The organism is Vibrio sp. T3Y01, assembly GCF_013114525.1.
Taxonomy (GTDB): Bacteria; Pseudomonadota; Gammaproteobacteria; order Enterobacterales; family Vibrionaceae; genus Vibrio; species Vibrio chagasii_B.
Map to the genome: position 1 here is coordinate 1 of NZ_VTXJ01000009.1, position 57,671 is coordinate 57,671.

The window sequence follows — 57,671 nt, forward strand, 5'->3', positions numbered from 1 at the left end:
GACAATTTGTTGGAGGGATGGCTGAGTGGTCGAAAGCACCGGTCTTGAAAACCGGCAACCGTTAATAGCGGTTCTAGGGTTCAAATCCCTATCCCTCCACCACCATTAGAAAGCCCGCTGAGAAATCAGCGGGCTTTTTTCTTATCTGCGATATACATAAATAAAAGGGAAGGGCACTGACGTGCTCTTCCCTTTTTTGTATTTAAAACAATGACGACTAGTCCGCTAAATATTTTCCTTCTGCAACTTGCCAGAACGCTCGAATTAGAGGGTTATCTAGCTGTGCTCGCTTACAACATACGCCTAACTCAAATGGCTTGATAGGTTCTATCTTTAAGCGGCTTACTTTATCTCTTACAGGGCTGTTGTTTATGACCACATCAGGTGCGATGCCAACTCCACACCCTAGGGCCACCATACTTACAATCGCCTCATGGCCAGAAACTTGCGCGTATATGTTGGGTTTTATCTTCATCTTTTTAAACCATGCATTGGCTCGTTCACGCGCTGTACCCGCTTCAGGGATGATAAAAGGCACTTCATTCCAGTTTGGCTTGTCGGATTGTAGTTGTTGACCAAAACTACTGACGCCAGATGGGATGATGACAGATAGTGGTATATCACTGATGGTTTCGAATTCTAATCTTGAGGGGAGGATGTCTGGTTTCGCTGAAATCGCGATGTCTGCTTCGTCATTTAATATCTTATCGATAGATTGAGCAGGGTCGCCTGTAGAAAGCTTGAACTCGATATATGGATGAATGGCTCTGAACTCGGTAATTAGCTCAGGAAGATGGCTATAGCTTGCAGTCACGGAGCAAAATATCCTGATCTCCCCTTTTAACTCTTGTTCACCGCCTTTTAGGTGAAGGTTATATTGCTGCCACTCTCCAACAATACTCAACGCTACTGGCAATAGGTGTTTTCCCGCCGGAGTGAGATCAACGCTGCGGTTGTCCCTGATAAGCAGTTCCTGTCCTGTTTCTTCTTCAAGCTTTTGTATCTGACGGCTCAGTGCAGAAGGGCTGACATGCATGGCTGCAGCTGTTTTGCTGAAACTCTTGCTATCACATAAATGTATAAATAATTGTAGAGATTTTATGTTCATGTTTTGCGATCGTTTCCATGTTGCATTTATTGCAATAACTAATTGTGAATATATCACTTTCAGCAACGGAATGTCTGTTTTAGTATGAAGTCATTCGATAGAGAGATATCGACCTTACGGACTTATTTTTAAAGGAGTGCCTCAAATGGCTAACTATTTCAATACATTAAACCTTCGTGAACAACTAGACCAACTAGGTCGTTGCCGCTTCATGGATCGTGAAGAATTTGCGACAGAAGCTGAATACCTTGAAGGCAAGAAAATCGTAATTGTTGGTTGTGGTGCTCAAGGCCTTAACCAAGGTCTAAATATGCGTGATTCAGGCCTAAACGTGGCTTACGCTCTACGTCAGGCGGCGATTGACGAGCAACGTCAGTCTTACAAAAACGCAAAAGAGAACGGATTTGAAGTAGATAGCTACGAGAAGCTGATTCCTGAAGCGGATCTAGTAATCAACCTAACTCCAGACAAACAACACACTAACGTAGTTGAAACAGTAATGCCTCTAATGAAAGAAGGCGCTGCACTAGGTTACTCACACGGCTTCAACGTAGTTGAAGAGGGCATGCAAATCCGTAAAGACCTAACCGTTGTAATGGTTGCACCTAAGTGTCCAGGTACTGAAGTACGTGAAGAGTACAAGCGTGGTTTTGGTGTTCCAACACTAATCGCTGTTCACCCAGAGAATGACCCTAAGGGTGAAGGTTGGGATATCGCTAAAGCTTGGGCTGCTGGTACAGGTGGTCACCGCGCAGGTTGTCTAGAGTCTTCTTTCGTTGCTGAAGTTAAATCTGACCTTATGGGTGAGCAAACAATCCTTTGTGGCATGCTACAAGCGGGTTCTATCGTATCTTACGAGAAGATGGTTGCTGACGGTATCGACCCAAGCTACGCAGGTAAGCTTCTACAATACGGTTGGGAAACGATCACTGAAGCGCTTAAGTTTGGTGGCGTAACTCACATGATGGACCGTCTATCTAACCCAGCTAAAATCAAAGCATTTGAGCTTTCTGAAGAGCTAAAAGACCTAATGCGTCCGCTTTACAACAAGCACATGGACGACATCATCCAAGGCGAATTCTCTAGCACTATGATGGCTGACTGGGCGAACGACGATGCGAATCTACTAGGCTGGCGCGAAGAGACAGGCGAAACAGCATTCGAAAACTACCCAGCTTCTGATGTAGAAATCTCTGAGCAAGAGTACTTCGATAACGGCATCCTACTTGTTGCTATGGTTCGTGCGGGTGTTGAGCTAGCGTTCGAAGCAATGACAGCATCTGGCATCATTGATGAGTCTGCATACTACGAGTCTCTGCATGAGCTTCCACTAATCGCGAACACGGTTGCTCGTAAGCGCCTATACGAAATGAACGTTGTAATCTCAGATACTGCTGAATACGGTAACTACCTGTTCGCTAACGTTGCAACACCACTACTACGTGAGAAGTTCATGCCTTCAGTAGCAACAGACGTAATCGGTCGTGGTCTAGGTGAAGTATCTAACCAAGTAGATAACGCTAAACTAATCGAAGTTAACGAAGCTATCCGTAACCACCCAGTTGAGTACATCGGTGAAGAGCTACGTAGCTACATGAGCGACATGAAGCGCATCGCAGTAGGCGGTTAATCTCTTAACTCGATAACATCGAACAAATTTAAAGAGCTCCAAAAACTGGAGTCATAAATAAAAACACAACATCTAATTAAAAGGCTTGGTCGCCGTTGACCAAGCCTTTTTGTTTATTGGGAAAGATGTATCGCGACTCGGAGTGTTGTTTGGAGTCTAGACCGAAAAACTCGAGTGAATAAAAAAGGGCTGACGTTTTCACGTCAGCCCTCTTATCTTTGCTCGCTTGAGTGCTTACTTGTCTGCAAGCTTAGCTTCTAGCTCTGCAAGCTTTTGTTCCATTTCAGTCAGCTTTTGACGAGTGCGCAGTAGTACTTGAGTTTGAACATCAAACTCTTCACGGCTTACAACATCTAGTTTGTTTAGCTGGCCTTGGATAACTTGGCGAACTTTCTGGTCTACGTCTGAACCTAGTTCTTTCACTGGCTGAGGCATAGAGTCGTGGATCTGCTTAGCAATTTGCTCTAGTTTTTTTGGATCAAACATATCGATTAAAACTCCTGACTATTTATCACTATTCTATTTAATCACATCTAAGATGTCGCCTATCGCGTATAAAAAAAGGCCACCGAAGTAGCCTTTTTGATTGTTTTACGACTTAGCGATTACTTGTTGTCTGCTAATTCTCTGTGCGCTGCTTTTGCTTCATCAACGCGAGCTAGTTTTTCTAGATCTTTGTCTTCAACAAATACAGGAAGAGGTTTGTGTTTTTCAGCTAGGTAGCTGTAAATCACTGGCAGCACAAACAGCGTAAAGATAGTACCAATCGCCAGACCTGCAACGATAACAATACCGATACTGAAACGCTGAGCTGCACCCGCACCACTTGCGTACATCAGTGGGATTAGACCCGCGATCATCGCTGCGGTTGTCATCAGGATTGGACGAAGACGAACCTTCGCAGCTTCCATTACCGCTTCAATACGAGTCTTGTGGTGATGCAACTGTTCTTCTTTTGCAACCTCACAGATCAAGATACCGTGCTTGGTAATCAGGCCGACCAGCGTGATTAAACCTACTTGTGAGTAGATGTTCATCGTTGCCGCACCCCAAGCTAGAGCAATTAGGGCACCACAGATCGCCAGTGGTACAGATACCATGATAACCAGTGGATCTTTTAGAGATTCGAACTGAATCGCCAGTACCAAGAAGATGATTGCTAGCGCCAGACCAAAGGTTGCGTAAAGTGCGCTACCTTCTGTTACGTATTGACGAGCTTCACCCATGTAATCGTGGTTGTAGCCACTTGGTAGCTTGTTCGTTGCCGTATCTTCAAACCATGCAATCGCATCACCCATCGCCGCGCCAGGAGCTGGTACTGCACCAATCGTTGCTGAGTTCAATTGGTTGAAGTGAGGAAGAGAGCGAGGCTCTGCCACAACATCAATCGTAATTAAACTGCCCAGTGGCACCGCTTTACCATCCGCAGCACGTACATAGTAGTTATTCATCGATTCAGGGTTCAAACGGAACTTACGTTCTACTTGAGGGATAACCTCATAAGAACGACCGTTTAAGTCGATACGGTTTACGTAGCCATCAGACATCATAGTACCAAGTGTGATACCAATATCTTGCATGGTCACACCGTATGCGCCCGCTTTGTCTTTATCGATGTGCACTTTCATCGTTGCTGAGTCGTAGTTCAGATCAAGATCTGAGTAAACGAACAGCGGGTTCGATGCTACATCCGCTAAAATGTCAGTAGTGATTTGGAATAAGCTCTCAAAACTGTTTGGTGTTGTAATAACAAACTGAATTGGAAGACCTGAACCTGCACCTGGTAGTTCTGGCATTTGGAATGCAGTTACCGCCATTCCCGGAACATCTTTAACTAAACCACCAACGCGGTTTGCTACGTCTGATTGGCTTGCCTCACGCTCACTCCATGGAACCATAGATGCGATACCAAACGCTTGGTTTGCATTAGGTACACCAGTAAACACCTGTGCGTAAGCGACTTCTGGCTGATCAGACAGAATCGCGTTTACGTCGTTCATGGTATTTTGCATGAAGTCTAAGTTCGCATTTGATGGCGCTGTACCCATCAGCATGATTACACCTTTATCTTCAGAAGGTGCTAGCTCACTTGGGATGAACTTAAACAGCATCGGTAAGCTGGCAAATACGATAACCGCAAAGCCAATGAATACTGGGCGATGGTTCATTACCGCACCAAGCATACGCTCGTAACGGTTAGTCATACCATCCAGTACGCTATGTACCTTTTGTTCAAACTTGCTTGGCTCTGCGTGAGCTTTAAGCATTTTTGAACACATCATTGGCGACAGCGTTAATGCCACGATACCGGATACAAATACTGAACCCGCTAGGGTTAGCGCGAACTCTTTAAATAGCGAGCCTGTGATACCACCCATCATCGCGATAGGAGCGTATACTGCGCCTAGCGTTAACGTCATTGCAATAACTGGTACCGCGATTTCACGCGTACCGATGATTGCAGCACGGAAAGGGGACTCCCCGAGCTTGATATGTCGGTCGACGTTCTCAAGTACTACGATTGCATCATCTACCACCAGACCGATGGCGAGTACCATTGCCAGTAGTGTCATCAGGTTCCAAGAGAAGCCCATCGCCTGCATTACCATTGCCACACCAATCAAAGACAGTGGGATAGTAACGATAGGGATAAGAACCGCACGGAACGAACCAAGGAACAAGGTGATTACAACCAGTACGATTAATGCCGCCTCAAGAATAGTCTTGATAACCTCTTGAATCGATTCGTTAATCGCAATCGTCGAGTCATACATTACGTTCATTGAGATGTTACTTGGTAGGTTCTTCTCTAGCTGAGGAAGAAGCTCAAGAACATCGGCTGCAATGTTGATCGGGTTAGCACTTGGTGCCGCGTTAATCGCTGCAACAACCGCTTCCTGACCGTTCGCACTTGCACGGTACACATCGTGGCTTTTCTCTAGAGAAACCTTAGCAATGTCAGATAGACGGATGATTTCGCCTTCACCGCTACGAACTACAAGATTCTCTAACTCTTCAACGTTAGATACCTGGGTATCAGCACTGCCGTTGTAGAGAACGAACTCACCGGTTGCTTGACCCGTTGCCGATTGGTAGTTGTTGGCATTCAGTACCGACATCACATCGCTAGCGGTTAGATTAACTGCAGCCATTTTTGACGGGTCTAGCCATACGCGTAGTGCGTATTTCATACCACCGTATAGGTCAACTTTCGATACACCGTTTACCGTAAATAGCTGCGGGTTGATTACACGCTCTAGATAATCGGTAATTTGGCTCGACACCAACTCATCACTAGTGAAACCAATGTAGAGTACCGCCGTTGTTGAACCGGTCGACATGGTTACGGTTGGATCTTCCGCTTCTTTTGGAAGCTGAGAACGAACCGAGTTTGTCTTGGCCAGTATGTCTGACAGCGCTGCATTCGGGTCGGTGTTCAACTTCATGTTAACGGTAATCGTAGAGCTACCTAGTACAGAAGATGAAGTCATATAATCGATGTTATCCGCTTGTGCCACAGCCTGTTCGAGGGGCTGGGTGATAAAGCCTTGGATAAGATCGGCACTTGCACCGTAGTAACTCGTGGTCACGGTTACTACGGTATTCGTCATTTCAGGGTATTCACGCACCTGCATTTTGAAGATTGCTTGTAAGCCAAGCAGCGCAATCAAAAAGCTGATGGATACCGCTAGAACTGGACGTTTAATAAAAACATCAGTAAAGCGCATTGTGCCTCCGGTTACAGCATAGGTGTTTCAGATGGTGGTGTGATTGCATCACTTTCCACAACCTTAACTTTGGCACCGTTACTTAGACGTACTTGGCCAGAAGTCACAACGGTATCGCCCGCTTTCACACCTTCAAGGATGTGTGCGATATCAGCAGTGCGTTCACCTACTTTTACAACATGTTGAGTAACGCGTTGAACGCCGTCTTCTTCAGTTAGGATGTAAACATTGTCGCCGTATAGAGTGAAAGTAATCGCTGTTTGAGGCAGAGTTACTTGGTTCTCTAATTTAGGCAGAATGATGTTAGCGCGAGCGAACATACCGCTACGAAGCTTGCCATCATTGTTTGGAATGTCTGCTTGAACTTGAATAAGACCACTTTGCACGCTTACTGCAGGTTCAATTGCGCTGATAGAGCCCTCAAATGGGATTTCAGGGTAAGCGTCAACGAAGATATCAACTGCTTGACCCACACTGATGCGAGAGATGTCAGTTTGAGAAACCGTGAAGCGTAGGCGCATAACACTGGTGTCTTCTAGACGAACAATATCAGTACCTGATTGTAGGTATTGGCCTAGGTAAACATTGCGGATACCAACGGTACCATCGAATGGTGCGCGAATTTCGCGACGATCGATAGACGCTTTTAGACTTTCAATATCAGCTGAAAGAGAGAAGTAGTTAGCTTCTGCTTCATCGTAAGCTTCTTTAGAGATAGAGCCTTTCTTGAATAGACCCTGGTAACGCTTGTACTTAGCTTTTGCTGCAGGTAAGCGAGCCTCAGAACTCTTAAGGTTCGCTTTCTCTACGTCTGAATCAAGGCGAACGAGTAGTTGATCGCTCTTAACTTCAGTACCTGACTCAAAAGAAATTTGGTCGATGACACCGCTAGTTTCGTTTGCTAGCGTGACACCTTGGTTTGGTTCAATGAAGCCGATAGCTTCAATCACCGGAACCCAATCGATCGGCTGAACTTCAGTAACCGTTACTGGAAACTCTGGTTCAGGGCGGTTTGCCATGTACTCAGCAATTTTTTGTTGTTTGAACATGTTGAACCCAATAACGCTGCCGAAAAGTAATACAGCGATGAGTAACATGAAGAAAGTCCACTTTTTCATTATGGTCAAAACTCCGATCTAGTGTTTAATTATTGCATCCCAACTGGCTTCTATTGCAGCTTCTAGTGCTGCCTCATCGAGTTGGTAAAATCCTAAAGAATGCTTTCGCGCTAGAGATACACTAGCCGCTAAGCTCAATCCGCTTAATACTTCATTATGCAGCGGTTTAAACAATCCTTGCTCTTTACCCTCATTAAATAGCAGCTCAACTTGGGCAAACATTTTGCGTTCAAGTTCCCTGAAGTTTAGGCTATTTGTGATAGGTAGAGAGTCATACTGAACTCGATTTTTAATCGCAGCTAAGTTGGTTCCCGCTAAGTTCCATATGTTGAGCCACATGGTTCTGTAGCGTTGCTTTATTGGATCCGAATCATTAACTCCGTCTTGTACAGCATCTGCTACTCGTTGTGTTACGAGCACTCGAACGTCTTCGATCAAGTGATCCTTATCATCAAAGTAGCGATAGATAGTGCCTGCAGCCACTCCCGCTTCTTTTGCTAGTTTTTGCATTGAGAGGCCTTGAAAACCGACCTCAGCAATTAGCTTCTCTGCTGCAGAAAGTATTTGTTGGCGTTTATCCTGAGGTGCATGAGTAGTCATATTTACATCACCGATGAATGAACGTTCATTCATTATAGCCTAAGAACCATACACATGTGCAACAAAGTTTTGCATAAATGACGTAAAATTCTTGTAGAAGAGAACGTAGCATTCGTGATGTTGCAGCATTATTATAGGCGCGCAACCAATTCGACCTTGTAAGAACAGATAGAGAATCAAATGAAACTGAACCCAAGACAAGATGAAGCCGTGAAGTATGTTTCAGGTCCCTGCTTAGTATTAGCGGGCGCTGGATCAGGCAAGACACGTGTTATCACCAACAAAATTGCTTATTTGGTTCAGGAGTGTGGCTACAAGGCGCGTAACATCGCGGCAGTAACCTTTACCAATAAAGCTGCGCGTGAGATGAAAGAGCGTGTTGGGCAAACCTTAGGTAAAGGTGAAGCGAAAGGACTTATCGTTTCGACGTTCCACACTATGGGCTTGACCATTATTCGTCGTGAGTACAAAGCGCTGGGCTTAAAAGCAGGCTTCTCTCTGTTTGATGACCAAGACCAGTTAGCCCTGTTAAAAGAGCTAACAGAAAGACAAATCGATGGCGATAAAGATTTATTGCGTGCATTGATGAGTGCGATTTCGAATTGGAAGAATGACATGCTGACGCCAGATCAGGCCAAAGCGCGCGCTCAAGGTGAGCAAGAGCAGCTATTTGCGTTCTGCTTCGAGATGTATCAAAAGCAGATGAAGGCCTACAACGCCCTCGACTTTGATGATTTGATTGCACTGCCGGTATTACTGCTGAAAACCAATCAAGAAGTGCGTGAACGTTGGCAGTCGCGTATTCGCTACCTACTTGTGGACGAATACCAAGATACCAACACCAGCCAGTACGAGTTGGTTCGCCTACTGGTTGGAGAGCGTGGTCGTTTGACGGTAGTAGGTGACGATGACCAATCTATTTACTCATGGCGTGGTGCGAAACCGCAAAACTTAGTGTTGCTGGGTGAGGACTATCCTAACCTTCGCCTGATCAAGCTAGAGCAAAACTACCGCTCAACCAGCCGAATCTTACGTGCAGCGAACATCTTGATCGCCAACAACCCGCACGTATATGAGAAGTCTCTATTCTCTGAGATCCCAGACGGCGAAAAGCTTAAGGTATTGAATGCCAAGAACGAGGAGCATGAGGCCGAGCGTATTACCGGTGAGATCATCGCGCACAAGTTTTTGAATCGTACTGAGTATAAAGATTATGCAGTGCTTTACCGTGGTAACCACCAATCGCGCTTAATTGAAAAAGCGTTGATGCAGAACCGTGTGCCTTACAAGATCTCTGGCGGCACCTCTTTCTTCGCTAGAGCCGAAATTAAAGACATCATGGCTTACCTACGAGTGTTGGTGAACCCTGATGATGATAATGCTTTCCTACGTATTGTAAACACGCCGCGCCGTGAGATCGGCCCGGTGACGCTAGAGAAGTTAGGTAGCTACGCCAATATGCGTGGTAAGAGCTTGTTTGAGGCCAGCTTTGAGATGGGCTTAGAGCAAACCTTAACTGGCCGAGGCTTGGAGAACCTGCGTCGATTCACTGATTGGATTGTTCGCATCTCGGATAACGCAGAGCGTGGCAATACCGTTGATGCAGTCCGTGCTTTGGTTCGTGATATTAACTACGAAGATTGGTTATACGAAACTTCAGCAAGCCCGAAAGCGGCAGAGATGCGTATGAAGAACGTCTCTGATCTCTATAGCTGGATTGTCGCCGATTTAGAAGGTGATAATTACGATAAAGAAGAGAAGTCGCTACGTGAGGTTGTGCAACGCTTAACCCTGCGCGACATGATGGAACGAGGTGAAGATGATGACGATGCTGACCAAGTACAGTTAATGACACTACACGCATCGAAAGGCTTGGAGTTCCCATATGTGTATTTGATGGGAACAGAAGAGGGCATCTTGCCGCACCAAACCAGTGTTGATGAAGGGAATGTGGAGGAAGAGCGTCGCCTGATGTATGTGGGTATCACTCGAGCGCAGAAAGAACTGACTTTTACTAAGTGTCGTGAACGTCGTCAGTTTGGTGAGTTAATTAAACCAACACAAAGTCGTTTTCTGGATGAATTGCCGCATGATGATGTGGAATGGGAAAGCGTGAAGAAGCCACAGTCCGCTGAAGAGCGAATGGAGAAAGGGCAGGCGCACATTGCCAATATTCGAGCGATGTTCAATAAGAAGTAATGTTCTGCTTGATGAGTACTATATAGAAGACAATAAAAAAGGTGACCCGTTGGTCACCTTTTTTGAATTTTGCATTTTTAACTATAGCTCGGCAAATTACAGACCAGCAATCATGTGCTCGATAGCATCTTTGATTTCGTCGTCTGAACAGTCCATACATGAACCTTTCGCTGGCATCGCGTTAAAGCCGTTGATTGCATGGTCAGCTAGGATATCGCGACCTTGAGCAATACGAGGACCCCAGTCACCAGCATCACCTGTTTTAGGTGCGCCGCTTACGCCAGATGCGTGACAAGCGATACAAAAGGTACCATAAACTGTTGCGCCATCACGAGGGCCTGTTGGTTCAGCGGCTACTGGCTCACTGCCGACTAGGTATACTTGACCAACTGGTTTGATGCGCTCAGCAATTGCATCTTGCTCTGCTTCGCTAAGGCCTGAAGCCATTGCACCAGTTGAGAAGGTTAAAACTGCGATGACAACGCTTAAAATTCGACGAGACATATCCATTAAACTCACTTTACATTCCCAAGGTAAGTACATGCTTACCAAATTATAGTGTTGGAGGGGTGTTTTGGCTTTAACCAGTAAAGAGCAACTGTTAAACCAATGTAAATAATGGGTGATTATATCCCGATAAGTTGTTGCAATAAACAACAACTTATAAGCTGTGGCGGGTTGTAGTACTCAAATAAGGGGTTTATCACATATTAACTGTCGAAAAAGAGACCAAACAGAAAAAAAAGTTAAAAAAGTACTAGACGGCATTGGGTGATATACGTATTATTCCACTCCGCCGACAGGGCATGCGCCTGTAGCTCAGCTGGATAGAGCGTTGGCCTCCGGAGCCAAAGGCCGAAGGTTCGAATCCTTTCAGGCGCGCCATCCGGTCACTTACTTCGGTAAGCGAGAAATTGGCAAAAAAGAAATTATGGTGGCTATAGCTCAGTTGGTAGAGCCCTGGATTGTGATTCCGGTGGTCGCGAGTTCGAATCTCGTTAGCCACCCCATTCTTTCTTTACAAATTATCGGTAGCTTCGGCTTCCAGTGTTGATTCACTATCCCAAGAATCGATACAAAACTAGTCGGTGAATAGCGCAGCTTGGTAGCGCATCTGGTTTGGGACCAGAGGGTCGGGGGTTCGAATCCCTCTTCACCGACCACTATTTCAATAATCGCTTGTTAAGCGGTTATACAAAAAAATTAGTGGTGGCTATAGCTCAGTTGGTAGAGCCCTGGATTGTGATTCCGGTGGTCGCGAGTTCGAATCTCGTTAGCCACCCCATTAATTTTGTCGGTGAATAGCGCAGCTTGGTAGCGCATCTGGTTTGGGACCAGAGGGTCGGGGGTTCGAATCCCTCTTCACCGACCACTATAAGAAAGCCTCGTCAGAAATGACGGGGCTTTTTTTCGTCTGGAGCTTAGATTACAAGAAAACTCACCTCTTCGAAGTGTTGCACGCTCAATGTGACCGCTCTTCTCCTCAGCTTTCTCCACACAAAACCATAATTCATTAAGCCGGTCGATCTATATCTAATTTTATATAATTTACTGGCTAATAAATTCGACAGATTGATAGGTTTGGTCTAGAGACTTTTACGAAAAATGAAATCTAACCCCCAAATTGTCGATTAATGGCTGTATTTAGCATTTTTCCTCCTCCCAAATCGCCGAAAATTCCAACTAATTTATCCATCCGCTTGTTTTGTTATCTTATATTTGCCATCTCTATGTTAGTGGTTGTAAATATGGCTTAACCAACGCTATATAGTTGTTTTGTTTGGGATAAATAGATAAATTAGGTTTTGTTTCTATAGTGTTAATTGTTTTTTGGAATAATTATTTGTTTTTAGTGATTGGTAGTGAGATCTGCTCTTAACCATGACTTTAGCTCTACAAGTAAGTTGTGGTAAGGGTTTTGTGAGTATTTATTACCACTAATATAATGCTGTTTTTTCTTACTATATGCTTTTGTAGTGAATAGTTATGTGGTGGTTTTGCTTGTTAAGCGTTTAATGTCGACTTTTTATCCTATTTTTGTTGCTTTTCTGTGAATTATTTGCCAAATTGTCAGCCGTATAAAATATCAGAACAATATTCTGGTAAGAATGGATTCAATTTTGCAGACAGGGCAGAAAGCTGCCAAAGCAGTAGAGGTCTGGTAATGTCACTTTTAGAAGTAAAAAATCTTCGTATCGAATACCCATCTCGTCATGGAGTTCACGCCGCAGTTAAATCGCTTTCGTTCAATATTGAACGTGGTGAGATTGTTGGTGTTGTAGGCGAATCTGGTGCTGGTAAGTCAACGGTAGGTAACGCGGTTATCGATCTGCTGAGCCCTCCTGGTCGCATTGCTAGCGGCGAGGTATTTCTGGATGGCGAAAAAGTCTCTGGCTTATCTCCTGAACAGATGCGTTCTGTTCGCGGCTCAAAGATTGGTTTTATCTTCCAAGATCCAATGACGTCTCTTAACCCTCTATTCACCGTAGAACAGCAGTTAAAAGAAACGATTCACGCCAACATGAAGGTTTCCGATCAAGAAGCCTATGAGCGTTCCCTCGACTTGATGAATCAAGTAGGTATTCCACAGCCGGAAAACCGCTTAAAACAGTATCCTCACCAATTCTCTGGCGGTATGCGTCAGCGTGTGGTTATTGCGATTGCATTGGCAGGTGAGCCTGACCTTATCATCGCAGATGAACCAACCACCGCACTGGATGTATCTATCCAAGACCAAATTTTAGGTTTGATTCGCGATCTATGTATTAAGAAAAACGTAGGTTGTATGTTGGTAACGCACGATATGGGCGTGGTATCTAACGTAACCGATCGCGTAGCCGTAATGTATCGTGGTGACTTGGTTGAGTTTGGCCCTACAGCGAAAGTGCTTGGTACGCCAGAACACCCATATACACACAGCTTGATCTCTGCGGTTCCACGTTCAGACCGCAAACTCGACCGTTTCCCACTTGTGAGCTACATAGAAGAAGCACACGAGATGGAACCACTTGATGTGAAAAATCACTGGTTGGGTCAAAGCCAAGATCACCGTGATTACACAGGTCCATTATTAAATGTTGAAAACGTAAACCTGCGTTTCACCACTAAAGATTCATTCTTTGAGAGCCGTCGTGAGTACGTTCAGGCGTCAAACAATGTGAGCTTTGAAGTACATGAAGGCGAGACGTTTGGTTTGGTGGGTGAATCCGGCTCAGGTAAATCAACGATTGCTCGTGTAATTGCTGGTTTGTACGCACCAAACTCAGGCAAGGTAACGTTTGAAGGCGTTGACCTTACGGGCCTGAAATCTGAAAAAGAGCGTCGCCCTATGCGTCGCCAAATGCAGATGGTTTTCCAAAACCCTTACACATCAATGAACCCTCGAATGAAGATATTCGACATCATTGCTGAACCTATTCGATTCCATAAGCTTACTCGCAACGAAAATGAAACTCGTCAGATCGTTAATGACCTGCTAGAGCACGTTGGTTTAGGCAAAATGGCTGGGGTGAAGTACCCACACGAATTCTCAGGTGGTCAACGTCAGCGTATTTCTATCGCTCGCGCTTTGGCGACTCGCCCACGTCTTTTGATTTGTGATGAACCAACATCGGCACTGGATGTGTCGGTACAGGCTCAGATCCTTAACCTACTAAAAGACTTACAAGACGAGCTAAACCTAACCATGCTGTTCATCAGTCACGATTTACCGGTTATTCGCCAAATGTGTGACCGTGTTGGTGTGATGCAGATGGGGACACTATTGGAAGTTGCGCCTACAGAGCAACTGTTCCAATCACCTCAGCATGAATACAGCAAACAACTGATTTCTTTAATGCCTGAATTTACAGGTTTAAGAGAAGAAAAAGCAGTGGCACAAGCCGCGGTATAAAAATCAGCAGGCTGGAGTTTGGCTTGCTAACAACAATAAACAGACGCAAATACAACAACTAGGGATCTGGATTCCCGCATGAAGGAGTTATGCAATGAAAACCATGAAAAGCAAATTAGCAGTAGCTTTGATGGCAGCTGGCCTAAGCTTTAGTGCAGCAGCAGCAGATATTACCGTTGGCTACGCAGCTGACCCAGTATCACTTGACCCGCACGAGCAGCTGTCTGGTGGCACACTGCAAATGTCTCACATGGTGTTTGACCCTCTAGTACGTTTCACTCAAGAGATGGATTTCGAAGGCCGCCTAGCATCTAGCTGGGAGCGTGTTGATGAAACGACTTTCCGCTTCAACCTACGTAAAGGTGTGAAATTCCACTCTGGTAACGAACTGACTGCTGATGATGTTGTGTGGACTTTTGAACGTCTACAAGCTTCTCCAGACTTTAAGTCAATCTTCACGCCATACGAAAAGATGGTAAAAGTGGATGACTACACAGTTGAGCTAGTATCAAAAGCGGCTTACCCACTAGTACTACAAACAGCAACTTACATCTTCCCAATGGACAGCAAGTTCTACTCTGGTAAGACAGCGGAAGGTAAAGACAAGTCTGAGCTAGTTAAGCACGGTAACTCGTTCGCTTCGACTAACGTTTCAGGTACTGGTCCTTTCATCGTAACGCAGCGTGAGCAAGGCGTTAAAGTAACGTTCGAACGTTTCAACGATTACTGGGACACAGAGTCTGAAGGTAACGTAGACAAGCTAACACTTGTGCCAATCAAAGAAGACGCAACACGTGTTGCTGCACTTCTTTCTGGTGACGTAGATATGATTCACCCAGTAGCACCAAACGATCACAAGCGTGTTAAGAACGCTAAGAACATCGATCTGGTAACGCTACCTGGTACTCGCATCATCACGTTCCAAATGAACCAAAACAGCAACGAAGCTCTTAAAGATGTTCGCGTTCGTCAGGCGATTGTTCACGCAATCAACAACGAAGGTATCGTTAAGAAGATCATGAAAGGCTTTGCAACAGCTGCTGGTCAGCAAAGCCCAACAGGCTACGCGGGTCACAACGAAGAGCTAGTTCCTCGTTACGATCTTAAGAAAGCGAAAGAGCTGATGAAAGAAGCGGGCTACGAAGATGGCTTTACGCTAACTATGATGGCACCAAACAACCGTTACGTGAACGATGCGAAAGTAGCGCAAGCGTCTGCGGCAATGCTATCTAAGATTGGTATCAAAGTTGATCTTAAGACTATGCCTAAAGCACAGTACTGGCCTGAGTTTGACCTATGTTCTGCTGACATGATGATGATCGGCTGGCACTCAGATACTGAAGATTCAGCGAACTTCAACGAGTTCCTAACAATGACTCGTAACGAAGAGACTGGTCGTGGTCAATACAACTGTTCTGGTTACTCAAACCCAGAAATGGATGCGATTGTAGAAGCTTCTAACACTGAAACTGACCCAGTTAAACGTTCTAAGATGCTGAAAGGCGTTGAAGCAACACTATACAACGACGCTGCATTCGTACCGCTACACTGGCAAAGTGAAGCGTGGGGCGCGAAGTCTAACGTAGGTGCTGCAGACATCGTAAACCCAATGGTTATGCCTTACTTCGGCGACCTAGTTGTAAAATAATCTAGCTTGCTAGAATCGAGAGCCTGAGCTTTCAGGCTCTCAAATTATTAAGAAATAGATTTAAGTTTAGGTATTTGGTCTTCCTTCAGTCTGGCTAAATACCTTTTTTAAGACTGAATTTTTGTTATCTAGTCGCGGATTTCGATTAGATAGTCATGGATAGATAAGGGGCAAGGAATGGTTACGTTTCTGGTCAAGCGCCTGTTTCAGGCACTGATAGTGATGTTTGTGATCAGTTTGGTGGCGTTTGCCATTCAGGATAACCTGGGCGACCCGTTGCGTGAGTTAGTCGGTCAATCTGTGTCAGAATCGGAGCGTCAAGCGCTGCGTGATGAACTCGGCTTAAATGATCCCTTCATTACAAAATACACTCGCTTTGTAGGCGCTGCTCTACAGGGTGATCTTGGTACTTCATATTTCTTTAAACGCCCTGCTGTGGACGTAATCTTAGATAAGCTAGTTGCAACGCTTGAACTTGTGTTTGGCGCTTCTCTGATCATCGTTTGTCTGTCGATTCCACTTGGCGTTTATTCTGCAATACACCCAAAAAGCTTCTTCACTAAACTGGTGATGGCGGGCAGTAGTGTCGGCATTTCTGTACCCGTTTTCTTAACCGCAATCATGTTGATGTATGTATTCTCCATTGAATTAGGTTGGCTGCCGTCGTTTGGCCGTGGTGAAACGGCAAATTGGTTTGGTTGGGAGTCTGGTTTCCTAACGCTAGATGGCCTGGCACACTTAGTTCTGCCAAGTATTGCTCTAGCATCTATCATGCTGCCTCTCTTCATTCGTCTAGTTCGCTCTGAAATGCTCGAAGTTCTTAGCTCTGAGTACATTAAGTTTGGTAAAGCGAAAGGCCTAGCGCTGAACAAGATTTACTACCAACACGCTCTGAAAAACACAATGCTGCCAGTACTAACGGTAGGTGGTGTTCAGATTGGTACTATGGTGGCTTACACCATTCTTACTGAAACCGTATTCCAGTGGCCGGGCACCGGCTTCCTATTCCTTGAAGCGATTAACCGAGTGGATACACCACTGATTACCGCATACGTTATCTTCGTTGGCCTTATCTTCGTAGTAACGAACACCATTGTTGACCTGCTATACGGCATCATTAACCCAACAGTGAACATCACAGGGAAAGGAGCATAATCATGGAACAAACTACAACAGCTCCATCTCGTTGGGAGCGATTTAAGCAGTCAGACATTCTGTACTACTTCTTACGTGACAAAGTGGCAATGTTCAGCTTTGCTGTATTCACTGCTTTCTTGGTGATGGCATTGGCGGCACCTATTCTAGCGCCAACAGACCCGTATGACGTGACGTCTATCGACATCATGGACTCTGAGCTACCACCGTCTTGGATGGAAGATGGCGAAGAGCGTTTCCTACTGGGTACCGATGAGCAGGGTCGTGACATTCTATCGACCATGCTTTACGGCTCTCGCTTATCACTGACGATTGGTTTCCTAGCCGTTGGTCTACAACTGACTCTAGGTATCATTATTGGTCTGTCTGCGGGTTACTTCGGTGGTCGTATCGATAGCTTCTTGATGCGTTTTGCTGATGTTCAGCTTTCGTTCTCAACCATGATGGTTGCGATCATTGTCTCGGCTATCTTTAAGGCGAGTTTCGGCAGTGACTTCTACGCGCAATATGCGGTAGTGATGCTGGTGGTGATTATCGGTATTGCCGAATGGCCACAATATGCTCGTACGATTCGTGCATCAGTATTGGCTGAGAAGAAGAAAGAGTATGTAGAAGCAGCACGCGTGATGGGCTTCAGAGCACCACGCATTATGTTCCGTCATATTCTACCGAACTGTTTATCGCCAATTTTGGTTATCTCTACGGTACAGGTGGCAAATGCCATCATGTCAGAAGCGGCACTTTCTTTCCTAGGTTTGGGCCTACCGGTAGACCAACCGTCACTGGGCGCACTAATCAGTACTGGTTTTAACTACATTTTCTCTGGTGCGTGGTGGATTACAGCCTTCCCTGGTGTCGTATTGGTGACGCTAGTACTGGTGATCAACCTGCTGGGTGACTGGTTACGTGACGTGTTTAACCCTAAAATTTATAAAGGGTGATAGCTTGGTTTGATTTTTAGTAAAAAAAATCACTAAACTAAGAGCCGTAAGCAATTACGGCTCTTTTTTTGCTTAATGGATCTTGAACTAAGTATCATTGATAGTGTCAATAGTACTTAAAATGGAATTCATGTTTTATCGACATTAATTCGGTAACAATTAACCCGTAAGGGTTTAAGTGGTGGTTATGAAATTGACAATGAATGATGTATGTCGCGCTGTGATTAGAAATTATCGTATGGGGCTTGTTGCTGCATCCCTCTTGGTATCGAGCCAAGTTAATGCAGAATCGGTTTTATGTGATGCTACTCAGGCAAGTACCAATCAATTACCACAGTTAGAGCAATCATGTCCGATCGGTAAGGGTGTTTGGGGTAATAAAGCGCCTAAACGTCATTCAGATAACGAGCTGTTTTGGGTTCAATGTGGCTTGCTGAACAAGCCTTTGTCACTGAGCCAAGCAAAACCTCTTTACGGCAAAATTTCGACCAACGTATGGATGAAACCTGAGGGTGGTGATTATCGTTGTTTGATTGGTCCTTACTCTACATTTTCAGATGCAAGAAAAGATCTAGCTCAGGTTCGTAAGGTGCCAGGTTATGGCGAAGCCTTTATTCGTATGGTTGATAAGTCGCAGACCTCATCACAACCTATCGTGGCAAAAGCGGCCAAGCCTAAAGCAGCAAAACCGACACCGATTAAGGCTCCTATAAAACCTGCAACTAAGCCTGCGGCGAAACCCGTAGCTGCGAAGTCAGCGGCAGCAGTGACCAGTGCGGCTGCCATTCAGGCATTGCCAAGTGGTGGAAAAAATTCAGATAACGATCTAGATATTGAAGTTCGCGTGACGGCAAATGTTGCTGGTAGCCAATATGCGATCCCTTACCTGCTAGACCATGAGCAGCAGTTCTACATGGAGCAAGGTAAGCCTTGGAGTCGTTTGGATTACGGTAGTGCAGAGCTGGTATGTAATAAGCTCAACATGAAGCTGATGACTGAAAAGCAATGGCAGAGCATCCTAGGCTCAAAAGTGATGGAAAACCAGAACTGGCCAATGCACCTACCTTATTGGGGAGCGGATAAGAAAGGCCTGTTCACTAATGGTAACGTAAACCAACTCAAAGGCTCTTCACTACTTAACGTGATGTGTGTGAAGTAACAAGTCGGATTGAAACCTTACTTAAGCCTCAGCGATTGCTGGGGCTTTGTTGTTTTTAGGTCTCGTAATTCAAAGGCTAGGGGTACTTGGTTAAGCAGTGTATCGATAGCTGATGGCAGACGCCTTCAAATGAATTTGATCAAAAATCACTAAAAATTGCTCAAATAGTGCGGTTGGTGCGTAGAAAACCATAACTCAGCAACAAGGTGATTGAGATTATGAGTTTGAAAAAACGATTAGAAGATGTGGCTCCTAGCTTCGAAGCTGGGGGGAAGTACGAAAAGCTCTACCCAGTGTATGAGGCATTTGCGACCATATTTTACACGCCAGGGAATGTGAACCGAGGTATAACCCATGTCCGGGACAGCATTGACCTAAAACGGATTATGATTCTGGTGTGGCTAGCCACTTTCCCCGCGATGTTTTGGGGTATGTACAACGTAGGTCATCAAGCCGTGATGGGGTTAACCGCTACTTATTCCGGTGCCGAGCTTGCTTCTATCATCGACAGTAGTTGGCGCTTATCGTGGGCGTTTGGTGATGCACCGTCCTTAGTAGCAAGTGGCTGGGGAAGTCAGATGTTCTTGGGGGCGCTCTACTTCTTACCTGTTTATGCCACCGTATTTGTGGTGGGGGGCTTCTGGGAAGTTTTATTTGCCGTTGTGCGAAAACACGAGGTGAATGAAGGCTTTTTTGTAAGCTCGGTACTGTTTGCACTTATTCTTCCGCCAACTATCCCGCTGTGGCAAGCCGCTTTGGGTATCACCTTTGGTATTGTTGTTGCCAAGGAGCTGTTCGGTGGTACAGGGCGAAACTTCCTCAACCCTGCACTGGCGGGGCGAGCGTTTCTTTACTTTGCTTATCCTGCCAATATGTCCGGAGGCTTGGTATGGGTTGCCGCTGACGGCTATTCAGGAGCGACACCGCTCAGCCAATGGTATGAAGGCGGTGGCTCGTCGCTGATCAACAACATGACAGGTGAGGCCATCACTTGGATGGATGCCTTTATCGGTAATATTCCGGGCTCGATGGGTGAAGTGTCTTCACTACTCATTATGTTGACCGGTGTGATTCTTATTGTCATGAAGATTGCGTCTTGGCGCATTGTGGCTGGTGTGATTGTTGGGCTTGTGGCGACCTCGAGCTTACTAAACTTGATTGGTTCAGATACTAACTCAATGTTTTCGATGCCGTTCTACTGGCACTTTGTATTAGGTGGCGTCGCGTTTGGTACCTTCTTCATGGCGACCGATCCGGTATCTGCCGCATTCACTAATAATAGTAAATGGGCTTACGGGATTCTGATAGGTGTGATGACGGTCGGTATTCGAGTACTCAATCCCGCGTATCCAGAAGGCATAATGCTCGCAATCTTGTTTGCGAATCTGTTTGCTCCGTTATTTGATTTCATGGTGAAAGAACAGAATATTAAGCGTAGGCAAAAGCGCATGGTGCGTTAAGCCACTAAAGAAAAAGGCTTGCCGATGTGCAAGCCTTTCTATTGATAAAGAAACATAAAAGCTATTCAACTCCACTTCAAATCAATCTCGAATGGTTGTGTACTACCACAGTGCTCACCGCACATCTCATCGTAAGCGCTGTTATGTATCAGTGTTGCTGACGATACGCCTTGATCGCTAAAGTGGTCACGCGCTTGATTGACACTCAAAAACTTCATCGGATGGTGGTGGTCGTCTTTAATTAACTTCTTTTGCTCGCCAACGACTTGGTAAGCTAAATAAATCCCGCCTTCAAATGATTCAATTAGTAGATTCATCACAAACTCCATTATTGTTCTAGATAGGTCTTTGTTTTGGTATCTACGTTAATAGTTGTTTGAAGGTTCATGTGGTTTAAAAATGAAAAAACCAGAAGCACAGCTTCTGGTTTCTGAAGGTCATCAAACTAACTCAGTGATTAGTTGATTTTCTGCATGATGCTAACACGACCGTTGGTATCACCTTGGTTATCCATCTTACGACGGATAAGTAGGCCTTCATCCCAGTTGCTGCCAGCAGGTTGGTATTCCCATTTAACGAAGTATTCATCATGTGAGTTACAAGACGTGCCTGCAACATAATTGTCTTGGTCGCAGAAACGAACAACTGTGTTCAGTTCCGTTAGTGTCGCTTTAGAAGGTCGGTCTTTTTGACCAAACCACCAGTAATCGATAGCGCCTAACTCCGCGTAGGTTGCATCAAACTGCCCCATATCTTCTGGCGAAGATTGACCACCGTTTTCGCTGCCACATTCAGAACCTGATGTCGTTACTTTTGTTGCGCCGAACACCATAGTACTCACTGCAACTTCACCATTGTCACAGTACTCTTTAGTTTCCCATGTACCAGTGAAATCTACATAACGTTCAGAGTCTTTTGTCGGGATCTCGTAGTAGTAAGCAACACGCTCGGTTACACGAGATGGGCTATTGCTAGCGTCGCTACCCAGTGTTTCTTTCTTAACGATCTCAGAGTAAATGCCAGTTACAGGATCGAAAGAGCCAGAAGTGGTATCACGAATCCAGTTTGATGTGCTGCTGTCTTCACCTTTGTCATCCCAGACATTGTTTGCGGTGTAGTGATTCAAGTCTGAAGCTTTTTGTACATCAAATGGCTTCCATCCTTCGATGTCTTCGGCTGTGAACTCTTCATCAGCAGTTGCTGATTGTGCCAAGTCTCGAAGTTTGTAGGCAAACGCGTCATTCAATACAAATTTGCTATCAGGTATCACTGAGCCATTTGTTTGGTCTACAGTATCATCCTTGTTTGTATCACAACCTTGTTGTTTCGAGCTGTCTTCATCTATCCATTGATGAGCAGAGTTAGATACACATGTTAGGTATTGCTCAGCAAAGCTTTCTGATAATGAATAGTCGTTAGATCCTGCGAACATAGTGACTGATTCTGCAGAATTCACTTTGAACGTCATCTCGGTCATGCCGCGAGTACGCTCGAACATGTCTTCTTCCATTAGCTTGTCAGAGTGGACGTAAATGAATTCGTTAGAGTTCTGGGTGACATCAATGTAACGAACGAATTTGCCAGCAGTGATAAATGGATTTGCCGAGTCATCACCGCGTTCCATTGATCCAAATGCAGATTGCATGTGTGTTAGAGCGTCGTTTTCTGAAGCGATATTTGCAGCTTCTACACCAACAGCTACTAGGAAGTCCGTTACGCTTGTAGTGTCATCTAGGCTTAGATCTTTCATCTTTGTTAACGTAGCAGCATCAGGTTCTCGCAGCATATCTGGAATTGTCAGAATTTCATCTGAAGTGTTACCAAACTGGTTGTCCAAAGACTGAAGTAAAATTGCTAGGTTAAGTGCACGAGCGTATTTACCCGCCGCTTCAAATGGAGTCAGTACATCACGGTTTGATGCTGCACCTACTTTTAAGCCGTTTTCACCGCCAATGAAGAAGGTAATTGTGTCGCTAGTTTTAGCGGTAAATTCGCCTTCACTAGTTGTAACACCGTTTAAGCCAGAGCTAGTGCTGTAGTAGATACCTTCAACAGCTGCGTCGATAAACTTATTGGTAGTTGATGTTTCAGTTGGTGTTGCGACACTTGAACTGTCGCTACCACAACCTGTTAAAGCCACTGCAATCGCCGCTGCGAGAATACTCACTTTTTTCATTACTCGTACATCCCTTATGTAGTTGAGTTATTTTTGTTGTTATGTGTGTGTTTTTATAGCGCGCGATTGTATTGTGATCTTTATTCCAAGTTAAGTGGGTAAAATACTGTTCGGTTAACAAATATTCGAACCATACGGTAAAAAACAAAAAAAGCCGACAGATGTCGGCTTTTTTGTAATATTTCTTTGACTTACAAAGGGTTAACGCATAGTTACGAACTCTTCGCTGCCCGTTGGGTGAATTGCCACAACAGAGTCGAAGTCTGCTTTGGTTGCGCCCATCTTCATTGCAACGCCGAAGCCTTGAATCATCTCATCAACCGTGAAGCCGATGCCGTGTAGGCCGACTACTGTCTCTTCTTCGCCAGCACATACTAGCTTCATCTTACAAGGTTGACGGTGCTTGGTTACTGCTGTGTACATCGCAGTGAAGCCCGATGTGTAAACCTTGATGTTGTCTTTGCCGTACTTCTCTTCAGCTTCTTGAGTCGTTAGACCAATAGTGCCGATAGGTGGGTGGCTGAATACAACAGTAGGAACTAGGTTGTAGTCCATTTTCGCGTTAGTTTGACCGTTGAATAGGCGCTCAGAAAGCTGACGACCTGCTTTAACCGCTACAGGAGTTAGCTCGATACCGCCTTCCATGATGTCACCAACACAGTAGATGCAAGGAACGTTAGTCGCTTGGAATTCGTCTACCTTGATGTAGCCACGGTCGTTTGTCTCAACGCCAGTTGATGCTAGGTTGATAGCGTCAGTCGCTGGGTGACGGCCGATAGCCCAGATTAGGTGGTCAACGTTTTGAGTGTTGCCATTCTCTAGGTGTAGAGTCAGTGTGCCATCCGCTTCTTTCACAACTTCTTTAGGCACTGAGTGCGTGTGAAGTGTTGGACCTTCTGCTTCCATTACTTCTACTAGCGTTTCGATGATCATTGGATCGAAGCTACGTAGTGGAGATTCTTTACGGCAGAACAGGTGTGTTTCTGTACCAAGTGCGCTTAGTACGCCTGCGATCTCAACCGCGATATAGCCTGCACCGATAACCGCAACGCGTTTTGGTTGCTCCATCAGGTCGAAGAAGCCATTTGAATCGATGCCGTATTCTGCACCTGGGATGTTTGGAATCGTTGGACGACCACCTACCGCGATCAGGATGTGATCAGCTGTGTAGTGTTCACCGTTTACTTCAACCGTCTTTTCGTCAACGAACTTAGCAAAACCTTTGATTACGTTTACTTTGTTGTTACCAAGTACGCGATCGTAAGATTGGTGGATACGACCAATGTACGCTTGGCGGTTCTCAATCAGTTTGCTCCAGTTGAACTTCTTCACTTCAACATCAAAGCCGTAGTCTTCAGAGTATAGGTTGATCGCTTCAGCTACTTGAGCGCCGTGCCACATTACCTTTTTAGGAACACAACCAACGTTTACACAAGTACCACCAAGGTCTTGAGCTTCGATAAGTGCAACTTTTGCACCGTGCATTGCCGCGCGGTTTGCTGATGCGATGCCGCCTGAACCGCCACCGATACAGATGTAATCAAAATGAGTCGCCATTACTTTCTCCATTTATTGAGGGTTGTAGTCACAGTGAGCACACTGGATACCTACGTCCTATAGATTCTAAAATTGTCTGATTATTATATTGAGGGCAGATCGGTTGAACTCAATCTCCCTGCTTGAAATTTATTCGTCCACATCACAGTCTTTTGACTGCTTCTTGAGCTTCGATGTGGCGTCGAGATTACTCAGGTACGATCCACTCTACTTTGTAGTGACCGGTTGCTGGTGCAATTGCTTCCTTCAAGAATGGAAGAATCTCGTTCATTTGGCTTTCTAGCTTCCAAGGTGGGTTGATAACAATCATGCCTGATGCTGTCATGCCACGCTCGTTGGTGTCTGGTGATACGCCAAGTTCGATCTGTAGAATCTTGTTGATGCCCAAGCTTTCTAAGCCTTCGATCATGTCTTCGATGTCACAACGGTTCACTACTGGGTACCAAATGGCGTAGATGCCGGTTGCCCAGCGCTTATGGCTTTGAGCAATGGCTGTCACTACATCACGGTACTCTTTTGCAAGCTCGTACGGTGGATCGATTAGTACTAAGCCGCGGCGCTCTTTAGGTGGAAGGCTTGCTTTTAGACGCTTAAAGCCATCTTCTTTGTAGATCGATACCTGACGATCGCGGTGGAACTCTTGCTCAAGCAGCGGGTGATCAGCTGGGTGAAGCTCGGTCAGTACCATACGGTCCTGGTCACGTAGATGGGCGCGAGCAACACGTGGCGAACCTGGGTAGTAGCGCAGCTTGTCGCCGTTGTTTAGCGTTGAGATAGACTCAAGGTAGCTTTGAATGTCTTCAGGAAGATTTTGCTGTTCCCAGACGCGAGCGATACCTTGTTTGTATTCACCGGTTTTTTCAGACCATTCATGCGTTAAGTCGTAACGACCTACACCAGAGTGAGTGTCATGGTAAACAAAAGGCTTATCCTTCTGTTTCAAAGAATTAAGAATAAGGCTCTGTACGATATGCTTTACTACGTCGGCATGATTGCCTGCGTGGAAGCTGTGGCGATAACTTAACAAATTAAACTCTCGTAACACTCTCGTTTTAGAGTGTGGTTAGTGTAGGTGGGTTAATCTGATTATTATAACCCTCAATGGACCATAAATTCTCGAACAATTCGGGGACAGTCGTCAGCTATCTGCAGTTAGTTATTGGTTCTACTATTGAAATTTGCCTTTATGGGCACTATTTAATAACTATTCGCAGGTGATTTTTTAGGGCGCTGCTTAGCCTGATGACTGTAAGACGACCTCATTACAAAAAAGACGAAAGTCTCTAACGCCAAAGGAATGTTTATATGTCTAATCCGCTATTAACCTTCACGGACTTACCTCCGTTTTCACAAATCAAACCTGAGCATGTTAAGCCAGCGGTTGAGCAAGTGATTGAAGCGTGTCGCAACAAGATAGAACAAGTACTTGAAGGTAATACTTCGCCAAGCTGGGACAACCTAGTTGCTCCAATTGAAGAAGTGGATGATCGTTTAGGCCGTGTTTGGTCACCAGTAAACCACATGAACTCGGTTGTGAATAGTGACGAGCTGCGTGAAGCGTATGAAAGCTGTTTGCCTCTGTTGTCTGAGTACGGCACTTGGGTTGGCCAACACAAAGGTCTGTTTGAAGCGTACAAAGCGATCAAGGCGAGCGAGGCGTTCTCTGGATTAAATCGAGCTCAACAAAAAACCATCACAGATGCACTGCGTGATTTCGAACTGTCAGGCATTGGTTTACCCGCTGACGAGCAGCACCGTTATGGTGAGATCAGCAAGCGTCAGTCTGAGCTGGGTTCTCAATTCTCAAACAACGTACTTGATGCAACTATGGGTTGGAGCAAGCAAGTTACTGATGTCGCTGAATTGGCAGGCATGCCTGAATCAGCATTGGCGGCAGCAAAAGCGGCGGCAGAGGCTAAAGAGCAAGAAGGTTACCTGCTGACTTTAGATATCCCATCGTACCTACCAGTAATGACCTACTGTGATAACCAAGAGCTGCGTAAAGAGCTGTACGAAGCTTACGTTACTCGCGCTTCAGACCGTGGTCCAAACGCAGGCAAGTGGGACAACACTGAGATCATCACCGAGCAGCTTAAATTGCGTCACGAGATCGCACGTATGCTTGGCTTTGGCACTTACAGTGAGAAATCGCTGGCAACAAAAATGGCAGAGACGCCAGATCAGGTTCTAGGCTTCTTAAATGATTTAGCGGTGAAAGCGAAACCTCAAGGTGAGCGTGAAGTGGAAGAGCTGCGCCAGTTCGCTGAAAAAGAGTTTGGTGTGTCTGAGCTAGAGCTTTGGGATATCCCTTACTACAGCGAAAAGCAGAAGCAGCACCTATTCCAAATTTCAGATGAAGAGCTGCGTCCTTACTTCCCTGAATCGAAAGCGGTATCGGGTCTGTTTGAAGTACTGAATCGTGTATTCGGTATGACAGTGAAAGAGCGTGAAGGCGTCGACACATGGCATGAGTCGGTACGCTTCTTTGATATTTTTGATGCGAATGACACATTGCGTGGTAGCTTCTACCTAGATTTGTACGCTCGTGAACACAAGCGTGGTGGTGCATGGATGGATGACTGCCGTGGTCGCCGTATTACCGCTGCTGGTGAACTACAAACGCCAGTCGCTTACTTAACGTGTAACTTCAATAAACCGGTTGGCGACAAGCCAGCATTGTTTACCCACGATGAAGTTGTGACTCTGTTCCACGAGTTTGGCCATGGTATCCACCACATGTTGACTCAAGTAGAAGCTGGCGCGGTTGCCGGTATCAATGGTGTGCCTTGGGATGCAGTTGAGTTGCCAAGTCAGTTCCTAGAAAACTGGTGTTGGGAAGAAGAGGCATTGGCGTTCATCTCTGGTCACTTCGAAACCGGTGAAGCGCTACCAAAAGAGATGTTAGAGAAGATGCTAGCGGCGAAGAACTTCCAATCAGCGATGTTTATTTTGCGTCAGCTAGAATTCGGTCTGTTCGACTTTACGCTACACACTACTTACGACCCAGAAGTGGGCGGAAGAGTACTTGAAACACTGGCTGACGTGAAGTCTAAAGTGGCGGTACTACCAAGCCTTGATTGGAACCGTTTCTCGCACAGCTTCAGCCATATCTTCGCTGGTGGTTACAGCGCGGGTTACTACAGCTACCTATGGGCTGAAGTGCTATCGGCAGATGCGTTCTCAGCATTTGAAGAAGAGGGTATCTTCAATACTGAAACGGGTAATCGCTTCCTGAATAACATCCTAGAAATGGGTGGCAGTGAAGAGCCAATGGAGCTGTTCAAACGCTTCCGTGGTCGTGAGCCTCAAATTGATGCGATGCTGCGCCATGCAGGTATTAGCGCGTAATATTGTGCTGTTCAGAATATAAAAAGAGCCTCCTTGTGAGGCTCTTTTTGTATCTACTTATCGATCGACTATGGGTTCACATTGCGATTGATTGGGTTTTGCAGTGAGATTAATGTCTCGGTTGATTGTACTTCATCAATTGCCTGCAACTTATCGATCAGTACGAACTGCAGCTCTTCAATCGATTTACACATCAATTTAACGAAAATATTGTAGGCACCAGTGGTGTAGTAGGCTTCAACCACCTCATCTAGGGCATTCAGCTTAGCGATTGCCGAGTGGTAATCTTTGGCTGCATTAAGGTTGATGCCGATAAAGCAACATACGTCGTAACCTAGCTTTTTCGTGTTTACCACCACCTCGGTGCGCTCAATAATGTCGGCCGATCTCATTTTCTCGATGCGGACGTGAATAGTCGCGGGGCTTACGTCAAACTGCTTGGCCATCTCGGCGTAAGGCGTACGAGCATCTTCCATTAAGGTTTTCAGAATGGCACGGTCTAGGTCATCGAGACGAGCGGTAGTTGTGGACATGCTTAACCCTTAGATTTAATGAAAATATATTGGCTAGAGTACATATCATAGCCAAGGGTGATAATATTAGCAGCAACAATGATGTTAGGGTGAATTCAGTGCGATTTTGGGTGTTATTTATTGCGATGTGTTGGAGCGTATTCGCTTCGGCGCAGACAAAAGATGTATTGGTTATCCACTCCTACCATCAAGGCTTCTTCTGGACGGATGATTTCCATAAAGGCTTGTCCGAAGAACTCGATCGCGACGGGTTGTCTTACCGCGTCGTTTATCTCGACAGCAAACGCTCTCAAAACCTTGAATACCTCGAGCGCGTTTACCAGCTTTATCACACCAAATTAATGCACGAAGAGTTTGCAGCGGTTGTGGTGAGTGATAACAACGCTCTTAATCTGATGAAGCGCCTAGCGTCGGATCTCGATGGAACCCCGGTTATCTTTGGTGGCATCAACAACTTCTCTCCTAAAATGATCGAAGGTTTGAACGCAACCGGTATCACTGAAGACATCGATCTGGTTGGTAACATCGAACTGATCAAGCGCCTCCAGACGACCGTGAAAAAAGTCTACATGGTGACCGATCATTCGGTGACTGGTGAGGCCATTCGTGCGCAAATCGATCTGTTTATTGAAACTAACCCTCAATTTGCAGATTTGATTGAACATTATGTTCCAGACTCATACCAAGAATTGACGACTTTCTCGCAGCGTGCAGACCTAGGGAAAAGCTTGCTGTTTTGGGCGTATTACCGAGATGCGAAAGGTGAAGTGAGCAGTGATGAAGATTGGCGACAACTGAACATTAAAACGCAAATGCCGCTGTATATGGTGCACGACTTAGGCCTAGGTTTTGGGGCCATTGGCGGGGTGATTCAAAGCGGTGAAACTCAAGGGCGTAACACTGGGCGCGTTTTGTTGCAGGTGTTGGCGAATCCTAATGATCCGTTACCTCCTGTAGTTGCTGGTGCACCGGAGATTAAGCTCGACTATCAACAAATATCGCGTTGGGATCTCGGCGCTGAGAATGAAGCTGCAGTGACATTCCTCAACAAGCCCAAGTCTTTCCTGACGCGCTACCGCGATGAAATTCGCACCATAGGTTTAATGTTCCTTGGTATGTCATGCGTGATCGCCACCTTGGTGTATTACCTCAATCGTCTCAAGAAGAGCGAACGTGCCAGCCGCCAAAGCCAACGACTGTTGGAGTCGATATTCGACCAGAGCCTTCAGTTTATGGGCATTATCGACAAAGACGGTGTATTGCTGTCGAGTAACAGCAAGCTGCATGAACTGCTCTACAATCAGGGTTACAAGTTAGGAACACCTTTGCAAGAACATCAGCACTGGGAAGATTCTGCCAGTGAGGTGTTGAAAGAGTATTTTGTTGAGCGAGATGATCACCCATCTTTGCGCTTTGAAGCTGAGGTTTGGTGCCGAGATCGCGGTGCCATGGTATTGGATATCTCATTAAAGCCGATGCCGGGTAGTGAAGAAGGTGATATTCAGTTCTTGTTTGAGGCGCGCGATGTGACTTCACGTAAGCTGGCTGAGAATAAACTATTCCAGCGGGAAGCGAACCTAAAGCTCTATTACGACAAGCAACCCGTAATGATGATTACCTTGGATGGTAATAACCGCATCCAACAAGTGAACCAGTTTGCCGAAGAGCTGCTTGGCTACCCACTGGATGAACTGTTAGGTCATCGTCCTAGAGAGTTCTACGTCGATGAGAACGCGATGATTCCACGTCATATCTTGTTGCAGCCACAGCATAAGATTCGTGGCGTCTGGCGTCGTGATATTGAATATCGTCATGCCGATGGCAGCACGATCTGGATTCGAGAAAATATCCGTCCGCTGGTGGAGTCTGATCAATTATTGATTGTGGGTGAGGACATCACCGAGACACATGAGCTTTCTGAAAAATTGGAGTATCAGGCGCGCTATGACTTGCTGACTGATACCTTTAACCGCAACCACTTTGAGCAAGAACTGCAAAAGGCACTCAAAGAAGTTGAGAGCCACATGCGTACCCACGCAATGCTGTTCTTAGACCTAGACCAGCTGAAAGTACTGAACGATACCGCCGGGCATGAAGCGGGCGATGCTGCGATCTTGTTTAGCGCGCAGTTATTGGAAGAGGTACTGCCATACAATGCGGTATTGGCGCGTATGGGGGGGGACGAGTTTGCGGTACTCATCAAAGACTGTACTGAGCGAGATGCGGTGAATGTGTGTCGCAGTATTATCTCGATGATGGGCGACAATCCATTCTTGTGGGATGACATCCGACTTAACTTAACCTGCTCTATCGGTATTCGATTGATCGACCATACTGCCGCAACGCCACAAATGGTGCATGCTCAGGCAGACGCGGCGTGTCATGCGGCTAAAGAGGAAGGGCGTAACCGTTATCACCTCTACCATCAAGATGATGAAGACTTACGTCGACGTCACCTAGAGATGGAATGCGTTAACCTAGTGCATGAAGCCCTGGCCAATGATCGCCTGGAGTTGTTTGCACAGCGTATTCTTGGCTTAGACGAAGACAGCGACAAAATGCACTTCGAGATCTTGGTGCGGATAAAGAATGTGGATGGGGAATACATCTCTCCGGGGATCTTCATGCCTGCTTCTGAGCGCTACAACATTGCGCATTTGATTGACCGCCAAGTGATCGGTCAGACACTCAGTTGGTTAGAGCAACGCCCACATCTGGTTGATGATTTAGGGATGTGTTCTATTAACCTTTCCGGCCACTCGATGGGCAATCGAGAGTTTGTTGAGTTCTTGATTGAAAGCTTGAGTAACTCGTCGATTCCGTGTCATAAAATCTGCTTAGAGATCACCGAAACAGCAGCGATGAGCAACATGAAACAGGCGATCAAGTTCTTCACTCGAATCAAAGACCTTGGTTGTATGATTGCGCTCGATGACTTCGGTTCTGGTTTATCGTCGTTTGGTTACTTGAAGAAGCTGCCAGTCGACATCGTTAAGATCGATGGCCTGTTCGTGCGTGATATTGATGTCAATGAGATGGACCATGTGATGGTTCGCTCTATCAATGATTTAGCCAAGCAGATGGGTAAGCACACAGTGGCTGAGTTCGTTGAAAACACCCAGATCATCGACAAGCTGATTGAGCTTGGTGTGAACTATGCACAGGGCTACATTATTGGCCGACCTAAGCCACTTGCTGAGCTGGTTGATGAACTTCAGCAAGAGCGAGTGCTAGAAAATGCAAACTAACTAGGCCTTGTGTACGGGCCTTGTTTTAATCTCGTTACTTTCGGTGCTAATAGTTTGCACCGCTAATATGTATTGTTGAGGCAATCAGGTAAACTGGTTGCCTCTTTTGTTTTGAATACTACTGTCTGTTGGAGACGACCTTGCAACTACAACTGATTTGCGAAGATGCTACCCAAATCGATCATCTGAATGACTTAGCGACTCGTTGGAATTTATCTCACGATGAAAACAGCGAATTTGCTTTGGTGCTGACTAGCGAGCGACTTGAGCTGCGCAAAGTAGACGAGCCCAAGTTAGGCGCTATCTTCGTTGATTTAGTTGGCGGCGCGGTTGGTCATCGACGTAAGTTTGGTGGTGGCAAAGGTCAAGCTATCGCCAAGGCGGCAGGTTTGAATAAAGGCGCTACGCCAACCATTCTTGATGGTACGGCTGGCCTAGGGCGCGATGCATTTGTACTGGCTTCCCTAGGTTGCAAGGTGCAGATGGTCGAGCGTCATCCTGTTGTTGCAGCGTTGCTTGATGATGGATTACAGCGTGCGCAGCAAGACCCTGATATCGGTGGTTGGGTTAGTGAGCGTATGAAGTTGATTCACGCTTCAAGCCATGATGCGCTGGATAAGCTCAGTGACGACCCTAGCTTTGAGCAACCGGATGTGGTGTATCTAGATCCAATGTACCCACACCCTGAGAACAAAAAGAAATCGGCTCTAGTCAAAAAAGAGATGCGCGTATTCCAATCTTTGGTTGGTGCAGATTTAGATGCTGATGCGCTATTGGCGCCTGCAATGAAGCTCGCATCAAAGCGAGTTGTAGTCAAAAGACCTGATTATGCGGCTTGGTTAGATGAGCAAAAACCGAGTATGGCGATCGAAACCAAAAAGAACCGTTTTGACGTGTATGTGAAAGCATCAATGACTTAGCGATACGCTAAGAAAATTTCCCGTCATAAATACGATAAATTGCTATTTAACACTTGCGATAGTCGCGTTACGGATGTATATCTAACTAAGAATCATTATTATTCTTAGCTGGAGTTGTAGCATGGCTAAACGCTTTTGTAAGTTAAACCGTCGAGACATTACCGAACACCTAGGCGAGATCCACAGCTTGGTTACTGAACCTAAGTTTGTGTGTCGCTCTTGTGCACGTTCATCGGCGGACGAAGCGAACCTATGCAAACCAACAGCAATCCCACCGCTCGGTTGCCAGAATAAGCCCGCTGAAGAGAAGGTGGCTTGTGGTCTGTTAGCCGAAACGCTACCAAAGCCTGAAGTCACCTTGGCTGAGATGCCTGATTCATCTGTACAACTGTTTGACCCAGCCGCTGCTCTTGGAGACGAAGACAAACAAGCGTCACCGAAAAAAGCCAAACTGAAAAAACGCATTGCTAACGCGAGTGGTGATGAGAAATCAGAACTGAAGCGAGCGAAGAAAGCGGCGAAGAAACAAGAGAAATACAACAAGAAGCTGGCGAAGATGATTAAGAAGCAGCAAAAGCTGTTTAAGAAAAGCCAGAAGCTGGAAAGTGAATTGGAACGCATCAACCTACGACTTGATGATGTAGCCTTCACGGAAAACCAGGCTGTGGTTGTGAATCACATTCACTAACACCAGCTGTTAAACATTATTCAACGCGTTAGCCAGATCTAAAAAGAGCGACCTAAGGTCGCTCTTTTGCTTTTTGTTTCCGCAGAGAACTTGGTCGCGCCAGCGCATTTAAATCTGTTGGGCGTTGCTCGCCGATCTCGCGACACGCTTTTTCACCCACGTCTCATTTACGATGAGAGAAAGCAAAATAACCCCGCCGCCAATCGAAAGTCGCACTAAATCAACGTCTCGGTTCCAGATCAGGATGTTCACCACCAAACCAGCAGGCACTAATACGTTGTTCATTACGGCAAGTGCACCTGCGTTTACCATGCATGCGCCTTTGTTCCACATAAAGTAGCCCAATCCAGAAGCGATTAAGCCAAGGTAGATCAGGATTCCCCATTGAAGTGAAGTGGTTGGTAGTTTTTCAGGGTTGCCTAGTAGTAAGAAAGCAACCGAAGCCACACATAGAGCGCCGAGGTAGAAATAGCCAAATACGGTATGTTGAGGAAGTTCTGTCGATTCCTTCTCCATCACGACTTTATAGCCCACCTGACCAATCGCAAAGCATAGGTTCGCGCCCTGTACGACTAGGAAGCCAACTAAAAAGTTGTCGTTGATGCCGGCGAACTTAATGAATACCGCGCCTAATACCGCAATCGCAGCCGTGACTAAGTACCAAGGTGAGAACTGCCCTTTGAGAAAGTCATAAATCAGGGTGACATAAATTGGGGTAAAGACAGTAAATAGCAAAACTTCCGGTACGGATAGTAGCAAGAAAGATTGGTAATAGAAGCAGTACATCAGGCCAAGCTGAATACCACCAATTGCCATCAATTTGCCGATCAATTTCCCAGGGATGCCACGGAATTTCAGGAAAGGAAGAAACACGATACCTGCTAGAGCAACACGCATCAGAACAGAGAACCAAGAATCAACCTGACCAGCAAGGTAGACGCCGATCAGGCTAAAAGAGAAGGCCCATAGGAGGGTAACACCAGCTAAATAGCTCATAGTAAAACTTCGTTAATAAGATATGAGCCGTATGTTACCTAACCTTAAATCATTAGTCTTCTGAATCTCTCAGAGGCACGACCAGCATATCCACCGGAGAGGCGTTGATCAGTTGTCGTGTTGAAGAGAGCAGCTTGCTCCAAAAATCTTGATGGTGCCCACATACCACTAAATCAACGTTGTATTCGGTGATGGTATCGCAAAGTTCATGGCTCAAATCACCGCTACCTACAAGCGTATGAGTGATCGGGTATTGAGCGTGCTCCGCAAAGTTTTGTAGCTGAATGCGAGACGCTTCCATCGCGTTGTGTTGGGTCTCTGCCATATTGATGTCAATCAGTCCGGTATAGAGCTCTGCGTAGTTAATATCGATATGGATAAAAGAGACTTTGGCTTCTAATGGCTTAGCCAATGCTACCGCTTTATCCACAATCAATTTGCTGTCATCTGATAAATCGACCGCGACCAAAATATGTTTGTAACTCATATCGCTACCTCCTTTATTCATTGTCTAATTTAAGATTAGCACTATGCGGTGTCTTTTTTTGCTGAAGTGATCTCATATCCATCGTCTTGCGTAGTGTCGGTTCGAAATATCGGTTAACTAATGGTCAGCGAGATATTAATAAAATAGTGATATAGTAAAGAAAATTGAGGATGTACTTAGGAGTCTTAAATGCTGTCAAAAACTATGGTTGAGCAACTGAACGATCAAATTAATCTAGAATTTTTCTCATCCAATCTATACTTACAAATGAGTGCTTGGTGTGAAGACAAAGGATTTGAAGGTGCAGCAGAGTTTCTGCGTGCTCATGCGGTAGAAGAAATGGAACACATGCAGCGTCTTTTTACTTACGTAAGTGAAACAGGTGCAATGCCAATTCTGGGTGCGATTGAAGCACCAAAACATGAATTTGAAAGCCTTGGCGCAGTATTCCGTGAAACCTACGAACACGAGCAGATGATTACTGAAAAGATCAATAAGCTGGCTCACGTTGCTTTCAGCACACAAGACTACTCAACCTTTAACTTCCTGCAATGGTACGTTGCAGAGCAACACGAAGAAGAGAAGTTGTTTAAAGGTGTATTGGATAAGCTAGAGCTTGTTGGTGAAGACGGTAAAGCACTGTTCTTTATTGATAAAGACTTAGCGCAATTGGCAAAAGATGGTTCATCTTCAATCATGGATGCTCCTGCAGTCTAGGCTGTAAGAAAAAGACTCTGATTATCTTTTTCTTTTGAGTTTTCCTTTGAAGATGTAGGGAGGAAAGGATGATCAGCGGCGACACTATTCTATTTGCACTAATGGTTGTGACTTGTGTGAATTGGGCGCGTTATTTTACTGCGCTAAGAACACTCATCTATATTATGCGAGAAGCACATCCTCTACTTTATCAACAAGTAGACGGAGGTGGGTTCTTCACAACTCATGGCAATATGACCAAACAAGTTCGCTTGTTTAGTTACATCAAAAGCAAAGAGTACCATCATCACCACGACGAAGTGTTCACTTCCAAGTGTGATCGTGTAAGACAGTTGTTCATACTCTCTTCTGCTCTGCTGGGTGTGACGTTATTGTCTGCGTTTATCGTTTAGGTGAGAGATACGTGTGATTAGAGCGTCGGTTGTTCGTTTGGCGAGCTTAGCAATGTTAGACAAGCTTCTCGCGCAATAGCCGCTGTCTGAGATTTGTACGATTGAACACCAATTGCAAAGTTTAAAATTGCCGCTAAAATAGCGAGCAATTAGTAAGGATGTGCTGTTAACGCACATCCTTTTTTATTGATGGCATTTTGAGAACAGGGCGTACTCGGAATGCAAAGTGAAGAAAGCAGAACCACAATGAGTGAAAAATTTGATGTAATCGTGATTGGTGCGGGCGCCGCAGGCTTAATGTGTGCCGCGGAAGCTGGTAAACGCGGCCGACGAGTGCTGGTGGTTGATCATGCGAAAAAGCCAGGCAGAAAAATTTTAATCTCAGGTGGTGGCCGCTGTAACTTCACTAATTACGATGTATCAGCGAACAACTTCCTGTGTAATAACCCTCACTTCGTAAAGTCGGCTTTGTCTCAATACACCAACTGGGATTTCATCTCTATGGTGAGTAAGTACGGCATTGAGTTCGAAGAACGCGATCATGGGCAGCTGTTCTGTGTGAATGACCATACCGCAAAAGACATCGTCAGCATGCTGCTTGAAGAGTGTCAGCAAGCGAAAGTCGAACAGCGCTACCGATGCGATGTTCATTCCATTGAAAAGACCTATTCTGGCTTCAAAATGCACCTCAATACCGACCAAGTTGAGTGTGATTCACTGGTGGTAGCGACCGGTGGTTTGTCGATGCCTAAGCTGGGCGCCACGCCATTTGGCTACAAGATTGCCGAGCAGTTTGGTTTGTCTGTGATGCCAACTACGGCAGGCTTAGTACCGTTCACGCTACATAAAGAAGACAAAGAAGATTTCGCTGAGCTTTCTGGTATCGCGATTCCTGCGGAGATCACGGCGCAAGATGGTACTTTGTTTAAAGAAGCGCTGCTGTTTACGCACCGCGGTCTATCTGGCCCTTCAGTATTGCAAATCTCTTCGTTCTGGAAAGCGGGTCAGTCGGTTTCGATTAATCTAGTACCAGAAGCTGATGTGACTGAGTTGTTGGCGAACTCTCGTGAGAAGCATCCAAATCAGAGCTTAAAGAACACATTGGCAAAAGTATTACCTAAGCGTTTTGTTGAGGTATTGATTGACCGTAAAGAGCTGGAAGACAAACCGCTTAAGCAGTTCAATGAAAAGCAGCTTAATGGCATTGTTGAGCACCTAGAGAACTGGAAAATCGCACCCAATGGTACTGAAGGCTATCGTACTGCGGAAGTTACGCTCGGTGGTGTTGATACCGATCACCTGTCATCCAAAACCATGGAATGTAAGAACATCAAAGGCTTGTTCTTCATTGGCGAAGTGATGGATGTAACTGGCTGGCTTGGTGGTTACAACTTCCAATGGTGTTGGTCGAGCGGCTTTGCGGCGGGCCAGTGGGTATAAGCATTTCGCTTTTCTAAGCTATATAAAGCACATAAAAATGGCGAGTCATACGACTCGCCATTTTTGTATCTAGTTTAGAGTTAAAGGTAACTCAATTGATGGCTTTCGCGACCAATCGAGTATTTTCGCTCTTATTTACGCAGCTTTGTTTTTTGAAAGTTTGATCTGTTGAATCACCAAACCAGCAATAATCAGCACCAGACCAAAAAGGGTTGATGGGTGAATGTCTTCGCCGATAATAGTGGAAAGTAGCATCAAAGAGATAAACGGTGATGCGAAAATTAGATTACTGATACGGGCCGTATTGTTGGTGAGTTTCAGTGCTGATAGCCACAACACAAAGGTAATCCCCATCTCAAACAGACCAACGTAAGTCACCGCCATCCATCCCTTAGCCGTGATTTGGCTAAAGCTCTCGCCTTCATAAAGGGTTAAACCAATCGCGAAGGGCAATGCCACTAAGAAACCAAGCAGTACACCCACCACAGGATCAGCCTTGTTTTTGGTGTTAAGGATCCAGTAGCCCGCCCAAAGCAGGGTTGAAAGCAGTGCCAACGCGACGCCAAGTGGGCTATCGAACTGCATACCTAGTACATCGCCTTTGGTGGCAATCACGACCACACCCGCATAACTGAAGGTACAAGCCACCCAATCTTGCCTACGAATCTTTTGTCCCAGAAAAACCGCTGCCATCAGCGTTAGCGTGATAGCCCAGCTGTAGTTGATGGCTTGAGCTTGAGAAGCTGGCAACAGGTCGTATGCTTTGAAGAGAATCAGGTAGTAGGCCAGCGGGTTAACCAAACCAAGCAGTAGGTAGTACCAAGGGTTTGATAGGAATGTTGTGCTTAGCTGAGAGAGCTTACCTTGGAAGGCGCAGACCGCGATCAGCGCAATCGACGACACAATGCTGGCAATGGTCAGCATTTGGATAGGTGAAAACTCAGCAAGGGTCAGCTTAAAAGCAGTAGCGACCGTTGACCACAGTAGCACTGCGGAAAGGCCAAAGCCCAAGGCACGACGTTCGTTCATGGCAACTCATTCTAATTGGGTGGGACTGAATACGGAGCGCTTAGTCTATCTGTCGAATTTTAATACGGCAAACTGGACATTTATCCAGTATCAAAATACCATTTAATGAGTTATTTCCAATTAGGCTAAATCATTATCATGCAATGGATTATCGAACATCAGGCAACGCTTATTGCTGCAATTTCTGGCGCACTCGTCAGTGGCGGCGTCGTGGGTTGGTGGGTTAAACAGAAACTCTCTTTTCAGCAGCGATTGCTCGAGCAGCAACTTGAGTCTGATCGTTTGTTGCATGAATCACAGCAGTCACAGCTCAAGTCCTCACTTGCAGAGGCGCAACAAGAGCTCGATGAGCTAGATGATGAGCGAGACAAAACCGCATTCGAGCTTAAACAAGCGCACGGCAAGGTGATGGCTGCGATGGAAAAGCTTCGCTATTTCGAAGCGGTCAAACAAGAACGCCAGCAGTACGCTGATGAGATCAATGTGTTGAAAGATCATAAATCTGAGTTGGAGGCTGAACTGCGTGAGCAAGAAGCAAGGCACGATCAAGAAAATCTTGCCAATAGCGAAAAGCTGCAATTGTTAGAGCAGGCTGAATCACGCCTGAAGCAGCAGTTTGAGCATCTTGCCAATCAGCTGTTTGAAACCAAAACCGCTAAGGTCGACCAACAAAACAAGCAGAGCCTAGAGGGGCTACTCTCACCGTTAAGAGAGCAATTAGAAGGCTTTAAGAAGCAGGTTAATGACAGCTTTAGCCAAGAAGCCAAAGAGCGTCACACCTTGGTGCATGAACTGAAGAATCTACAGCGCCTTAATGAAAGTATGACTCGCGAAGCGGTTAACCTGACTCAAGCGCTCAAGGGTGATAACAAGCAACAAGGTAACTGGGGTGAAGTAGTATTGGCTCGTGTGCTTGCTGAGTCTGGCCTGCGAGAAGGGCATGAGTACCAAACGCAAGTGAATCTACAAAACGATGCTGGTAAGCGTTATCAACCGGATGTGATTGTCCACTTGCCGCAAGATAAGCAAGTGGTCGTGGATTCAAAAATGGCGTTGGTTGCGTTTGAACGCTACTTCAATGCCGAAACCGATCAACAGCGTGATGCCGCATTGCGTGATCACTTGGTCTCACTGAGAGCGCACATCAAAGGACTGAGCCAGAAGGATTATCATCAGCTCAAAGGCATCCAAAGCTTAGATTACGTGTTGATGTTTATTCCGGTCGAGCCTGCATTCCAAGTGGCGATTCAGGCTGACCCTAGCTTGGTGAAAGACGCGATGGAGCAAAACATTATTTTGGTTAGCCCAACCACCTTGCTGGTGGCACTGCGTACCATTGATAACTTGTGGCGCAATGAAAGGCAAAACCAGAACGCTCAGGTGATTGCCGAACGCGCAAGCAAGCTTTACGACAAACTGCGCTTGTTTGTCGATGACATGGAAGGTCTTGGTAGCTCGCTAGATAGGGCGAACCAAAGCTACCAAGGCGCGATGAACAAGCTAGTAACAGGCCGAGGCAACGTGATTCGTCAGGCGGAAAGCTTCAAGCAATTAGGCGTTGAGGTGAAGAAACCTATCTCTATTGGCTTGGCAGAAATGGCGCAAAATGAGGCTTTTTCAGAAAATGCCTCCTTAGTAGAAAGACAACCCGCTGAGGATAAAGTAAACTAATCGGCCGCAGCGCCTCTAAACACAGAGTGTGCTGTCGATGAGAACTTACCATGGTAGATAACAGCATTATGGACACAAGCGTGCAGACAAATTCAGCAGTAGAGTCAGAAACCACACACTTTGGTTTCGAAACAGTCGCGAAAGACGAAAAAGTCGCGAAAGTAGCAGAGGTATTTCACTCTGTAGCCGCTAAATACGACATCATGAATGACTTAATGTCGGGTGGTGTTCACCGTTTGTGGAAACGATTCACGATTGATTGCAGTGGCGTTCGCCCTGGTCAACGTATTCTAGACCTTGGTGGTGGTACTGGTGACCTAACGGCGAAATTCTCGCGCATCGTTGGTGAAAAAGGCCACGTAGTTCTTGCTGATATCAACAATTCAATGCTGAATGTTGGCCGCGATAAGCTGCGTGATAGCGGTATTGTCGGCAACGTACATTACGTACAAGCGAATGCTGAAGAGCTGCCTTTCCCAGACAACTACTTCGATTGCATTACTATCAGCTTCTGTCTGCGTAACGTAACCGATAAAGATAAAGCACTTCGCTCTATGTACCGTGTGCTTAAGCCGGGCGGTCGCCTATTGGTTCTAGAGTTTTCTAAGCCAGTACTTGAGCCACTTTCAAAAGTATATGATGCGTACTCATTCCACCTATTGCCAAAAATGGGTGAGCTGATTGCTAATGATGCAGACAGCTACCGTTACCTTGCAGAATCTATTCGCATGCACCCAGACCAAGAAACGCTGGAAGGCATGATGCAAGAAGCTGGTTTTGAGAATACGAAATACTACAACCTAACGGGTGGCATTGTTGCGCTGCACCGAGGTTACAAGTTCTAGTTGAACTTGGTAGCAAGCGCTTTGAGCGTGTTAGATAAAAAATAAGAATAAAGATAGAACGGATAGGTTAAGGCTTATCCGTTTTCAAAGGTAAGGACAGTCATGCCATTTGATCCATTGGTAACCGCGGTTATTGAAACTTCTTTGAATACGCTAGTAAACGATGATCCAGCACTGGTTCGTCGTTTGTCTCGTTTAAAAGGGCAGATCATTCAAGTCAATTTGAAAGAGTTGAATAAAACACTTACGTTCGTTTTCAGCCAACAAATTGATGTGTTGTCAGAGTACGAAGGGCAACCTGATTGCTACTTATCTTTGAACCTATCCGTATTGCCAGAACTGCGTGAGCAATCGAATATCACTAAGCTTATCAAGCAAGATAAGTTGATTTTGGAAGGTGATATTCAGTTGGCACAGAAGTTTTCTCAGCTGATGACAGACTGCAAACCTGACTTGGAAGAGTGGCTGTCTCGCGTGACAGGTGATGTGGTGGCTCATACCGTGGTCCAAGGCGTTAAAAACGTTGGCGGCTTTGTAGCAAAACAGGCGACTAAGCATCAAAACCATGTTGCTCAAGTTCTGACTGAAGAGTGGAAGATCGCTCCAGCGCCATTAGAGGTGGCACATTTTTGCGATCAGGTTGACGACGTGAAAAGCTCAGCTGCACGCCTTGAAGCTAAGTTGAACGCTCTGTTGGAGAAAGCATGACCCCAACAGAACTGAAACGTCTTTATCATATTATCAAGGTACAGTTGGAATATGGCCTTGATGAATTGATGCCAGAGCACCAATTGACCAAAGCACCTCTGTTGGCGAGAAAGTCACTGTTTTGGATTAAGAACAAGCACAAAGATAAAGAGTTAGGGCATCGTCTACGTCTGGCTTTGCAAGAGCTAGGGCCTGTGTGGATCAAGTTTGGACAGATGATGTCGACACGTCGTGATCTGTTCCCCCCTCATATCGCTGACCAGTTGGCATTGCTGCAAGACCAAGTGGCGCCGTTTGATGGTGAACTGGCTAAGCAAGATATGGAGAAGGCACTGGGTGGCAGTTTAGACAACTGGTTTACTGACTTCGATATTACACCGCTTGCTTCAGCGTCTATTGCTCAGGTGCATACTGCGAAGTTAAAAGAGAACGGCCGAGAGGTAGTTCTGAAGGTAATTCGACCAGATATTCGCCCGGTGATTGATGCAGATCTAAAACTGATGCATCGAATGGCGAGTATAGTCGCTAAGTCGCTTCCTGAAGCACGTCGTTTAAGACCGGTTGAGGTGGTTCACGAGTACGAAAAAACCTTACTTGATGAATTGGACCTACGCCGAGAGGCTGCAAATGCCATTCAACTGCGTCGTAATTTTGAAGGCAGCGAAGAGCTATACGTTCCTGAGGTGATTCCTGATTTAAGCAGCGAAACCTTGATGGTATCAGAGCGTATTTACGGTATTCAGGTGTCGGATGTTGAGACCTTAAAAGCCAACGGCACTAACATGAAATTGTTGGCGGAACGTGGTGTGACAGTATTTTTCACCCAAGTGTTTCGAGACAGCTTTTTCCATGCCGACATGCACCCGGGGAACGTCTTCGTTAACCCTGAGAATCCAGACAACCCTCAATGGATTGGTCTCGATTGTGGCATTGTCGGCACACTCAACAGTGAAGATAAGCGTTATTTAGCTGAAAACTTGCTGGCTTTCTTCAACCGAGATTATCGTAAAGTCGCAGAACTGCACGTTGATTCGGGCTGGGTACCGCACGATACCAATGTGAACGATTTCGAGTTCGCGATCCGCATGGTGTGTGAGCCGATCTTTGCTAAGCCACTGGGTGAGATCTCATTTGGCCATGTGTTGCTAAACTTATTTAATACAGCAAGACGTTTCAACATGGAGGTTCAGCCTCAGTTGGTACTTCTGCAAAAGACCTTGTTGTATGTTGAAGGGTTAGGTCGTCAGTTGTATCCACAACTCGACTTGTGGGAAACAGCAAAGCCTTTCCTTGAAACTTGGATGATGAATCAGGTGGGGCCGCAAGCTGTGATTAACGCAGTGAAAGAGCGAGCGCCATTCTGGGCAGAAAAACTGCCAGAGCTGCCAGAGTTACTTTATGACAGCTTGCGCCAAGGTAAAGCGATGAACCACAGAATGGATCAGCTTTACCAAGGTTACCGAGAGAGTAAGCGTCAGCAAGCAACTGGAAAGTTTTTGTTTGGCGTTGGAGCCACTTTAGTCGTATGCTCCGCAATATTAGTTTCAAGCCCTTATGAGCAGCTATCTATGGGCTGTGGCATCGCAGGTGTCACATTTTGGCTGCTTAGTTGGCGAGCTTACCGTCGTTAGACAGTAGACTCTCTTTATATTTTTTTGTGTAGACAGACCCGAGGACAATGACAATGGGTGGTATCAGTATTTGGCAACTTCTAATCATTGCTGTAATTGTAATTTTGCTATTCGGAACGAAGAAACTGCGCGGTATGGGTGGTGACTTAGGTTCAGCGGTTAAAGGCTTCAAGAAAGCAATGAGCGATGATGAAAAGCCTGCAGACAAGAAAGACGCAGACTTCGAACCAAAGAATATTGAACAGCAGAAGACAGAAGCGACTGCTGAAACAAAGAAAGACAAAGAGCAGGCGTAAATCGTGTTTGATATCGGTTTTTGGGAACTGGTATTAATATCTGTCGTTGGGTTAGTGGTTCTAGGGCCTGAGCGTTTGCCTGTAGCAATTCGCAGTGTATCCAAGTTTGTGGGTGCGGCGAAAAGTATGGCAAACAGTGTGAAAGATGAACTTTCTCACGAGCTTAAGGTGCAAGAGCTACAAGAAAATCTACGCAAGGCGGAACAAATGGGTATGGAAGATTTATCTCCAGACCTTAAAGCGTCAGTCGATGAACTAAAGCAGGCCGCTGCTGAAGTTCAACGTCCATACGCTAAGCCTGAGTCTGATAAGCCGAGTGAGACTACACCTAGTGTCACGGAAACTGTGGAATCTGAAACCATTCAGGTTAACAGTGAAGCTTCAGCACCGTCAGATAAAAAAGCCGAATAGTCTCGCAAGGAGGGGTCGCCAGATATACGCGGCTCCTTTTCGATCTTCCTGTTTAAGAGGTTTGAAATGTCTTCGACTGAGCAGACACAGCCTTTAATTAGCCATCTTCTAGAACTCCGTAATCGACTACTACGATCGATTCTTGCCGTTTTAGTGGTGTTTATCGGGCTAATTTATTTTGCTAATGATATTTATGAATTCGTATCAGCACCTTTGGTAGATCGCCTACCTGAAGGGGCGACGATGATCGCAACCGATGTTGCATCGCCATTTTTCACACCTTTAAAACTAACGTTAATTGCTGCTGTGTTTGTTGCGGTGCCGTTTATTTTGTATCAGGTGTGGGCTTTTGTGGCTCCGGGTTTATACAAGCATGAGAAGCGCTTGATCATGCCACTTTTGGCTTCAAGTTCTCTGTTGTTTTACTGTGGTGTGGCGTTTGCTTACTTCGTGGTATTCCCATTGGTATTCAGCTTCTTTACGGCTATCTCGTTAGGGCAGGTAGAGTTTGCGACGGACATATCGAGTTATCTTGATTTTGTACTCGCACTGTTCTTTGCTTTTGGTATTGCCTTTGAAGTACCAGTGGCGATTATCTTGTTGTGTTGGACGGGTGCAACGACACCTAAAGCGCTAGCCGAGAAGCGCCCTTACATTGTCGTGGGTGCTTTTATTATCGGTATGATGCTGACACCACCAGATATGATTTCTCAAACACTGTTGGCGATTCCAATGTGTATCCTGTTTGAGATCGGTCTGTTCTTCGCTCGCTTTTATGTGCGTAAGCCTGATGCTGATGAAGAAGAAGCGGAATCGTAAGTCAGAGCTCTGCAGCAAAAATCAAAGAATAAAAAAAGCGGCCCTAGGCCGCTTTTTTATTCTTCTTCGTTATCGAATTTTCAACTGATAGCCACAGTTCTGACATACATAGAGCTCTTTAATGCCCAAGACTTTATGCCATAGAGTTCGATGCTGACGTTGTAAGTATTGTGAGTGGTCACACATTATTAACTACCTCTATATGCAGGCGGTTGATAATATACATGTCACCCTGTTTTAACAAATGAATTTTATTGAAAACAATAGAAATTGGTTATCTATATTATTTATAAATTAAACAATGATTTAGCGTTGGCTGTTGTGATTTTTTCAACCTCTTCTAGAGTGATGCCTCTTAGCTCTGCAATGCGCTTTGCGACTAACTCTGTGTACGCAGGTTCATTGCGTTTACCACGGTTTGGCGCTGGCGCTAAGTAAGGGCAGTCTGTTTCTAAGATAACGAAGTCCATATCAAGGTGTGGAATCACCTTATCCATACCTGAATTCTTAAAGGTCGACACCCCCCCTAAACCAAGGTGGAAGCCGAGCGCATTGATCGCTTGAGCTTCTTCTAGGCTACTGCCAAAGCAGTGAAATACACCACGTAAGCTGCCGTCTTGTTCTTGTTTTAGCAGAGTCAGGGTCTCTTCTATTGAATCGCGAGTGTGGATCACCACCGGCAGGTCGAGCTCTTTTGCCCACTGCAGTTGGGTAACGAAAGCCATCTCTTGTTCGGCTTTAAAGGTTTTATCCCAGTAGAGGTCGATACCGATTTCACCCACTGCGATAAAGTCGCGTTTATCGAACCAAGCGCGAATGGTCTTTAGCGTTTCTTCAATATTTCCATCCACATAACAAGGGTGTAAGCCCATCATTGAACGACATACTTCCGGAAATTGAGCTTCCGTTGCTAGCATTGGCTCGATAGATTCTAGGTCGATGTTTGGTAGTAGAATCGTATCAATACCTTGAGCCAGTGCGCGCTGCACTACCTGTTCGCGGTCTTCATCGAATTCGCTAGCGTAAATATGAGCATGAGTGTCGATCATTGTTTTGTCCTGAATGCGGTCTTTACTGAGTTGCCATGAGTATACGGCAGTGTGAGGAGAAGGTCATTTTTTGCCATTTCTCCCTGTTTTTGAGTGGGTTTTATATTTTACTGCTAGCGTCCTGAGCCATCAGTGATATGCTTTTGCCTGTATTTAGCACTTTTCATATCTGAGTATTTCGGTACTTAGACTAGGCAAGGAGAATCTAGTGTCTGTTTCAATTCAAGGTCAATTCCCAGGTCGCCGTATGCGCCGTATGCGTAAGCACGACTTTAGCCGTCGCCTAATGGCAGAAAATCAATTGTCTGTGGATGATCTAATCTACCCAATGTTTATCCTAATGGGTAAAGACCGCCGCGAGCCTGTAGAGTCTATGCCGGGTGTTGAACGCCTGTCGATCGACCTTATGCTTGAGGAAGCGGATTACCTTTCTAAATTGGGTGTTCCTGCGATTGCTCTATTCCCAGTCGTGAACCAAGATGCTAAAAGCTTATGCGCGGCTGAAGCCCATAACTCTGAAGGTTTGGTTCAGCGTGCTGTACGTTCACTAAAAGAACATGTGCCGAACATTGGTGTTATCACAGATGTCGCGTTAGACCCGTTCACCACACATGGCCAAGATGGCATCATCGATGAAGATGGCTACGTGATGAATGATGAGACAACAGAAGTGCTGATCAAACAGGCACTTTCTCACGCTGAAGCGGGTGCTGACGTGGTTGCCCCATCGGATATGATGGATGGTCGTATCGGTAAGATTCGTGAAGCGTTAGAAGAAGCGGGTCACATTCACACTCAAATCATGGCGTACTCTGCGAAATACGCGTCGTGCTACTACGGCCCATTCCGTGATGCTGTCGGCAGTGCATCTAACCTGAAAGGTGGTAACAAGAAGAACTACCAGATGGATCCTGCAAACAGTGATGAAGCCATTCACGAAGTTGCTATGGACCTTAACGAAGGTGCGGACATGGTGATGGTTAAACCGGGCATGCCTTACCTAGATATCGTGCGCCGCGTGAAGCATGAGCTGCAAGCTCCGACGTATGCATACCAAGTGTCTGGCGAATACGCGATGCACAAAGCGGCGATTCAAAACGGCTGGCTGAAAGAGCGCGATACAGTAATGGAATCACTACTGTGCTTTAAGCGTGCTGGCGCGGATGGCATCCTAACTTACTTTGCTAAAGATGTCGCTGAGTGGCTAGCTGAAGACAATGCAAAGGCCGCAGAGCACCTAAGAGAAAAGTAACGTCTTTAATTTAAGCTAAAAGATTATTTAAAGGGTTGGCCGTCGTGCCAACCCTTTCGTTTATGAGGGGGGAAAGTATGTCAGTCATCGTACGTGAAGGCTCACTGGAAGAAGTGGTTTCGGTTGTTGAGCAGATTGACGAGTTTGCTCAAAAAGAGAGTGTGGCTTCTCTTTCACAACGCTTATCAGGCAAAAAGAGTTTGATTTTAGTCGCGGAAGAAGCGGGCGTGCTACTGGGTTTTAAGATCGGCTATGAATTGGAACCGAACACTTTTTACAGTTGGTTTGGTGGTGTATCGCCGCTCGCTAGAAACAAAGGAGTCGCACAGGCTCAATTAGATGTGCAAGAACAGTGGGTGAAACAACAAGGCTACCAACAACTCAAAGTGAAATCGCGTAATCAGTTTCCTGCTATGCTGCGCCTATTACTGAGGAATGGTTACCAAATCGAAAAACTGGAAGAAAAAGAGGATATTCGAGAGCATCGTATTCATTTCGTGAAGCAACTATCGGCATAAGTAACGTCTCGAATTCTTGGCATTAATCAGTCAAATGAAATTAAATGAGATTTATTATCATTTAGTGGTTGACTATTAAATGAGAATCATTATTATTAAACCTGTCTTAGGGAATGAGGAAATGTTCACAAGGATGTTAAGTAATCAAGTATCAACTTGGTTACCCAACAGAATTCTCGCGAACTTGTACTAAGTTCTTTTTGACACGACATTGCTCACATTGCTTCCAGTGTAATTTATAGCTTTTAGGTAAAGCTGTGGTATTCAATTTGAATGGCTTTACCGGTTTTTGCTAGGCGACATCTTCGGGTGTCGCTTTTTTTATGCCTACCATTTCAACAGGATGCATATTTAGTAGCACGTATTTTTATGAATAAAACGCCATCAGCATTCTTTTCCACAACGCAAGATCTTAAAAAGATCGTTGATCATCTGTTCGATCTGTAAATTTTTACTTTATTTTCAATGGTTTGGTTATGTTTTTTGCTCTATCTGTCTTAGTTCTCAACAGGGTGGATAAATAATATAAACAGAGTTATCCACAGAACGCCTGTGTCTAAGAACAAAAAATAACAACAAATTGATTATATCGAACACAACCGAGTGAACGGATACGGATCGACAACGTGGAATCCAACCAACAGACGTGGCATTCTTAACAGATAATTTCTGTACTTACTGGATACACAAACATTATGGCTCGTATTCCTGATAATCCATTGATTCTGATCGATGGCTCTTCTTACTTATATCGCGCGTTTCATGCTTACCCTGGCACCATGAGCAATGGTGATATCCCGACTAACGCGGTTTACGGTGTAGTTAACATGCTGCGCAGCATGATGCGTCAATTTGCTTCTGATCGTATTGCGGTTATTTTTGATGCAAAAGGAAAGACGTTCCGTGATGACATGTACCCAGAGTACAAGGCTAATCGTCCACCTATGCCGGATGATCTACGTTGTCAGATCGAACCTTTGCACAACGTGATTCGCGCAATGGGTCTACCACTTATCTCGATCCCAGGCGTTGAAGCGGATGATGTGATTGGTACGCTGGCTTCTCAAGCATCTAAAGCGGGCATGCCGGTTTTGATCAGTACTGGCGATAAAGATATGGCGCAGCTGGTTGATGACAACGTTACTTTGATCAATACCATGACCAACGTGGTGATGGATCGCGAAGGCGTGATAGAGAAGTTTGGCATCCCACCTGAGCTGATTATCGACTACCTTGCACTGATGGGCGATAAAGTGGATAACATTCCTGGCGTTCCAGGTGTTGGTGACAAAACAGCAACTGCTCTACTACAAGGCATTGGTAGCATCGAGAAGTTGTACCAGAACCTAGATGATATTGCAGCGCTTGGTTTCCGTGGTTCTAAGACGATGGCTAAGAAGCTTATCGACAATAAAGACAACGCTGAAATGTCTTACCAACTGGCGACGATTAAACTGGATGTTGAACTTGAAGAGACACCAGAGTCACTCGTAAAAACCCAACCAAACACCGATGAGCTAATTAAGCTATATGGTCAACTGGTCTTCAAATCTTGGCTGAATGAGCTTCTTGAGGGCGGTACTGGCGTAGTTGAAGCCGATGAGAAATCGGGCGCTGTACGCAGCAGTGGTGCATCGGCAACCTCAACCGTTGAAATGAACACTTCAGCAGTGACGATTGATCGTAGCAAGTACGAGACCATTCTTGATGAAGAGAGTTTCAACGCTTGGCTAGAGAAGTTGAAAGCGGCAGAGGTGTTTGCTTTTGATACTGAGACAGACAGCCTAGATTACATGGTGGCTAACCTGGTTGGCTTATCATTCGCAACCGAAGAAGGCGTTGCTGCCTACGTACCGGTTGCTCATGACTACCTAGACGCACCACAGCAACTGGATCGTGATTGGGTACTAGAACAGCTGAAGCCGATTCTTGAAGATGATGCACAGGCTAAAGTGGGTCAAAACCTCAAGTACGATATGAGCGTTTTAGCGCGCTACGGTATCGAGATGAAAGGCATTAAGCATGACACCATGCTAGCGTCTTACGTTTTCAATAGCGTTGGCGGTAAACATGACATGGACAGCTTAGCGCTACGTTTCTTACAACACAGCTGCATCTCGTTTGAGCAGATTGCGGGCAAAGGTAAGAAACAACTGACGTTCAACCAGATTGAGTTGGGTGAAGCGTCTCCATATGCGGCTGAAGATGCTGACGTAACACTGCGTCTGCATAACCGCTTGATGGAAAATATCGAGCAAGATGAAAAGCTAAAAGCGATTTATGAAGAGATCGAAGTACCGCTGATTCCAGTCATGTCTCGCATTGAACGTACCGGTGTATTCGTCGATGACATGTTGCTAGGTGCACAGTCACAAGAGATTGCGGTTCGTCTTGATGAGTTAGAGCAAAAAGCTTACGAGATTGCCGAGCAAGAGTTCAACATGAACTCGCCGAAACAGCTGCAAGCGATTCTGTTTGAGAAAATGGGCCTGCCTGTTATCAAGAAAACGCCATCTGGCTCGCCTTCAACCAATGAAGAAGTACTACAGGAATTGGCGTTAGATTACCCGCTACCTAAGTTGATCATTGAGTATCGTGGTCTGGCGAAGCTGAAGTCTACTTACACAGACAAGCTGCCGAAGATGATCAATGCGGAAACGGGTCGTGTTCACACCTCGTATCATCAAGCGGTAACGGCGACAGGTCGTTTGTCTTCGACCGATCCAAACTTACAGAATATTCCAATTCGTAATGAAGAAGGCCGTCGTATTCGCCAAGCATTCGTTGCACAGCATGGTTGGAAGATTCTAGCGGTCGATTACTCTCAAATTGAATTGCGTATCATGGCGCACCTATCGGGAGATAAAGCGCTTCTGGAAGCTTTCCAACAAGGAAAAGATATCCACGCGGCAACGGCAGCTGAGATCATTGGCGTTAATATTGAGGATGTGACTTCTGAGCAACGTCGTCGTGCTAAAGCGGTTAACTTCGGTCTTATCTACGGCATGAGTGCCTTTGGCTTGGCTAAGCAGCTCGGTATTCCTCGTGGTGAAGCACAGCACTACATGGATACTTACTTCGAGCGCTACCCTGGTGTGATGCAGTACATGGAAGACACGCGTAGTGCTGCTTCAGAGCAGGGCTTCGTTGAAACCATTTACGGTCGTCGTCTGCACCTACCTGAAATCCAATCGCGTAATGGTATGCGTCGTAAGGCAGCTGAGCGTGCGGCGATCAATGCGCCAATGCAAGGCACAGCGGCAGACATCATCAAGAAAGCGATGTTGTTGGTTGATGAGTGGATTCAAGCGGAAGGTGATGGTCGAGTTAAGCTACTGATGCAAGTACACGATGAATTGGTATTTGAAGTGGAAGAGTCATCTTTAGCCGAAATTGAAAGTAAAGTACAAGAATTGATGGAATCTGCTGCTGAGCTAGAAGTACCGTTGGTGGCGGAAGCTGGCCACGGTGATAACTGGGATCAAGCCCACTAATCAGTTTTTGACCTTATTGAGCAAATTAGTATGAGCCAGTGCACAAACACTGGCTTTTTTTTGTCTCAAATAAAGTCAGGTTGGGAAAAGAGTTTAGGTGTTTTAATAAAACATTCATGAAAAAAAACTACAAAAATTGTTTTCATTTCTGAGCAATTGTTGTACATTAAATCTCGTAGGGTACAGAGGTAAGATGTTCTATCTTTCAGACCTTTTGTTTCACGTTATTGGATTAGGCTGATTCAGCCGCCCCAGTCAGTATTTGACTGGGGCGTTTTTTCTTGTGCGAAAGAAAAATATTTCCACCCTACAACTCCCCTGAAAAACGCCCCATTTCTAGTTCTTTTATTACGCTTTTTACGTGTCTTCTTTCTCTCTTTCATTCGTGGTGAATTTGGAATTCAATCAGCAATTGGTAATTTAAATCCACACATAAAATGATTGTTTTATCATTTGAAATAACTTTTATTTTACAAGTTACCGATAAAGGATTGATCGCTCGCGCCCTATTTATCAGTGCATTGAGTGGGTGAATGCTCAATGTAGTCCATGATTTGCTGTTGTTTTTCTGTGCTGTACTTGAGGGCTTCGGCGGTGATCTGTATGGACTGCGCCATTGAGGAGATATTGCTGGTCGCCTTTACCAAGGTTTGCTGCATTGGCTTCAAGATCAGTAGATAAATCGCGGTTAGGGCGATAATAATCACACCGACAACGGCAACCAACGCAATGATGATCTTGGTTTGGATATCATCGAGCAGCGTTTGGCTTGTCTGCTTAAAGGCAACGCGAGATTGGTCTAAGGCTTGTGGCAGTTGATGGAGCGAGGTCTTGGTTGTATCGGCAAGTTTGTTGATGCTTTCAACCGTTTGATTAAGCGCCAGTTGTTGCTCGTCGCTAAGGTTAGGGTTATTAAAGATTGCCTGCAGCGATTGTGATATTACCTCAAGAGACTCACTCGCATCTTGAGCATATTTCTCCATACCATCTAAGTCTAAGGTCATATCAACGTTGATCAGCGGAGTTTCTGTTGTGTCTGCTTCAGAGGCGAACCCTGAAAATGAAACCATTATCAGTGCCATTGTGACTAGGGGTATTTTCCACATGAGTGTTCCTTTCTCATTGTACTGTTTATAAAAGTTTGTCTTTTAGTATGGTTCACTTCTGTTGTTTGTAACGGGTTTATCTTGCTTTTTATTCTCGGTTTTTGAGTTTAAACCGCTAATTTATAGACAAAAAAATACCCCACCTATATAAGGCAGGGTATTGATAAGGTACGATCTGTTGAAGTCGCGATCGATTCGCTATGTGTTCCCTCTATATAGAGAGGTTACTCTGAATCGTTGTGCTCTTCGTTTTCTAGCTCGTCGATGAGTTGTTCAGCAAGCGCTGGAGCAAACCATTCATCCATCTTGTTACGCAGTTGGTCAACACCAATGCCTTTCAATGAAGAGAATACGTCAACGGCGACATCACCACCGAAAGACTCTGCATCTTTGCGAATCTTCAGCAGCTGTGCTTTACGCGCGCCTTGTTTCAGCTTATCGGCCTTAGTTAGCAGTACTTGTACTGGAATACGGCTATCAATGGCCCAGAAAATCATTTGTTGGTCTAGGTCTTTCATCGGGTGGCGAATGTCCATCAATACCACCAAACCTTTTAACGATTCACGTTTTTGTAGGTATTCACCTAGCGACTTCTGCCACTTTTTCTTCATCTCAAGCGGTACTTGAGCAAAACCGTATCCAGGTAAATCGACGATATGACAACCGTCCGTTACCTTAAATAGGTTAATAAGCTGAGTTCGACCAGGTGTTTTACTGGTTTTCGCTAAGCTTTTTTGGTTGGTAACGCGATTTAGCGCGCTAGATTTACCAGCATTGGAGCGTCCTGCAAACGCAATTTCGATCCCTTCGTCTTCTGGTAAGTGACGAATATCAGGTGCACTGGTAATGAAATGCGTGTTTTGATAATGAATTTTTACGCTCACTGTTAACTCCATCTCGACTTTGTGTAGTCGATTGATTACTTTTTTGTGAATTTGTGTAAAATAACCGTGCTCGGCATAAGGTCGCCTATTGTACCATGAGTGGCAACATAGAGTGGTACTGGAAGCTTGATAATTATAATGGAATGTCATGAAGAAATTAGCGCTAATTTTGAGTCTTTTAGCCAGCTGCTCAGTATGGGCTCAAGGTAGTATTGAAGCTGGTAAAGCCAAATCACAAACATGTGTTGCCTGCCACGGTGCTGACGGCAACAGTCTGATCACTCAGTACCCTAAGTTGGCTGGTCAACATGAGAAGTACCTAGAGAAGCAGTTAAAGGAGCTTAAGCTAGGTATGACGAGTGGTGGTAAGCAAGGTCGTTATGAACCTGTAATGGGTGCAATGGCGATGCCTTTATCTGAAGAAGATATGGCTGACCTAGCGGCATACTACGCATCTCTACCTATCTCTAACAACTCTACACCTGAAAACGTAGTTGATGAAGGTAAGGTACTTTACACAGCGGGCAACGCAGAGCGCGGCCTAACAGCGTGTATCGCTTGTCACGGCCCTCGTGGTAACGGCACCGAGCTGTCAGGTTTCCCTAAGATTTCAGGTCAACACGCAGAATACATCAAGGCTCAACTTGAAAAATTCCGCGATGGTAGCCGTAATAACGACATGAATGCGATGATGCGTGATGTAGCTAAAAAGTTAACAGACGCAGAAATTGATACCTTATCGAAGTACGTTGGTGGTCTACACTAATTTGTCGGTTTCTCGCTCTTAGCCAGAGTGAAGAAATGTACGTTCGAGCGAGATTGAAGAAGACGCCCTGATCAGAAATGATTGGGGCGTTTTCTTTTTTAAGTTCTATTTAATAGATATTGGTGATGCTTTGTCTTTTTATTTCTAATTTATCTATGTGTGATCAATTTGTGTGCGAAAGTGTGAAGTCGCACTATTGTAGTCTTTTTGTAACACGGTAAAGTAACCGCCATCAGCTAGGAGCTGACTTAGATATGGATGATCATCTAGTCTAACGGTATAGACAGAAACGGATCAGGCTAGGACAGCCCAGCAACAAGGTGTTAGAAAAGGATAGCCAAAACTCATCAGGACGATGAACAACAAACAAATTTGGCATGGAAAGCACCAATAACAAATGGAGATTTGTGTACCAAGTTGAGTATGCAAATTTTGGCCGATATAGGCAGATTTAGAGAGCGATAGGTTTTCCTATCGCTTTTTTTATTGATTTGATGAAAAAACACCCAATACCTCTCCACTATAAACGCAGTTTCTGGTATGTTTCGCATCCCTGTTTAAGGATGTGCTATGTATACTTGTCCCTTATGCCATCACCATGGCGTGAATCACTATTTTGAAGACAAACGCAGAGCCTATCTGCAGTGTCAGCAATGTGAGCTGGTATTTGTAAAACCAGATCAAAGGTTAGAAGCAAACGAAGAGAAAGCGCACTATGATCTTCATGAGAACGATCCCAGTGATGCTGGTTATCGCCGCTTTTTATCTCGCATCGCGGATCCATTAACAGACAAAATTTCATCTAACTCACACGGGTTGGATTTTGGTTGTGGCCCAGGCCCCACGCTATCTATTATGTTAGAAGAAGCCGGACACACCATGGAGTTATACGATATTTACTACCACCCAGAAACTTCTGTGCTGGAGAAAACGTATGACTTTATGACTGCCACCGAGGTGATAGAACATCTTTACCACCCAGATAAGGTGTGGCAGCAATGGTTGAATTTAGTTAAGCCCAAGGGCTGGATTGGTCTGATGACCAAGCTAGTAATAGACGTGGACGCGTTTGCTGGTTGGCACTATAAGAATGACCCGACACATGTCGTCTTCTTTAGTCGTCAAACATTCCAGTTTTTGGCTGAGCGGGATAAGCTCGAACTCGAATTTATTGGAAATGATGTAATTTTACTGAGGAAGACCCAGTAATGAGCCGTAGTAAAAAATCTAGAAAGCCGGGAGCATATGGTGCTCCTGAAGTTATCGTTACTCGTAACCGTAGCGAATCTGACGTTGAAGGCCGTGAACGTAAGCGTATTAAAAAGCGCAAGGGCCTAAAATCGGGTAGCCGCCACTCAGATGGTAGCGAAGCAAAACAGCGTAAAGCTGCACAAGATCGCGACCCACGTTTAGGTAGCAAGAAAAAAATCCCACTGATCGTTGAACCAGTGAAGAAGCTGACTAAGCAAGAGCGTAAGCTATCTAACGAGCAAGAGTTAGAGATGCTTGAGAATGATCCACAGCTGAACACACTACTAGACCGTATCGAAAATGGTGAAAACCTAGGTGCTGGTCTACAGAAGTTCGTTGATGAGAAGCTTGATCGCATTGAGCACCTAATGGGCCGTTTAGGTTTGCTAGAGCCAGAAGACGATGAAGAAGAAATCTTCGAAGAAGCACCCGTTGTATCGAAAAAGAAAGCAAGCTCTGACGAAGACTTGTTATCTCAGTTCGAAGACATCGACTTAGACAGCTTTAAAGGTTAATAGCCAATGAACGTAACCTTATTAGCAATTGCTGGTGGAATTATCATTCTCGGCTTGGGCTCTTACGCAGGTTACCTTCTACTTCAAGTGAAGAAGCAGACGGAGTTGCAAAAGCAGCATCAAGCACTAGCGATTGAAAAACGTAACGCGACGATTTACGAAAACGTAAATACTTTGTGTCTTGCGGGTATTCAAGGCCAGTGTGATTTGCCTGAGATCAGTATCCGAGTGTGTATCATCATGGATAATGTTCAGGGAGATGAGCGTGTCGACCTTGACGCAGAATATCCGGCCCTTTCCGAGCTGTACCATATTGTTAAAGATATGGCGCGCGGAGAAGAAAGGCAGGAACTGACAAAGAAAGAGCGCATGCAGCAGAATCTCACACGCCACAAGGCAGAGGCTCGCTTGAACGATGCAGTCATCGAAGATTTGAAAAGGTTGCAAGAGAAGGTTAAGCCTCTTAATAACCAAATCAACATCCAGATGATCTAGTCACTAAGACTATTAAATATAGAGGCTTGTTTACTACCGGTGTTTTTAAGATGAATTATCTTTAACCCGAGAGCTAAATGAGCCTTCTTACCTTTTGCGCCTCTGTATTCCGGTGCATTGTTAGTGATCAAGCTAGCAGTTCTGAGTTTTTATCTAGAAAATGGATTTTGTCTTGAAACGACCTTACAGGTCGTGTGGCAAAATAACCCGTCTATATTTTAATGTATGTAAATTGATTTGAGAGAGCCTACGTTCTCGCGGATCTAAATTGGAAGTACCGCTATGTCGAGCAAGCCAGTAACAACGAATCAGCAAATCGTTTGGGACCAAGAAATCTTAAACAAGTACAACTATTCGGGACCTCGTTACACTTCATACCCAACTGCGTTGGAGTTCCATGAAGCGTTTACCGTCTCTGATTACGACATGGCGTGTACGCAATACCCAGAGCGTCCACTGTCGCTTTACGTGCATATCCCGTTCTGCCATAAGCTTTGTTACTACTGTGGTTGTAACAAGGTGATTACTCGTCACTCGCACAAAGCGGACGAGTACCTAGATGTGATTGAGCATGAAATCCGCCAACGTGCTTCTTTATTGAATGGTCGCGAAGTGACTCAATTGCACTTCGGCGGTGGTACACCAACCTTCCTAAGCAAGACACAAATCACGCGTCTAATGATGATTCTACGTGATGAGTTTAACTTCACTGCTGACGCTGAGATCAGCATCGAGGTTGACCCACGTGAGATTGAACTCGATGTGCTGGATCACCTGCGCAACGAAGGCTTCAACCGCCTGAGTATCGGTGTTCAAGATTTCAATAAAGAAGTGCAAAAGCTGGTTAATCGTGAGCAAGATGAAGAGTTCATCGTCGCTATGGTTCAGCGTGCTAAAGAGCTTGGCTTCCGTTCAACGAACCTAGATTTGATTTACGGCCTACCGAAGCAGACTCAAGCATTGTTCGCTGAAACGCTGAAGCAAGTGCTTGAGATGAAACCGGGTCGTCTATCGGTATTTAACTACGCTCACATGCCACAACTGTTTGCGGCGCAGCGTAAGATTAAAGATGAAGACCTGCCAAAAGCTGAAGAGAAGATGGCGATCTTGCAAGATACTATCGAGACGCTAACGGGTGCTGGTTACCAGTTTATCGGTATGGACCATTTCGCACTTCCTGAAGATGAGCTAGCAGTGGCGCAGCGTGAAGGTGTGTTGCACCGTAATTTCCAAGGCTACACGACTCAGGGCGAATGTGACCTAGTAGGTTTTGGTGTGTCGGCTATCTCTATGGTGGGTGACTCTTACGCGCAAAACCAAAAAGAGCTGAAGAAATACTACGCTCAAGTGAATGACCTTCGCCATGCGCTTTGGAAAGGTGTAGCACTCGATAACGATGATTTACTGCGTCGTGAAGTGATTAAGCAGCTGATCTGTAACTTCAAACTCGACAAGACGATGATCGAATCTGAGTTCGCTGTTGATTTTAATCGCTACTTCAAAGAAGACTTAGAGCTTCTGCAAACCTTCATCAACGATGACTTGGTTGAGGTAGACGACAAGGAAATCCGTGTAACGCTTCGTGGTCGTCTGTTGATTCGTAACATCTGTATGTGTTTCGATAAATACTTGCGTGCTAAGGCTCGCCAACAGCAGTTCTCTCGAGTTATCTAATTACTCGCTCGAGAATAAAAACATAAAAAATGCCAGCATCACGCTGGCATTTTTGTATTCGACTTACTCTAATCTTAGCTTGCTTAGGCAGTAGTCTGTTTGCGGCCTTGTTTAGCG

General features: G+C 45.4%; 48 protein-coding genes and 6 tRNA genes (1 of these 54 running past the window's edge). 36 read left to right on the forward strand and 18 right to left on the reverse strand.

The genetic code is table 11. The features are described from left to right. Nucleotides 1-11 precede the first annotated feature (11 nt). Nucleotides 12-102: transfer RNA gene (locus tag F0232_RS11525), tRNA-Ser, on the forward strand. 115 nt (nucleotides 103-217) lie between these two features. Here the strand turns inward: F0232_RS11525 and ilvY are convergent. Beyond that, entirely contained in the window at nucleotides 218-1,108 is an 891-nt protein-coding gene (gene ilvY / locus F0232_RS11530) for an HTH-type transcriptional activator IlvY (protein ID WP_061033074.1), read from the reverse strand. Between the two features lie 145 nt (nucleotides 1,109-1,253). Here ilvY and ilvC point away from each other — a divergent pair, with 145 nt between their 5' ends. After that, nucleotides 1,254-2,738: a ketol-acid reductoisomerase gene (ilvC, locus tag F0232_RS11535; RefSeq protein WP_008224071.1), complete on the forward strand. Its 1,485-nt coding sequence runs from the start codon at nucleotides 1,254-1,256 to the stop codon at nucleotides 2,736-2,738. Between the two features lie 234 nt (nucleotides 2,739-2,972). Here ilvC and F0232_RS11540 read toward each other — a convergent pair whose 3' ends face one another. The 4 genes from F0232_RS11540 to F0232_RS11555 form a co-directional block, all read right to left on the reverse strand. Next, entirely contained in the window at nucleotides 2,973-3,224 is a 252-nt protein-coding gene (locus tag F0232_RS11540; protein WP_004740921.1) for an accessory factor UbiK family protein, read from the reverse strand. A 119-nt stretch (nucleotides 3,225-3,343) separates the two neighbouring features. Next, complete coding sequence (locus F0232_RS11545; protein ID WP_105057713.1) at nucleotides 3,344-6,466, reverse strand: multidrug efflux RND transporter permease subunit; 3,123 nt, start codon at nucleotides 6,464-6,466, stop codon at nucleotides 3,344-3,346. Between the two features lie 11 nt (nucleotides 6,467-6,477). After that, complete coding sequence (locus F0232_RS11550) at nucleotides 6,478-7,584, reverse strand: efflux RND transporter periplasmic adaptor subunit (protein WP_061033076.1); 1,107 nt, start codon at nucleotides 7,582-7,584, stop codon at nucleotides 6,478-6,480. 18 nt (nucleotides 7,585-7,602) lie between these two features. After that, nucleotides 7,603-8,184: a TetR/AcrR family transcriptional regulator gene (locus F0232_RS11555; RefSeq protein ID WP_205416604.1), complete on the reverse strand. Its 582-nt coding sequence runs from the start codon at nucleotides 8,182-8,184 to the stop codon at nucleotides 7,603-7,605. Between the two features lie 180 nt (nucleotides 8,185-8,364). On the opposite strand from F0232_RS11555, the gene rep reads away from it, so the two are divergent. After that, a complete protein-coding gene (rep, locus tag F0232_RS11560) occupies nucleotides 8,365-10,383 on the forward strand; it encodes a DNA helicase Rep (protein ID WP_105057714.1) in 2,019 nt (672 codons plus the stop codon). Between the two features lie 96 nt (nucleotides 10,384-10,479). Here the strand turns inward: rep and F0232_RS11565 are convergent, their stop codons facing one another. Beyond that, nucleotides 10,480-10,893: a cytochrome c5 family protein gene (locus F0232_RS11565; RefSeq protein WP_008224061.1), complete on the reverse strand. Its 414-nt coding sequence runs from the start codon at nucleotides 10,891-10,893 to the stop codon at nucleotides 10,480-10,482. Between the two features lie 298 nt (nucleotides 10,894-11,191). Here F0232_RS11565 and F0232_RS11570 point away from each other — a divergent pair. The 11 genes from F0232_RS11570 to F0232_RS11620 all read left to right on the forward strand — a co-directional run bounded on the left by F0232_RS11570 (nucleotide 11,192) and on the right by F0232_RS11620 (nucleotide 20,638). Continuing rightward, nucleotides 11,192-11,268: transfer RNA gene (locus tag F0232_RS11570), tRNA-Arg, on the forward strand. Between the two features lie 49 nt (nucleotides 11,269-11,317). Beyond that, nucleotides 11,318-11,393, forward strand: a tRNA-His gene (locus F0232_RS11575). Nucleotides 11,394-11,469: 76 nt separating this feature from the next. Next, nucleotides 11,470-11,546: transfer RNA gene (locus tag F0232_RS11580), tRNA-Pro, on the forward strand. A gap of 46 nt (nucleotides 11,547-11,592) precedes the next feature. After that, nucleotides 11,593-11,668 (forward strand) — tRNA-His (locus tag F0232_RS11585). A gap of 10 nt (nucleotides 11,669-11,678) precedes the next feature. Next, nucleotides 11,679-11,755 (forward strand) — tRNA-Pro (locus tag F0232_RS11590). Between the two features lie 792 nt (nucleotides 11,756-12,547). Then, nucleotides 12,548-14,275, forward strand: a complete 1,728-nt coding sequence (locus F0232_RS11595; protein ID WP_061033079.1) for an ABC transporter ATP-binding protein — start codon at nucleotides 12,548-12,550, stop codon at nucleotides 14,273-14,275. 94 nt (nucleotides 14,276-14,369) lie between these two features. Beyond that, on the forward strand, nucleotides 14,370-15,923 hold the full coding sequence (locus tag F0232_RS11600; protein WP_102425727.1) for an ABC transporter substrate-binding protein: 1,554 nt from the start codon (nucleotides 14,370-14,372) through the stop codon (nucleotides 15,921-15,923). A gap of 177 nt (nucleotides 15,924-16,100) precedes the next feature. Continuing rightward, the gene (locus tag F0232_RS11605) at nucleotides 16,101-17,078 is read left to right on the forward strand and encodes an ABC transporter permease (RefSeq protein WP_105057715.1); all 978 of its coding nucleotides are present in this window, start codon (nucleotides 16,101-16,103) and stop codon (nucleotides 17,076-17,078) included. A 2-nt stretch (nucleotides 17,079-17,080) separates the two neighbouring features. Further along, entirely contained in the window at nucleotides 17,081-18,019 is a 939-nt protein-coding gene (locus F0232_RS11610) for an ABC transporter permease (RefSeq protein WP_008218598.1), read from the forward strand. A gap of 187 nt (nucleotides 18,020-18,206) precedes the next feature. After that, nucleotides 18,207-19,178: an SPOR domain-containing protein gene (locus F0232_RS11615; RefSeq protein WP_105057716.1), complete on the forward strand. Its 972-nt coding sequence runs from the start codon at nucleotides 18,207-18,209 to the stop codon at nucleotides 19,176-19,178. Nucleotides 19,179-19,396: 218 nt separating this feature from the next. Then, entirely contained in the window at nucleotides 19,397-20,638 is a 1,242-nt protein-coding gene (locus F0232_RS11620) for an NADH:ubiquinone reductase (Na(+)-transporting) subunit B (RefSeq protein WP_105057717.1), read from the forward strand. Nucleotides 20,639-20,703: 65 nt separating this feature from the next. On the opposite strand, the gene F0232_RS11625 is transcribed toward F0232_RS11620, so the two are convergent. The 4 genes from F0232_RS11625 to F0232_RS11640 all read right to left on the reverse strand — a co-directional run bounded on the left by F0232_RS11625 (nucleotide 20,704) and on the right by F0232_RS11640 (nucleotide 25,398). Next, nucleotides 20,704-20,955, reverse strand: a complete 252-nt coding sequence (locus F0232_RS11625) for a DUF6482 family protein (protein WP_105057718.1) — start codon at nucleotides 20,953-20,955, stop codon at nucleotides 20,704-20,706. Nucleotides 20,956-21,095: 140 nt separating this feature from the next. Beyond that, nucleotides 21,096-22,814 carry a hypothetical protein gene (locus F0232_RS11630; RefSeq protein WP_105057719.1) on the reverse strand — a complete coding sequence of 573 codons (1,719 nt, stop codon included), beginning with the start codon at nucleotides 22,812-22,814 and terminating at the stop codon, nucleotides 21,096-21,098. Nucleotides 22,815-23,015: 201 nt separating this feature from the next. Next, entirely contained in the window at nucleotides 23,016-24,371 is a 1,356-nt protein-coding gene (gorA, locus tag F0232_RS11635; protein WP_105057720.1) for a glutathione-disulfide reductase, read from the reverse strand. 187 nt (nucleotides 24,372-24,558) lie between these two features. After that, the gene (locus F0232_RS11640; RefSeq protein WP_004740945.1) at nucleotides 24,559-25,398 is read right to left on the reverse strand and encodes a 23S rRNA (adenine(2030)-N(6))-methyltransferase RlmJ; all 840 of its coding nucleotides are present in this window, start codon (nucleotides 25,396-25,398) and stop codon (nucleotides 24,559-24,561) included. A gap of 278 nt (nucleotides 25,399-25,676) precedes the next feature. Between F0232_RS11640 and prlC the strand changes: the two genes are divergently transcribed. Next, nucleotides 25,677-27,719, forward strand: a complete 2,043-nt coding sequence (prlC, locus tag F0232_RS11645) for an oligopeptidase A (protein WP_105057721.1) — start codon at nucleotides 25,677-25,679, stop codon at nucleotides 27,717-27,719. Between the two features lie 68 nt (nucleotides 27,720-27,787). On the opposite strand, the gene asnC is transcribed toward prlC, so the two are convergent. After that, the gene (gene asnC / locus F0232_RS11650; protein ID WP_008218581.1) at nucleotides 27,788-28,252 is read right to left on the reverse strand and encodes a transcriptional regulator AsnC; all 465 of its coding nucleotides are present in this window, start codon (nucleotides 28,250-28,252) and stop codon (nucleotides 27,788-27,790) included. Nucleotides 28,253-28,377: 125 nt separating this feature from the next. Here asnC and F0232_RS11655 point away from each other — a divergent pair, with 125 nt between their 5' ends. The 3 genes from F0232_RS11655 to F0232_RS11665 all read left to right on the forward strand — a co-directional run bounded on the left by F0232_RS11655 (nucleotide 28,378) and on the right by F0232_RS11665 (nucleotide 33,108). Continuing rightward, on the forward strand, nucleotides 28,378-31,500 hold the full coding sequence (locus tag F0232_RS11655) for a bifunctional diguanylate cyclase/phosphodiesterase (RefSeq protein ID WP_105057871.1): 3,123 nt from the start codon (nucleotides 28,378-28,380) through the stop codon (nucleotides 31,498-31,500). A 140-nt stretch (nucleotides 31,501-31,640) separates the two neighbouring features. After that, entirely contained in the window at nucleotides 31,641-32,420 is a 780-nt protein-coding gene (locus F0232_RS11660) for a class I SAM-dependent methyltransferase (RefSeq protein ID WP_102425211.1), read from the forward strand. Between the two features lie 121 nt (nucleotides 32,421-32,541). Then, nucleotides 32,542-33,108, forward strand: a complete 567-nt coding sequence (locus F0232_RS11665; protein WP_105057722.1) for a hypothetical protein — start codon at nucleotides 32,542-32,544, stop codon at nucleotides 33,106-33,108. Nucleotides 33,109-33,216: 108 nt separating this feature from the next. Here the strand turns inward: F0232_RS11665 and F0232_RS11670 are convergent, their stop codons facing one another. Both F0232_RS11670 and uspA read right to left on the reverse strand, forming a co-directional pair. Further along, complete coding sequence (locus tag F0232_RS11670; protein ID WP_105057723.1) at nucleotides 33,217-34,104, reverse strand: carboxylate/amino acid/amine transporter; 888 nt, start codon at nucleotides 34,102-34,104, stop codon at nucleotides 33,217-33,219. Nucleotides 34,105-34,156: 52 nt separating this feature from the next. Next, nucleotides 34,157-34,591, reverse strand: coding sequence for a universal stress protein UspA (gene uspA, locus F0232_RS11675; protein WP_061033089.1), 435 nt, complete (start codon nucleotides 34,589-34,591; stop codon nucleotides 34,157-34,159). Between the two features lie 189 nt (nucleotides 34,592-34,780). On the opposite strand from uspA, the gene ftnA reads away from it, so the two are divergent. The 3 genes from ftnA to F0232_RS11690 all read left to right on the forward strand — a co-directional run bounded on the left by ftnA (nucleotide 34,781) and on the right by F0232_RS11690 (nucleotide 37,140). After that, the gene (ftnA, locus tag F0232_RS11680; protein WP_008218572.1) at nucleotides 34,781-35,308 is read left to right on the forward strand and encodes a non-heme ferritin; all 528 of its coding nucleotides are present in this window, start codon (nucleotides 34,781-34,783) and stop codon (nucleotides 35,306-35,308) included. 68 nt (nucleotides 35,309-35,376) lie between these two features. Then, the gene (gene uspB / locus F0232_RS11685; protein ID WP_061033090.1) at nucleotides 35,377-35,700 is read left to right on the forward strand and encodes a universal stress protein UspB; all 324 of its coding nucleotides are present in this window, start codon (nucleotides 35,377-35,379) and stop codon (nucleotides 35,698-35,700) included. A 246-nt stretch (nucleotides 35,701-35,946) separates the two neighbouring features. Then, on the forward strand, nucleotides 35,947-37,140 hold the full coding sequence (locus F0232_RS11690; RefSeq protein ID WP_105057872.1) for an NAD(P)/FAD-dependent oxidoreductase: 1,194 nt from the start codon (nucleotides 35,947-35,949) through the stop codon (nucleotides 37,138-37,140). A gap of 135 nt (nucleotides 37,141-37,275) precedes the next feature. Here the strand turns inward: F0232_RS11690 and F0232_RS11695 are convergent, their stop codons facing one another. Next, nucleotides 37,276-38,169 (reverse strand): DMT family transporter, encoded by an 894-nt coding sequence (locus F0232_RS11695; protein ID WP_105057724.1) that lies wholly within the window; start codon nucleotides 38,167-38,169, stop codon nucleotides 37,276-37,278. Nucleotides 38,170-38,307: 138 nt separating this feature from the next. On the opposite strand from F0232_RS11695, the gene rmuC reads away from it, so the two are divergent. From rmuC to tatC, 7 genes are all read left to right on the forward strand, one after another. Further along, nucleotides 38,308-39,840 carry a DNA recombination protein RmuC gene (gene rmuC / locus F0232_RS11700; protein ID WP_105057725.1) on the forward strand — a complete coding sequence of 511 codons (1,533 nt, stop codon included), beginning with the start codon at nucleotides 38,308-38,310 and terminating at the stop codon, nucleotides 39,838-39,840. A gap of 65 nt (nucleotides 39,841-39,905) precedes the next feature. Further along, nucleotides 39,906-40,685, forward strand: coding sequence for a bifunctional demethylmenaquinone methyltransferase/2-methoxy-6-polyprenyl-1,4-benzoquinol methylase UbiE (ubiE, locus tag F0232_RS11705; protein ID WP_032554326.1), 780 nt, complete (start codon nucleotides 39,906-39,908; stop codon nucleotides 40,683-40,685). A 102-nt stretch (nucleotides 40,686-40,787) separates the two neighbouring features. Next, nucleotides 40,788-41,393, forward strand: a complete 606-nt coding sequence (locus F0232_RS11710; protein ID WP_061033093.1) for an SCP2 domain-containing protein — start codon at nucleotides 40,788-40,790, stop codon at nucleotides 41,391-41,393. Then, complete coding sequence (gene ubiB, locus F0232_RS11715; protein WP_102425552.1) at nucleotides 41,390-43,024, forward strand: ubiquinone biosynthesis regulatory protein kinase UbiB; 1,635 nt, start codon at nucleotides 41,390-41,392, stop codon at nucleotides 43,022-43,024. Before F0232_RS11710 ends, ubiB begins: the two co-directional genes overlap by 4 nt. Before the next feature lie 53 nt (nucleotides 43,025-43,077). Beyond that, nucleotides 43,078-43,320, forward strand: a complete 243-nt coding sequence (tatA, locus tag F0232_RS11720) for a Sec-independent protein translocase subunit TatA (RefSeq protein WP_008218506.1) — start codon at nucleotides 43,078-43,080, stop codon at nucleotides 43,318-43,320. Between the two features lie 3 nt (nucleotides 43,321-43,323). Continuing rightward, nucleotides 43,324-43,731: a Sec-independent protein translocase protein TatB gene (gene tatB / locus F0232_RS11725; protein ID WP_004740982.1), complete on the forward strand. Its 408-nt coding sequence runs from the start codon at nucleotides 43,324-43,326 to the stop codon at nucleotides 43,729-43,731. 66 nt (nucleotides 43,732-43,797) lie between these two features. After that, nucleotides 43,798-44,550, forward strand: coding sequence for a twin-arginine translocase subunit TatC (tatC, locus tag F0232_RS11730; RefSeq protein WP_102425553.1), 753 nt, complete (start codon nucleotides 43,798-43,800; stop codon nucleotides 44,548-44,550). Between the two features lie 287 nt (nucleotides 44,551-44,837). On the opposite strand, the gene F0232_RS11735 is transcribed toward tatC, so the two are convergent. Then, nucleotides 44,838-45,599: a TatD family hydrolase gene (locus F0232_RS11735; RefSeq protein ID WP_008218500.1), complete on the reverse strand. Its 762-nt coding sequence runs from the start codon at nucleotides 45,597-45,599 to the stop codon at nucleotides 44,838-44,840. A 208-nt stretch (nucleotides 45,600-45,807) separates the two neighbouring features. On the opposite strand from F0232_RS11735, the gene hemB reads away from it, so the two are divergent. From hemB to polA, 3 genes are all read left to right on the forward strand, one after another. After that, complete coding sequence (gene hemB, locus F0232_RS11740) at nucleotides 45,808-46,851, forward strand: porphobilinogen synthase (protein ID WP_004741486.1); 1,044 nt, start codon at nucleotides 45,808-45,810, stop codon at nucleotides 46,849-46,851. Between the two features lie 77 nt (nucleotides 46,852-46,928). Further along, on the forward strand, nucleotides 46,929-47,369 hold the full coding sequence (locus tag F0232_RS11745; RefSeq protein WP_061033097.1) for a GNAT family N-acetyltransferase: 441 nt from the start codon (nucleotides 46,929-46,931) through the stop codon (nucleotides 47,367-47,369). A gap of 695 nt (nucleotides 47,370-48,064) precedes the next feature. Further along, nucleotides 48,065-50,863 carry a DNA polymerase I gene (gene polA, locus F0232_RS11750; RefSeq protein ID WP_105057726.1) on the forward strand — a complete coding sequence of 933 codons (2,799 nt, stop codon included), beginning with the start codon at nucleotides 48,065-48,067 and terminating at the stop codon, nucleotides 50,861-50,863. A gap of 506 nt (nucleotides 50,864-51,369) precedes the next feature. Here polA and F0232_RS11755 read toward each other — a convergent pair. Together F0232_RS11755 and yihA are read right to left on the reverse strand one after the other, a co-directional pair. Continuing rightward, a complete protein-coding gene (locus F0232_RS11755; protein WP_171750791.1) occupies nucleotides 51,370-51,969 on the reverse strand; it encodes a GTP-binding protein in 600 nt (199 codons plus the stop codon). A gap of 224 nt (nucleotides 51,970-52,193) precedes the next feature. After that, complete coding sequence (gene yihA, locus F0232_RS11760; RefSeq protein WP_032498332.1) at nucleotides 52,194-52,853, reverse strand: ribosome biogenesis GTP-binding protein YihA/YsxC; 660 nt, start codon at nucleotides 52,851-52,853, stop codon at nucleotides 52,194-52,196. 148 nt (nucleotides 52,854-53,001) lie between these two features. Here yihA and F0232_RS11765 point away from each other — a divergent pair, with 148 nt between their 5' ends. From F0232_RS11765 to hemN, 5 genes are all read left to right on the forward strand, one after another. Continuing rightward, a complete protein-coding gene (locus tag F0232_RS11765) occupies nucleotides 53,002-53,619 on the forward strand; it encodes a cytochrome c (protein WP_061033100.1) in 618 nt (205 codons plus the stop codon). Nucleotides 53,620-54,189: 570 nt separating this feature from the next. Continuing rightward, nucleotides 54,190-54,828, forward strand: a complete 639-nt coding sequence (locus F0232_RS11770) for a class I SAM-dependent methyltransferase (protein ID WP_032498331.1) — start codon at nucleotides 54,190-54,192, stop codon at nucleotides 54,826-54,828. Beyond that, entirely contained in the window at nucleotides 54,828-55,385 is a 558-nt protein-coding gene (gene yihI / locus F0232_RS11775; RefSeq protein WP_008218484.1) for a Der GTPase-activating protein YihI, read from the forward strand. The genes F0232_RS11770 and yihI overlap by 1 nt, the downstream gene beginning before the upstream one ends. Nucleotides 55,386-55,391: 6 nt before the next feature. Continuing rightward, nucleotides 55,392-55,880: a DUF2489 domain-containing protein gene (locus tag F0232_RS11780; RefSeq protein ID WP_171750792.1), complete on the forward strand. Its 489-nt coding sequence runs from the start codon at nucleotides 55,392-55,394 to the stop codon at nucleotides 55,878-55,880. A gap of 282 nt (nucleotides 55,881-56,162) precedes the next feature. After that, nucleotides 56,163-57,554 carry an oxygen-independent coproporphyrinogen III oxidase gene (gene hemN / locus F0232_RS11785; protein WP_008218481.1) on the forward strand — a complete coding sequence of 464 codons (1,392 nt, stop codon included), beginning with the start codon at nucleotides 56,163-56,165 and terminating at the stop codon, nucleotides 57,552-57,554. Nucleotides 57,555-57,637: 83 nt separating this feature from the next. Here the strand turns inward: hemN and F0232_RS11790 are convergent, their stop codons facing one another. Continuing rightward, nucleotides 57,638-57,671: the end of an EAL domain-containing protein gene (locus F0232_RS11790; protein WP_105057728.1), read on the reverse strand. 2,531 nt of this gene lie beyond the right edge of the window; only the last 34 of its 2,565 coding nucleotides appear in the window; the start codon falls outside the window, past its right edge — the gene reads right to left on this strand; it ends in the stop codon at nucleotides 57,638-57,640.

Excerpts from the sequence above, each read along its gene's own strand:
- tatC (WP_102425553.1), top strand. The coding sequence starts at position 43,798 with ATGTCTTCGACTGAGCAGACACAGCCTTTAATTAGCCATCTTCTAGAA.
- F0232_RS11735 (WP_008218500.1), bottom strand. The coding sequence starts at position 45,599 with ATGATCGACACTCATGCTCATATTTACGCTAGCGAATTCGATGAAGAC.
- gorA (WP_105057720.1), bottom strand. The coding sequence starts at position 24,371 with ATGGCGACTCATTTTGATTACATCTGTATCGGTGGCGGTTCAGGCGGC.
- rep (WP_105057714.1), top strand. The coding sequence starts at position 8,365 with ATGAAACTGAACCCAAGACAAGATGAAGCCGTGAAGTATGTTTCAGGT.
- uspB (WP_061033090.1), top strand. The coding sequence starts at position 35,377 with ATGATCAGCGGCGACACTATTCTATTTGCACTAATGGTTGTGACTTGT.
- F0232_RS11630 (WP_105057719.1), bottom strand. The coding sequence starts at position 22,814 with ATGAAAAAAGTGAGTATTCTCGCAGCGGCGATTGCAGTGGCTTTAACA.
- ilvY (WP_061033074.1), bottom strand. The coding sequence starts at position 1,108 with ATGAACATAAAATCTCTACAATTATTTATACATTTATGTGATAGCAAG.
- F0232_RS11690 (WP_105057872.1), top strand. The coding sequence starts at position 35,947 with ATGAGTGAAAAATTTGATGTAATCGTGATTGGTGCGGGCGCCGCAGGC.
- F0232_RS11620 (WP_105057717.1), top strand. The coding sequence starts at position 19,397 with ATGAGTTTGAAAAAACGATTAGAAGATGTGGCTCCTAGCTTCGAAGCT.
- F0232_RS11540 (WP_004740921.1), bottom strand. The coding sequence starts at position 3,224 with ATGTTTGATCCAAAAAAACTAGAGCAAATTGCTAAGCAGATCCACGAC.
- prlC (WP_105057721.1), top strand. The coding sequence starts at position 25,677 with ATGTCTAATCCGCTATTAACCTTCACGGACTTACCTCCGTTTTCACAA.
- F0232_RS11655 (WP_105057871.1), top strand. The coding sequence starts at position 28,378 with ATGTGTTGGAGCGTATTCGCTTCGGCGCAGACAAAAGATGTATTGGTT.
- ilvC (WP_008224071.1), top strand. The coding sequence starts at position 1,254 with ATGGCTAACTATTTCAATACATTAAACCTTCGTGAACAACTAGACCAA.
- F0232_RS11555 (WP_205416604.1), bottom strand. The coding sequence starts at position 8,184 with ATGACTACTCATGCACCTCAGGATAAACGCCAACAAATACTTTCTGCA.
- F0232_RS11765 (WP_061033100.1), top strand. The coding sequence starts at position 53,002 with ATGAAGAAATTAGCGCTAATTTTGAGTCTTTTAGCCAGCTGCTCAGTA.
- uspA (WP_061033089.1), bottom strand. The coding sequence starts at position 34,591 with ATGAGTTACAAACATATTTTGGTCGCGGTCGATTTATCAGATGACAGC.
- ftnA (WP_008218572.1), top strand. The coding sequence starts at position 34,781 with ATGCTGTCAAAAACTATGGTTGAGCAACTGAACGATCAAATTAATCTA.
- F0232_RS11605 (WP_105057715.1), top strand. The coding sequence starts at position 16,101 with ATGGTTACGTTTCTGGTCAAGCGCCTGTTTCAGGCACTGATAGTGATG.
- F0232_RS11565 (WP_008224061.1), bottom strand. The coding sequence starts at position 10,893 with ATGGATATGTCTCGTCGAATTTTAAGCGTTGTCATCGCAGTTTTAACC.
- F0232_RS11610 (WP_008218598.1), top strand. The coding sequence starts at position 17,081 with ATGGAACAAACTACAACAGCTCCATCTCGTTGGGAGCGATTTAAGCAG.
- F0232_RS11625 (WP_105057718.1), bottom strand. The coding sequence starts at position 20,955 with ATGAATCTACTAATTGAATCATTTGAAGGCGGGATTTATTTAGCTTAC.
- F0232_RS11600 (WP_102425727.1), top strand. The coding sequence starts at position 14,370 with ATGAAAACCATGAAAAGCAAATTAGCAGTAGCTTTGATGGCAGCTGGC.
- F0232_RS11755 (WP_171750791.1), bottom strand. The coding sequence starts at position 51,969 with ATGTGGAAAATACCCCTAGTCACAATGGCACTGATAATGGTTTCATTT.
- F0232_RS11615 (WP_105057716.1), top strand. The coding sequence starts at position 18,207 with ATGAAATTGACAATGAATGATGTATGTCGCGCTGTGATTAGAAATTAT.
- yihI (WP_008218484.1), top strand. The coding sequence starts at position 54,828 with ATGAGCCGTAGTAAAAAATCTAGAAAGCCGGGAGCATATGGTGCTCCT.
- F0232_RS11745 (WP_061033097.1), top strand. The coding sequence starts at position 46,929 with ATGTCAGTCATCGTACGTGAAGGCTCACTGGAAGAAGTGGTTTCGGTT.
- ubiB (WP_102425552.1), top strand. The coding sequence starts at position 41,390 with ATGACCCCAACAGAACTGAAACGTCTTTATCATATTATCAAGGTACAG.
- polA (WP_105057726.1), top strand. The coding sequence starts at position 48,065 with ATGGCTCGTATTCCTGATAATCCATTGATTCTGATCGATGGCTCTTCT.
- F0232_RS11665 (WP_105057722.1), top strand. The coding sequence starts at position 32,542 with ATGGCTAAACGCTTTTGTAAGTTAAACCGTCGAGACATTACCGAACAC.
- F0232_RS11595 (WP_061033079.1), top strand. The coding sequence starts at position 12,548 with ATGTCACTTTTAGAAGTAAAAAATCTTCGTATCGAATACCCATCTCGT.
- hemN (WP_008218481.1), top strand. The coding sequence starts at position 56,163 with ATGTCGAGCAAGCCAGTAACAACGAATCAGCAAATCGTTTGGGACCAA.
- rmuC (WP_105057725.1), top strand. The coding sequence starts at position 38,308 with ATGCAATGGATTATCGAACATCAGGCAACGCTTATTGCTGCAATTTCT.
- F0232_RS11545 (WP_105057713.1), bottom strand. The coding sequence starts at position 6,466 with ATGCGCTTTACTGATGTTTTTATTAAACGTCCAGTTCTAGCGGTATCC.
- F0232_RS11770 (WP_032498331.1), top strand. The coding sequence starts at position 54,190 with ATGTATACTTGTCCCTTATGCCATCACCATGGCGTGAATCACTATTTT.
- F0232_RS11550 (WP_061033076.1), bottom strand. The coding sequence starts at position 7,584 with ATGAAAAAGTGGACTTTCTTCATGTTACTCATCGCTGTATTACTTTTC.
- asnC (WP_008218581.1), bottom strand. The coding sequence starts at position 28,252 with ATGTCCACAACTACCGCTCGTCTCGATGACCTAGACCGTGCCATTCTG.
- F0232_RS11670 (WP_105057723.1), bottom strand. The coding sequence starts at position 34,104 with ATGAGCTATTTAGCTGGTGTTACCCTCCTATGGGCCTTCTCTTTTAGC.
- F0232_RS11780 (WP_171750792.1), top strand. The coding sequence starts at position 55,392 with ATGAACGTAACCTTATTAGCAATTGCTGGTGGAATTATCATTCTCGGC.
- F0232_RS11710 (WP_061033093.1), top strand. The coding sequence starts at position 40,788 with ATGCCATTTGATCCATTGGTAACCGCGGTTATTGAAACTTCTTTGAAT.
- tatA (WP_008218506.1), top strand. The coding sequence starts at position 43,078 with ATGGGTGGTATCAGTATTTGGCAACTTCTAATCATTGCTGTAATTGTA.
- F0232_RS11695 (WP_105057724.1), bottom strand. The coding sequence starts at position 38,169 with ATGAACGAACGTCGTGCCTTGGGCTTTGGCCTTTCCGCAGTGCTACTG.